This window comes from Campylobacter coli (genome assembly GCA_039516895.1).
Classification (GTDB): domain Bacteria; phylum Campylobacterota; class Campylobacteria; order Campylobacterales; family Campylobacteraceae; genus Campylobacter_D; species Campylobacter_D coli_B.
The window spans coordinates 1-57,671 of record CP154437.1 but is presented as its reverse complement, the minus strand read 5'-3'; the positions used below and the strand labels follow the sequence as shown (position 1 = coordinate 57,671).

Genomic DNA, 57,671 nt, shown 5'->3' with positions numbered 1-57,671 from the left:
TTTCTTTTATTGTTTCTTTTGTTTCTTTATGACTTGGAGCAAATATATATTGTTCATTTATAGATAAAACTTTGGATAATTTCTGTTTAGTGCTAGCTTCTTGGTTACCGCTTTTACTCTTACTTTCATCACTTTCACTCTTATCATTTTGATGTGTTTCTTCACAACATTTCTCTAAGGTATTAAGTATTTTTTCAAGTGTTTTTTTCATCATTTAATCCTTCCTATTTTTCAGCTTGGCACTATGGAATTTTTTCTAATTGTTTTTATAAAAGAAAATACAACAAAACCAAAAACGATTGTATAAATTCCACCCATTGTGCTAAGCGGATCTAGCATAGCTCTTTTATCTGTAAAAATTCCCATAGCAGGGATAAGAATTTTCGGTGAAACCACTAGGACTGAAAGAGTTATCACATAAGATATAATTATAAAAAATTCTCTCATATATTTTAGGCATAAAGCAAGTCCAACTAAACCCAAATAAGTAAAAAGCATTGCAAAATTTACTGCCATCATAAACAAATAATTATCTTGTATGATAGAATTTATATGATGATTATAAAAATCCAATGAAAAATACCAATGCTCCAAGATAGGCTTATATCCAAGACGATAGTTAAAATTAGCAACTATCGCAACGCTTGATAGCACAAAAATCCCTATCACCAAAATAAGCGAATTTAAACTTTGTAAAATATCGGTATGATGATCGCAAAGCTTGCGATAAAAGAAAAGTTGCCATCGTTCGATTTTTTCTCTTAAGCTTTTCTTTTCTTTATACTTTAGCTCCAACTCCCTAGCATAAAGCTCTTGCGTTCTTAGTTCTGAAGCGTCGATTAGATTGTGATGAGCTATGCGGTTACTCTTTAGCTTCCTAAACAAATCTCTTAAATTTAGCAAGGCGCGAAATTTATCATTTTTATCTTGTATATTATTTATCTTATTTTCTATATCTTTATCACTATATTTGATATATTGATGTTCTATGTTAAATTGATTAGAAAAAGTGCAGTTTATAAATTGTGGTTTAGCATTGAACTTTGTATTGCTAAAGGTTACAACACCATTAAACAAAACATTATCAAATTCCAATCTTTCAAATTCCATTCCTTTAAAGCTTAATGTATCTTTAAATACCGTGTTTTGGAATACATAAGATTCTGCATTTATATCATCAATATGAATAAAATTTATTTTATTAAATTCTACATTATGAAATATACAATTATTTGGATTTATATTTAAAAAGAATGTTTCATCTTTAAATGTCGATAACAAAAAGCTAATTCTTGCTTTAAATACAAGACTATCAAAAGTTACCTTTCCTTTAAAGACAACTTCCCTAAATTCATTTTCTATAATTTTGCGATTACTACTTTGCTCTGCTTGAAATTTGACTCCTGCAAACCTTACTTCATCTTTAAACTGTGAAAGTGTAAAACTAACCCTTGCTTTAAATGTAGCATGATTAAAGATTGTCTTTCCTATAAAAACAACTCCTAAAAATTGATTTTCGATTATATCACTGTCGCTTTGATTTGCTTGAAATTCAGTTTTTGTAAAGTTTGCTTCACTTTTAAACTGTGAAATTCTAAAACCAACCCTTGCTTTAAATGTAGCATTAGAAAAAAATGCTCTTCCTTCAAAAATAACTTCTCTAAATTCATTTTCTATTGTTTCATTATTACTTTGCTCTGCTTGAAACTGAGTTTCTATAAATCTTACCTCTTCTTTAAACTGTGAAAGCGCAAAACTAACCCTTGCTTTAAATATAGCATGATTAAAGAATGTCTTTCCTATAAAAACAACTCCTAAAAATTGATTTTCGATTATATCACTGTCGTTTTGATTTGCTTGAAATTCAGTTTTTATAAAGTTTGCTTCACTTTTAAACTGTGAAAGCGCAAAACTAACCCTTGCTTTAAATGTAGCGTTAGAAAAAGATGCTCTTCCTTCAAAAATAACTTCTCTAAAATCATTTTCTATTGTTTCATTATTACTTTGCCCTGCTTGAAACTGAGTTTCTATAAATCTTACCTCTTCTTTAAACTGTGAAAGCACAAAACTAACCCTTGCTTTAAATGTAGCGTTATTAAAGAATGTCTTTCCTATAAAAACAACTCCTAAAAATTGATTTTCGATTATATCACTGTCGTTTTGATTTGCTTGAAATTCAGTTTTTACAAAATTTACTTCATCTTTGAAATGCGAGGATGTAAAACTAACCCTTGCTTTAAATATAGCATTATCAAAAGACACTCTTTCTTCAAAAACAGCCTCTTCAAAATCATTTTCTATTGTTTCATTATTACTTTGCTCTGCTTGAAACTGAGTTTCCATAAATCTCACTTCACCTTTAAACACAGATAATGAAAAATCTACCTTAGAATCAAATTTTGTTTTAGAAAAATCTACTACAGCATCAAACACGCATTGCTGAAATATAACTTCATTTTCAAAATATGCTTTTCTAGCGATAATTTGATTTTTAAAATTACAATTTCTAAAATCTATTTTTATAGTATTCTTTTCTAAGAAATAAAAATATTTTATTTCACTCTCAAGTATACAAATTTCTTTTATGGCTTTTTCTTGCAATTTTTGAAAATTTATCTCTTTTATTTCGGCATTGATTATAGTTATTTTATTATCTTTTATATCTTGCTTGCCATTTTTTGCCAAAATCCCGTATTGTGCTAATTCTTTATCAAATTCTTCCATTACTTGCCTTCTATGATTTTTATCTCATCTTCAGTGAGATTGTAAAGCTTATAAACCAAAGAATTGGTTTTGTTTTCATTATCTTTGGTTTTTAGTATTTTGCTATAAATTTTCATCACAATACCTTAAATTTTTCAACTTGGCACTATGGAATTTTTTCGTGCGGTTTTTTGGAGTGAGAAAAGGACCAAAGCCAAAAGTATAGTATAAATCGTAATCAAAACATTTTCAAAACCATTATAACTGTTATCGCCTATAAGATTTACGATTCCAAATATTATTTTCGGCTTATAACATACCACCCATAAAACCGCGATCAAGTTAAAATACACAAAAAAATCAAATTTTTTTATATACCCAAACCAATACAAACAAAGCAAATTAAAAACACCAACTATACTTAAACATACTCCGTATTGATTTAAAACTTTTAACAAATTGATATCTTGAATCACACGCGAAGTAAAATACAGTAAAGCAAACGAGCCTATCAACACAACCAACCATCTTAAATTTAAAAGTAAGTCTGTATGATGATCGCAAAGCTTGCGATAAAAGAAAAGTTGCCATTGTTCGATTGTTTCTCTTAAGCTTTTATTTTCTTGATATTTTAGCTCCAACTCCCTAGTATAAAGCTCTTGTGTTCTTAGCTCTGAAGCGTCGATTAGATTGTGATGAGCTATGCGGTTGCTTTTTAATTTTCTAAATAAATCTCTTAAATTTAGCAAGGCACGAAATTTATCATTTTTATCTTGTATATTATTTATCTTATTTTCTATATCTTTATCACTATATTTGATATATTGATGTTCTATGTTAAATTGATTAGAAAAAGTGCAGTTTATAAATTGTGGTTTGGTATTGAGCTTTGTATTGCTAAAGGTTACAACACCATTAAACAAAACATTATCAAATCCTAATCTTTCAATTTTCATTCCTTCAAAGCTTAATGCATCTTTAAATACCGCGTTTTGGAATACATAAGACTCTGCATTAGATTCTGCATTTATATCATCAATATGAATAAAATTTATTTTATTAAATTCTACATTATGAAATATATGATTATTTAATTTTATATTTGAAAAAAATGTTTCATCTTTAAATTTTGAGACTTTAAAACTAACCCTTGTTTTAAATATACAACCGAAAAAAAATACTCTTCCTTGAAATGTAATTCCTTCAAAATTATTTTCTGTTATTTCATTATCGCTTTGTTTTGTTGCTAGGAATTGAGTTTCTATAAAACTTATTTCATCTTTAAACTGTGAAAGTCCAAAACCAACCCTTGCTTTAAATATGGCATGATTAAAGATTGTCTTTCCTATAAAAACAACTCTTAAAAATTGATTTTCGATTATATCGCTGTCATTTTGATTTGCTTGAAATTTGGTGTTTGTAAAGTTTGCTTCACTTTTAAACTGTGAAATTCCGAAATTAACCCTTGCTTTAAATGTGGCGTTGTCAAAGATTGTTTTTCCTTCAAAAATAACTTCCCTAAAATTATTTTCTATTGTTTTATTATCGCTTTGCTCTGCTGAAAATTGAGCCCCTATAAATCTTACCTCTTCTTTAAACACAGATGCCGAAAAATCTATCCTAGAATCAAATTTTGTTTTAGAAAAATCCACTACAGCATCAAATATACACTGCTGAAATATAACTTCATTTTCAAAATGTAACTCTCTAGCGATAATGTGGTTTTTAAAATTGCAAACTTTAAAATCTATTTTTATAGTATTCTTTTTTAAGAAATAAAGGTATTTTATTTCACTTCTAAATATACAAATTTCTTTTATGCCTTCTGCTTGTAATTTTTGAAAATTTATCTCTTCAATTTCAACCCTATCTATAATTATTTTATGCTCTTTTTTTAGAATTTTTTTATTGTCTTTTGTAGCTAGCTTGCCATTTTTTGCCAAAATCCCGTATTGTGCTAATTCTTCATCAAATACTTCCATTACCTGCCTTCTATGATTTTTATCTCATCTTCGGTGAGATTGTAGAGTTTATAAACCAAAGAATTGATTTTGTTTTCTAGTTCTTGGGTGTTTGCGTTTTTGTCTTGTTCTTTAGCTTTTAAAACTTCATCGACTGAATTTACAAGCTCATCGGCTATTTTTTGATTTTTAGAATTTGTATCCGCTATGGGAATATTTAGCAAAGGCTCTTTGTCGATTTGATAATTATTGCCTTGCATTTTTCCTTTATGTTTTAACCAAAATGCGACAAGCTTTGAATTTAAAAGCCCTGTTAAATATTTCACATTTATTCTTTGTGTTTTGATAATATAAAAAGTTGCTGAAACATAACAATCAAAATCAACATAACTAAATTTAGGCTCTCCTACGCATTTTCTAAGTGCTACAATTCTAGGACTTCCTTTAAAAAATTTCTCATCTCTTGATCGGTGCAAACCATAAGGTTTATTATCTGAAGTAATAACTTTTTTAAATTTATCTAAATGCTTTTTTAAATTTGGATAATTATCCATAGAATTTGGATTTTTAAATGATGAATTGGTATATATAATCCAACGATGACCACTTTTTTCAAAAAAGAATTTTAAAAAATTTTGAGTATCATAATATGGTTTAACAATGCTATTTTCTAATTGCGTTAATTTCAATTCTTCTTTTTCATCTTGACTTAATCCAAAAATTCCCTGTCCTATCTTAAAAGAAAAATTATGATTGCTATTAATTCGATTGTTTACAAAATCATAATGCGGATGAATGCCATTGGCAACTTCCCTTTCTTCAAGATAAAATTTCCCATATTTTTGAATTTTATTGAAAAGTTCTTCATAATCACTTTTTGTAAAATTTAAAGTTTTATCTATGAATTTTTTTGGAGCTAAATTTATACTTAAAATTTCATTGTTTTGGGTTTTTTCATTTTTTAAAAGACTTAGAGCATCTTCATAAATTGGAGTTTGGGTTGTGATTTTTGCAAAATGAAATTCATAATTTTTAGGTGGTTTTGTTTTTTGAAATTGCATTATCATCGTTTGTATACTTGCAGAATCAAACACCATAAAAGAGCTAAAATCAACAAGGCTTAAAATTTGGGATTCTTCTAAAACTATATTGCGTAGTTTTTTAGCTCCTGAATTTGTAATCCAATTATTTGTAGCGATAAATGATAAATATCCTTTGTTTTTTAATATATCAAATCCACGTCCCACAAAATGATACCAAATATCCATTTTTCCTTGATAAGTTCTTAAATTTTTTGTATTGGTAAAAAGTTCTTTATTATCCGCTTCTTTTATATAAGGCGGATTGCCGATGATGAGATCAAAGCCTTGAAAATTTCCATCATCGTCCAAAATTTCAGGAAATTCAAAACGCCATTCAAAAGGATGATTATTTTCTAGGTTGAAGATATTGTCGTATTCTTTTTTAAGATTTGCAAATTCTTTTTTCGCTTCTTTTTCATCAAAATCAAAAAGAGTCAAATTCGCACTGACAAAAATTCTCAAATTCTCATCATTTACAGCTAAGAAATTTCCGTATTTTTTGGAGTATTTTTCGCATTTTTCATTAAAACTTTTCATCTCTTTTTTAAATTTATCCGCAAAGCAGAAATTTTTAAAAGAAATTTTGAGATTTTTTATCTCTTGGTTGATTTGATTTTTATCGGTGTAAAAGCCCTCTTTGTAGTCTTTGACTATGTTTTTGTATTTGTTCATGCGTTCTTTGATGTTTGGGTAATGGCTTAGGCTTTTGTCGATTTCAAAGTAAGATATCAAAGAATTCCCACATTTTATGTTTATATCGATGTTTGGTAGGGTTTTAAGATCGTGATACGCCTCATCCTCAAAGCTTTGGTAAAAGCTGTGTTTTAAAAGCTCTATCCAAAGTCTTAGTTTGGTGATCTCACATGAATTTGGGTTGATATCGACGCCAAAAAGGTTGTTTTCTATAATGTCTTTTTTCGTGTAAAAAAGCTCTTTTTGGATCAAGTGAGCTTTGTCTTTGTCCGAATGCGGGCGTTTGTATTCTACAAATTCGCCTTTGCGGTTAGTGATGAGAATTTCATCGTTTTGCACTTCTAGGTAAAACTCCTCATCAAAGAGATTTAGCTCATCGTAGATACTTAGCATGACATTTAAAGCCGATACTAGAAAATGCCCACTTCCTACCGCAGGATCGCAAATTTTTATGGAGTTTAAAAGCTCTTTTTGTGCGTTTTTATCCTCTTTTCGCAAATCCCTTCTTAGCTCGCTGATATCTGTAGCCTTAAGATCAAATTTGGCATTGAATTTATCAAGCACTACTTTTGTGATACTTTCTTTGCACATATAAGAAGTGATAAAGCTTGGGGTGTAAAAGCTTCCTTCTTTGTAGCCATTGAGCTTTTCAAACACATTTCCCAAAACACTTGAGCTTATAAGCTCTTTTTGGCTTAAAATTTCGCTTTGCTCATCATCACTACCAAAATCAAAACTATCCAAAAATTCAAACAAATACTCCAAAAGCCCCACTTGTCCTTTTTTAGCCTTGCATTTGTCATCTTTTAGCACCGTGTTTTTGTAGTAGTTAAGCTTTAAATCATTGTTTAAATTCGAAATTTCAAGCGTGTTTTCTATGCTTTGTTTTTCAAACAAAGAAGAATTCAAGTAAGGCAGGTAAGCAAATTCGCTTTTCTTTCGTGTGCTTCTTTCTTTGGCTAAAATTTCAAAGAAAAGCTCGCTAAGCTTGTCAAAATCAGGGATTTTTTTAAAATTTAGAAATTTCAAATTTTTATCATCATTAAAACGCACCAAATTTGACTCTATAAGCTTTAAAAACAAGATACGATTAAGCCATAAAATCAAAAGTTTTAAAATGGTTTCAAAATTTTCTTCTTCAAGCTTGGAATTTATAGCTGTGTAGAAGGTGCCTTGCTCTTCTTTGCTCTCTTCGCTTTTTGCGATGATGAGCTTTGAGTTTTGCTTGCTTTCGCAAAGCCCTAGGATATATAAAAGCTCTTTGTAAAAGGCGTTGTTGAGTGAATTTGCATCGTTGGGGTTAAACTCGCTTAGCAGAAAGTCTTTGTGAAAAATTTTAAACAAAGGCTTGAGCTTGCTAAAGCTTGGCTTTTCTTGCTCCAAAATAGGCTTTAGATCGATAAAAACACCCTTTAAGCTAGGCTCATCAAACAAATCCTTTCTTGTGATAGAATCAAGGTATTTTTCACTGCTTAAAAGCTTTTCGCACTCTTTGTAAAATTCATCGGTATTGCCCTTGAAAAGAGAATTTTTGCTTTCAAAATTTTCAAAAGCTTCTTTAAAATACTTGTTTTTGTTAAAAAGCTCTTCAAACAAATCCGCCTTAAAGATATAAAAATGATAAAAATCTGTGATGATGATGTGCTTGAGTGATGAATTTAAAGCCTTTCTTTCACGAAGATAATACAAAATGCACTCGTGCAAGGCCTTGCAGTTGGGCTTGTTTGGGCTAAAGAATTCTTTAGAATGAGGCAATTTTGCTTCGATGATGACTTGAATTTGCTTATCTTTTTTCAAAGCAAGATCTATACCGCTGTTGCCTTTGTGTATGCTTTTTATCTCACACTCAAAATGCAAATTTTCAAAAAATTTGCTTAAAGCGTTTGCTACTAGGGAGTCTTCGTTGTTTTTGAGATTGTTTTCTAAGCTTGATTTATAATCTTTTAAAGCTTTTGTAAATTCATTTAGCTCTGCTTCTAAAATAGGCTTTTTGCGGTAGTAAGGATTTAAAAATTCTTTTTCATCTATAGCTTCAAATTTCATCTTACGCCTTTTTTTAAAATAGTTTCTATTTTATCAAAATTTTACTTTAAGAAAATGGAAATTTGTAAAAACATGTTAAGATATAATTTACATATTTTTATTTAAGGATTTAACTTGAGTAGCAATATTGATATTTTAAAATATTTACTTTTTGTGGAATATTTAACACCTCAAAATATCAAAAAGATAAACAATTGTTGCGATACATGCGAAACTTCATATATTAACAAATATATTCGAGAAAGGATTGAAAAAATTTGCAATGCCTTAACCTTAAATAACAAAAATTTAGATGATTATAGTGTAGAAATTATCATACAGGGTGCCATCTATGAAAACAAAACCTTATTTGACAATATTATAAATAAATTTAATATTAACAAAGACTTGGAAAATTTTTGCGATAATTTAAATACAGAATATGCATCTTTTGTTCTAAAATTTAATGGTCGTTTAAATTTTGCAAATGAAAATGAAATTATAAAATTCAATGAATTTAACTCAAACAATCATCAAAATTTCGATCCAATAATAGATAATGATTTTGTTTTTAATGCGAAAAATTTTTATTTATCCACTGCACCATGGGCTATAAATAATATTGAAAATATAAAATCATCTTATATTGATTTTATTAATCTAAGCCAAAACATTGCCAAAGAACTGTCTTCGCTTAAAAATATATGTATTGATAAATTTTACGATAAAGCTATCAAAATCATAGAACGCGATATTCCATTACTTGGAAACAAATTTAGAATATCAGTTAATCTTACTAAAACCATAAATGAAAATGTATTTCTAAATAGTTTTTATATACAAGAATTAGCGAATATTTTAAATAATTATGAGGAAAATAAATTTCCCATGATAGATAAGTATCTAAGCAATAAAATAAAACAACGCATAGACATAAAAACAAATCAACTAGAAATTTTGGAAAACTATATTGATGAACTGGCTCCTAGCTCTTTTATGAGTAAATTTGCATTAATGTATTCTCAACAATTTGCAGTAAACAAAATACTTAAAATGAATAAAGATCATAACGATATCTACTCTATCAATGGACCTCCAGGGACTGGAAAAACAACGCTTGTAAAAGATATCATAGCAGGTATTATTACTCAAAGGGCTATAGAAATTTCAAAACTAAATTATGATGAAATTATAAAAAAAGAGGATGGAATTTATAAGCTCAATGAAAAACTAAAAGGTTATGAGATCATACTATCTTCTAGCAATAATAATGCTGTAGAAAATATAAGCAAAGAAATACCCACAAATGGTGGTATCGATAGTAGCTATATTCAAGATCTTGATTATTTTAGTGAGATAGCTACAAGATTTTTAAACCGAAATAAAAAAACTGAAATTAAAGCTTGGGGATTAATATGCGGTATATTGGGCAATAATTCCAATAAATCTTCTTTTATATATAATGTTTTAAAAGATTTTAAATCAAAAGAATATGAATTTATCGGTCTTATAAATTATATAAAAAGCAATAAGCTCACTAGCAAAGATTTTGAGCAAGCAAAAAATGATTTTAACCAAGCATTGCGCAGGGTTAATAATCTACTAGATAAAAACAAAAAAGAAAAACATATAATCCAAAAGGTAAAAATTTACAAGAAACTAAAAAATAGTGGCAGTTTAATCAATACTATTACTTACCTATACAAACTACTTTCATATAGACTTATGGGAAAAAGTTATGTAAAAAATATAGAAAAGCATATCTCTTTTCTCAACCAAAAATTTTATTTACATGATGAAGCATCTATGGAAAAATCTTCATTTTTTATGGTAGAAAATGGCGAAACAACAGAACTTTCTAAAGCACGAAAAGACTTATTTGTAAAAGCACTTAATCTTCACAAGGTGGCCATACTAAGTAATAATCTATATTTTGCTCAAAATTTGGAAGCATTAAGTGATATTTTAGAAAACAACAACTATAGGAATCTTTCGGGAAGTAAAATTGTTGAAATATGGAAAAGTTTATTTTTTATAATACCATCGATTAGTTCCACTTATGCTTCTTTTGGCTCTTGTTTTAAAGACATAGGGCATAATCAATTTGGATATCTAATCAGCGATGAATCAGGACAAAGCACTATAACAAGTGCTATAGGGGCTATATACAGAACAAAAAAAGCCATCATAATAGGAGATCCGCTACAGCTTGAACCTATTGTAAATATTCCAAATAATATAAATAATTTTTTTATACAATACTTCAATATAGATAAGGCTTTTGATGTTAAAAATACCTCTTTACAAAGTAGATGCGACTTCTTGCAATCATATGGAAGATATATTTGTCAAAACAATCAAAAAATATGGTTAGGTTCTCCCTTGCGTGTGCATAATCGCTGCGACCGACCTATATTTGAACTATCTAATAAAATCGCATATGACGGTATGATGATATATGGAAAGAAAAATGAAAACACCCTACAATTACAAAACACTTGGTACAATATCAAAGAAGAACAATGGAATGGTAATTGCAATGAAAGGGAAATAGAATATTTACACATACTTTTAGATAAAATTACCCAATATGATCTAGAGATTGGAATCGTTACGCCATTTGTAGATGTTAAACAAAAATTAAAAGATATAATCGATAAATATAATAATTTAAAAAATGATAAAATTGGTACTATACATACAATGCAAGGAAAAGAAGCAGATATAATCATACTTATCTTAGGTGGAAATAACGAAAATGCTAGAAATTGGGTAGCATCTAGGCCAAATTTAATCAATGTTGCATTAACTCGAGCAAAAAATACAATCTTCATTATAGGCAATAAAGAAAAATACATAAAACTTAATTATTTTAATCATTTAGAAAGTATGCATACGATTACACCCTCATTCTCCAATCCTTAATCATTACTTGGCTTTAGCAATCTCAAGTATCTCATTCTTTTATCTTGCAAGTATAGTTCCAAACCTATGCTTTTATAAGCAATAATATAACCAAACCAATCAACCAAACACACTAAATTCAAATAAACTGATTAAAGCAAGGACTGATAAAGTGTTTAACTAAAACTAATTAAATTAATTAAATCAACTAAACCAATAAATAAGCTAAATCAATTAACCCATTTAAATCAAATAAATCAAATAACCCAATAATTAAATATAAGCATAGATAAGTAAAAGTATTACACAAAGCATTCTAAAGGGATTAAATAAATTAGAGCCATTGGAATAAACTACTTCAATCCATCTAAACAAGTAAATTAAACCCATTAACCTAAATACAACCATAATAACTAAAACAATCCAAGCTTAATTCAGTCAATCCAATAAAAGAACCTAAACAATAAATGATTAACTCTAACCCATTAACAAATACAAACTAAATTAAATCATTATTAGCACAAACAACCCCATCAACCCCATAAAAGAATATCTTAAGCAATTAAACTAAAAACAGATTAAAAATGATTAAACCATCAGCCCAACTCAACCAACTAAGCTCACAATCAATCAACCCACCAACTAAAGCAAGTGTATTCAAACAATAAAAATATAACCTAAACAAATTTACCAGCCTAGTAAATCAATATCTTAACACCACCCAAAAAACCATACAATGAAATTATAAACCAAACACAAAGACAACAATTAAACTAAAAACAGATTAAAGTGAACAACTCTAAGCAACCTAACTATAACTAAGCATAACCATAACTCAGCATAAAAAGAATGATTAATACATATAAAAACAAATTCAACATATTGAACCAAACTAACCAAGCATAATAAAGAACAATCAACATATAAAAACAAATTCAATATATTAAAACAGTTTCAATAAACATAATAAAAAAGAACAATTAATACAAAAACAGATTCAATAAACATAAAGATAATTATTCTAAATCCCATCTAAAACAACAATAAAAACAAACATATGATTTATATATAAAGTAAGTAAAGAAGAATTAACAAGTCCGCAATGAGCTACTTTCCCCCTGCCAGTAAGGCGTAGTATCATCACCCACGATGTGCTTAGCTTCTTGGTTCGGGATGGAGCAAGGCGTTTCCACATCTGTATAATCACGGACATTGTTATTTAAACCTATTTTATAAATAGACTTAAAAAACAATGTTAAGAGCAAGTTCTAATATAAACCCTACTTGCAAGATTTCCATATCACTTTGAATGATTATTGTTATTCAAAGCTTTACTAAAAACCTTAACAAGGAAGTGATGCTTTATTAAAGATAAGCCAAACGCTCTATTAGTACTGGTCAGCTAAAGGACTTTCATCCATTACACACCCAGCCTATCAAACTAGTAGTCTTCTAGAGAGCTTAGAGAAGATTCATCTTAGAGTTGGCTTCACGCTTAGATGCTTTCAGCGTTTATCCTTTCCAAACTTAGCTACGCTGCGATGCTCTTGGCAGAACAACAGCTACACCAGTGGTTTGTTCAACCCGGTCCTCTCGTACTAGGGTCAAATCTCTTCAATCTTCTTACGCCCACGGCAGATAGGGACCGAACTGTCTCACGACGTTCTGAACCCAGCTCGCGTACCGCTTTAAATGGCGAACAGCCATACCCTTGGGACCTGCTCCAGCCCCAGGATGCGATGAGCCGACATCGAGGTGCCAAACCTCCCCGTCGATGTGAGCTCTTGGGGGAGATCAGCCTGTTATCCCCGGGGTACCTTTTATCCTTTGAGCGATGGCCCTTCCACACAGAACCACCGGATCACTAAGACCGACTTTCGTCTCTGCTTGACTTGTATGTCTTGCAGTTAAGCTGGCTTATACCTTTATACTCTACGAACGATTTCCAACCGTTCTGAGCCAACCTTTGTAAGCCTCCGTTATTATTTGGGAGGCGACCGCCCCAGTCAAACTACCCACCAGACATTGTCCCACTTGAGGATAACTCAAGCTGGTTAGCTACCCAAATAAGAAAGAGTGGTATCTCAACAATGGCTCATATACAACTGGCGTCATATACTCAAAGCCTCCCACCTATCCTGCACATTCTTATCCAAATAGCAGTGTCAAGCTGTAGTAAAGGTCCACGGGGTCTTTCCGTCTTGCCGCGGGTAGGAGGAATTTTCACCTCCACTACAATTTCACTGGATCCCTCTTTGAGACAGCTCCCATCTCGTTACGCCATTCATGCAGGTCGGTATTTAACCGACAAGGAATTTCGCTACCTTAGGACCGTTATAGTTACGGCCGCCGTTTACTCGGGCTTCGATCAAGAGCTTCGCTAATGCTAACCCCATCAATTAACCTTCGAGCACCGGGCAGGCGTCACACCCTATACATCCTCTTACGAGTTAGCAGAGTGCTGTGTTTTTGGTAAACAGTCGGGAGGGACTCTTTGTTGTAAGTTTCTTCGCTTTCGGAGTAAATCCTAATACGAAGCGAACCACACCTTATACCGAAGATACGGTGCTATTTTGCAGAGTTCCTTAAAGAGAGTTCTTCCACGCGCCTTAGAATACTCATCCCACCCACCTGTGTCGGTTTACGGTACGGGCAACATTAGCTAAACTTAGAAACTTTTCTTGGCTCGACGGCATCAGGGGTTCTTCTATCCATCCGAAGACTTCAAAAAGCCTTTCAGTTCTCGGTGTATTCTTATACGGATTTGCCTGTATAAGCACCTACGACCTTAGACTAGCACTTCCATCCGCTAGCCCCCTTAGCCCTAAGCGTCCTTCCATCGCACACTAATGTTGGTATTGGAATATTAACCAATTTGCCATCGTCTACCCCTTTCGGACTCGACTTAGGACCCGACTAACCCTACGATGACGAGCATCGCGTAGGAAACCTTGGGTTTACGGCGTTAATGATTCTCACATTAATTATCGCTACTCATGCCTGCATGCTCACTTCTATTCGCTCCAGCACTCCTTACCGGTATACCTTCGACGCAAATAGAACGCTCTCCTACCACTTGACAAAGTCAAGTCTACAGCTTCGGTACTTACTTTAGCCCCGTTATATTTTCCGCGCAAAATCACTAGACCAGTGAGCTATTACGCTTTCTTTAAAGGATGGCTGCTTCTAAGCCAACCTCCTGGTTGTTTAAGTAACTTCACATCGTTTTCCACTTAAGTAAGATTTAGGGACCTTAGCTGGTAGTCTGGGTTGTTTCCCTCTTGACGACGGATTTTATCACTCGCCGCCTGACTGCTGTGATTACATATAAGGTATTCGGAGTTTGATAGGGTTTGGTACATTGGTGTATGCCCTAGCCCATTCAGTGCTCTACCCCCTTATATTACGACACAACGCTATACCTAAATATATTTCGGAGAGAACCAGCTATCACGAAGTTTGATTGGCCTTTCACCCCTATCCACAAGTCATCCCGGGGCTTTTCAACGCCTATGGGTTCAGTCCTCCACTAGTTCTTACACTAGCTTCAACTTGCTCATGGATAGATCACTTCGTTTCGGGTCTGCAGCATCTGACTAAGCGCCCTATTCAGACTCGCTTTCGCTACGGCTTCGCGTTTGCTTAACCTTGCCAGACACCACAACTCGCAGGCTCATTATGCAAAAGGCAGTCCATCACACTGTATTGCTACATAGTGCTCTGAATGATTGTAAGCAAATGGTTTCAGGTTCTATTTCACTCTGATCACCTCAGTTCTTTTCACCTTTCCCTCACGGTACTTGTGCACTATCGATCTGGTATTAGTATTTAGGGTTGGATCGTGGTCGACCCAGCTTCAGACAGGATTTCTCGTGTCCCGCCCTACTCAGGATACTGCTAGCTAAGGTTTGTTTTTCGCATACGGGACTATCACCCTCTATGGCTATACTTTCCAGAATGTTCTGCTAAACTCACCTCTTGCACATTGCAGTCCTACAACCCCCAGTGCAAGCACTGGGTTTGCCCTCTTGCGCTTTCGCTCGCCGCTACTGACGCAATCTCTATTGATTTCTTTTCCTGAGGGTACTAAGATGTTTCAATTCCCCTCGTTCGCTCCTATATAGGTAATGTATATCTCTATACATTGGGTTGCCCCATTCGGAAATCTACGGATCAAAGCTTCTTGACAGCTCCCCGTAGCTTATCGCAGTCTAGTACGTCCTTCATCGCCTTTACCAGTCAAGGCATCCACCATTCGCTCTTAGTAGCTTACCTTTTTTACCTTCTTTAGCGTCAAGGCAAAGCCTTGACTAAGAAGCAAGCTAAAGGCCTACCCCGCCAACCTAAAAGATATTAGGCTGATAAAGTAAGTTAAAGACTAGTAGTCTTTCTTGCTTCTTCTGCTAAGAATATGCATAAAAGTTAGATATAATCTAACTTCTACCTTTTTTATTGATTCTAAAACGCATCACTTCCTTGTTAAAGTTTTTATGATAAGACTTCATTATCTTAAGACGGAAAGCATTCAAACACTTAATATAAATACTAAAATTCAATTAATATTTAAACCAAGTCGTGAGTTTGAAACTTATCTTTAATTTATAAACTTTAGATCTAATATTCTCTTTATTATAAAAAATAAAGATAGTTAAAAGATATAAGTAAAACCAAAGAAAAGATAATTGGGTTTTATCCTTTAACAAGTCCTGTAAAATTGTTTTTATTAAAACTTGCTTGTGACTCTTAACAATGATAATTATAAAGAACATTTAGGTTTAAAAAATATTTTTAACGACTTTTAATTTTCTAAGAAGTTAAAGTCGAAATTATACAAAATTAATCTTAAAATTTTATTAAATATATTAAATTAAAACAAAAAATTGAGCAAACTTGAATTGTGCAACTTATTAAACTTTTCCTTGTAAATATTTTGGCGATTTCTCAACTCCAAACTACAAGCTCCTCATTTTTATTAACACCAAGAAAACAAGATATGGTAAGCCTTATACCTTTGTTTACTTTTTTTACAGCATGAACATATCTAGGATTAAACAATACTATTTCGCCGAGTTTAGGTTTGTATGTAGTATAAGGTAAAGAAATTTTACTTCTATCTAATCCGTAATTCAATTTAATATTAGTATGCTGAAATTTTCTATATTCATCATCGTTTGGCTTCCAATTCCATAGTTCCATTTCTCCACCATCTTCAGCATTATCTAAGAAGAAATTAAATGCTATTTCTCCTTAATTTGACCATTGTCATTCCAAGTGATTTCATCATCTCTTTTAAAAATATCTTGATGTGGCTCAATTGATGAATTTTCAGTTAACACTCTTACTAGCCCTGCAAATGTTTTTCGATTATTAAAAACCGCTCTCTTGCAACCTTTATTCCAAATAATATCAAATAAAGAAATAATATAATCAATTGGTGAAATATAAGGAAAACAAGCATTTCTTAATATATCATTCCAATATTTCGCATTTTCAAAATATTCTTTTTTTAACTTTTCATTATTAATAGTTTCATAATAAGCCATACCTATCTTTGCAATGAGTGGTGCATTATGATAATGCCCCAATTTTTCTTTAAGTATATTTTGTTTCCAATAGTTAATAATTTTTTCATCAAATATACAACCTAAAGAATAAAAACAAGGTTTTCCATATAAAATATCAGTAATATTTTGCTGATTAATTTCTTTTATTTGTATCAACATTTATGCTCCTAAAAATAAATTGTTGCAAGTGTAAAACAAGCAAAACTTATAAAAATAAAAGCGCAAAACAAATCAATCTTTTTATGATGATTTAGATATAATATTTTAATTTTTAAATTTGAAAATAAAAAAGCAATGAAAATAAAATAAATTAAAGATTCTAAACCGAGGATAATAACTAGTAAAAAGATTTCAAAATTATCTCCTGTAAAATTTAAGCTAGAAAAAATACTTCCAAAATAAAAAATAGCTTTAGCATTTGTAATATTTGTCAAAAAACCGCCTAAAAACGGTTGTGAAATTTTTACACTATTTGTAAAGTGTATTTCATTGGAAATATTTTTCAAAAGCAAATAAGCAAGATAAAACAGATACATGGCTCCTAAAGTAGATAATACAAGTTGGATAAAAGGAAAAGTATCAAAAAGAATTTTAAGTCCAGTTAAAGAAAAAATAATCCAAAGCAATATTGCCAAACTTACACCAAATGCTGCTTTTAAGGCTTCTTTAAAACTAAATTTTAAAGCATAAGCACTAACGAGAAAAAAATCAGGTCCTGGTGTCAAGAGTGCAGATAAATGAATACCAAAAATAAATAAAAAAGTCATCAGAATTCCATTTGTAGTTTTTGTGATTTTATTACAAATTTCTCAAAAAATTATAAAAAACAAAAATATAAACAATCAAATATAGAAAATAATATTGCAAAATGCTACAAAATGTTAATAATCTTTATTTAATTAAAAATTCATTTATTAGCACCTTATTTAAAACATTTTATATGATTTAATATAACACAATCAATATTAATTCAAAATATTAATAAAACCTTACTAATAAAAATAAAATACTGATTTATATAGGATAATTAAGGCAAGTAGAAATATAAATAAATTAATATCATTCCAAATCTGATTCTAATGGTGGGCCTAACAAGACTTGAACTTGTGACCTCACCCTTATCAGGGGTGCACTCTAACCAGCTGAGCTATAGGCCCTTAATAATGGTGGAGAATAGCGGGATCGAACCGCTGACCTCCTGCGTGCAAAGCAGGCGCTCTCCCAGCTGAGCTAATTCCCCATAAACAATTAGCTTTATCATCAATCTTTGAAATCTAAACAAGAATCAATTGAGTTTATAATGAAGTAATAGTTGTGAGACTTATTACTTTGTACTCTAGAAAGGAGGTGATCCAACCGCAGGTTCTCCTACGGTTACCTTGTTACGACTTCACCCCAGTCGCTGATTCCACTGTGGACGGTAACTAGTTTAGTATTCCGGCTTCGAGTGAAATCAACTCCCATGGTGTGACGGGCGGTGAGTACAAGACCCGGGAACGTATTCACCGTAGCATGGCTGATCTACGATTACTAGCGATTCCGGCTTCATGCTCTCGAGTTGCAGAGAACAATCCGAACTGGGACATATTTTATAGATTTGCTCCACCTCGCGGTATTGCGTCTCATTGTATATGCCATTGTAGCACGTGTGTCGCCCTGGGCATAAGGGCCATGATGACTTGACGTCGTCCACACCTTCCTCCTCCTTACGAAGGCAGTCTATTTAGAGTGCTCGGCCGAACCGTTAGCAACTAAATACGTGGGTTGCGCTCGTTGCGGGACTTAACCCAACATCTCACGACACGAGCTGACGACAGCCGTGCAGCACCTGTCTCTAAGTTCTAGCAAGCTAGCACCCTCATATCTCTATAAGGTTCTTAGGATATCAAGCCCAGGTAAGGTTCTTCGCGTATCTTCGAATTAAACCACATGCTCCACCGCTTGTGCGGGTCCCCGTCTATTCCTTTGAGTTTTAATCTTGCGACCGTACTCCCCAGGCGGTACACTTAATGCGTTAGCTGCATTACTGAGATGACTAGCACCCCAACAACTAGTGTACATCGTTTAGGGCGTGGACTACCAGGGTATCTAATCCTGTTTGCTCCCCACGCTTTCGCGCCTTAGCGTCAGTTGAGTTCCAGCAGATCGCCTTCGCAATGGGTATTCTTGGTGATATCTACGGATTTTACCCCTACACCACCAATTCCATCTGCCTCTCCCTCACTCTAGACTATCAGTTTCCCAAGCAGTTTAATGGTTAAGCCATTAGATTTCACAAGAGACTTGATAATCCGCCTACGCGCCCTTTACGCCCAGTGATTCCGAGTAACGCTTGCACCCTCCGTATTACCGCGGCTGCTGGCACGGAGTTAGCCGGTGCTTATTCCTTAGGTACCGTCAGAATTCTTCCCTAAGAAAAGGAGTTTACGCTCCGAAAAGTGTCATCCTCCACGCGGCGTTGCTGCGTCAGGGTTTCCCCCATTGCGCAATATTCCCTACTGCTGCCTCCCGTAGGAGTCTGGACCGTGTCTCAGTTCCAGTGTGACTGATCATCCTCTCAGACCAGTTAAGCGTCATAGCCTTGGTGAGCCATTACCTCACCAACTAGCTGATACTATATAGTCTCATCCTACACCGAAAAACTTTCCCTACTCAACTTGTGTTAAGTAGGAGTATAGAGTATTAGCAGTCGTTTCCAACTGTTGTCCTCTTGTGTAGGGCAGATTAACTATACCTTACTCACCCGTGCGCCACTAATCCACTTCTAGCAAGCTAGAAGCTTCATCGTTCGACTTGCATGTATTAGGCACGCCGCCAGCGTTCACTCTGAGCCAGGATCAAACTCTCCATAAAAATTATAGATAGTTTAATCTTTTTCTTCAAAGAAAAAGTAATGAAGATTAAAAATAAAAACTTTTAATCTTTAAATATTTAGATTGAATAGATTTTACATAATTGCTTATGCCTAAATCTTTTCTGGCTCAATCGATCACTTATTTAGATTTCAAAGATTGACTAATAAGATTTGAAATAACAATATTAATTTTAAAGAACAAAAACAAAAAATCATTTATTGTTTATAAATAAAGTTTAGTAATAATAAAGTTTTATAAACTTGAATTGATTTGACTAGGATTAAAATTAATTTAAAACTAGAAACAAGGGTTTACAAAATCTTCATTTAGCTTTATAAACTTTAGTTTATAATTTAAAGATTTTAAAGTCCTTTTTTGAAAAAGGAAATGAAAGTATAACTAATTAAGCTTAAAGGAGGATTAAATAAGGCTAGAAATTTAGCCTTATTTTCGAGATGGTTGAAATTTGAGAGTTTAAACAAACTAATTTAGAGAAGATAAAAACCTTCCCTAAGCTTTAAAAATTCCTAAATTTCAGTATTTTAAAAAGTATTCTTGGATTTTTTTAGGATCACTTGTTTTTGTAAGAGCTAACATAAGCAAAACTCTTGCTTTTTGCGGATTTAAATCTTCAGCACTAATAAAACCCAATTTTTTATCTGTATCACTCACCGCAACGCGTCCTGCTGCAACCCTTGAGCTTACAACAACATCAAGCCCTTGTTTGATAAGCTCTTTTAAAACATTTTTTTGATCTTCATGTATGCTTCCTGCACCACTCCCTGCTACAACAATGCCTTTAGTTCCATTATCAAATAAAGCTTTTGCAGCAATGGCACTACCATCATTTGAATAAGTATAGAGTATATCTACCTTTGGCAAACTTGTGAGCTTGCTTACATCAAAAGGACTATTTTTTGTATGTGCTTTACTTATGTTATTATAGAAGAAAACTTTTCCATCTACTATATAACCTACATCTCCAAAATTAGGAGAAGAAAAAGCATCAACATTTAAACTATGAGTTTTTACCACGCCCCTAGCACTTAAAATTTTATCGTTCATAGCGACCATAACGCCTTTATTTTTGGCTTCTTTATCAGCAGCCAATGCTACAGCATTGTAAAGATTTTTTGGGCCATCTGCGCTTATAGCAGTTGATGGACGCATAGCGCCAACTAAAACTACAGGCTTATCGCTTTTAACCGTTAAATTTAGAAAATAAGCGGTTTCTTCCATGGTATCAGTACCGTGAGTAATGACTACACCATCTACTCCCTCATCAAAAAGTTTATTGATTTTTTTAGCAAGCTTTAACCAAATTTCATCACGCATATTAGAGCTATCGATATTTGCTATTTGCTCTCCGCTAATATTAGCCAAATCTTGAATTTGTGGAACTGCTTTGATTAAAACATCTACGCCCACAACCCCTGCTGTATAACCCGTTGTGGCCACAGCACTATCGATAGAACCTGCTATAGTTCCACCCGTTGCTAAAATAGCAATTTTTGGTTTGGCTTCTGCCATACATACTCCTATAGATAAAAATACCCATACGCACAATAGTAACTTTTTCACAAAGCCCCCTTATTTATTAAATTTAAGTTTCGTAATGAAACATATATATAATATTAATAAATAATAAATAAAAATTTTATAAATATTTACAAAATTTCTTTAATAATAAATTGTGGGGTTGCTAATCCTCTAAATTCATTCTTAGAAATGCTTCCAAGTAAATTAATATTTTCGCACAATTGCGGTTCTTTGTCAAAATTAAAAAACAAAGCTTCTATAGTTTTATTATCTTTTGTGAGTATAAGCTTTAGATGTTTTTCATCTTTTCCTAAGAATTTTTTATTTTTAACATAAAGATTTTCTAGGATAAAAAAAGGACGCGGATTTTTATGTCCAAAAGGCTCAAAAGATTCTAAAATTTCAAGCATTTCAAAATCGATTTCATTAGGATCTAAAATACCTAAAATTTCATCTGTATCTAAAAATTCACTTTGAGAAATTTCCATACATTCTTTTTTTATTATGGTTTTAAATTTTTCAAAAGAATCAAGATCTAAGCTAAGGCCTGCAGCACCCTTGTGTCCACCATAATTGCTTAATATAGAATTTGCTTTAGAAATCAAAGCTAAAATATCGATTTTTCCAACACTTCTTGCACTTCCTTTTAAGCGTTGATCGTTTTGTGAAAATACAAAAGCAGGTTTATTGAAATGTTTTGCTAAACGACTTGCTACTATCCCTAAAACTCCCTCATGCCAATTTAAACCCGATACAACAATACAAGAATCATTGTCATCGATTTGACTCAAGCTATCTTCAAAAAGCTGTTTTTCTTCATCTTTACGACTTTCATTAAAACTGATGATTTGCTCTAAGTAAGCTGAAGCTTTATCCAAGTCTTTTGTATGCAAAAATTCATAAGAAATGCTTGCATCATCCATTCTTCCAGCACTATTGATAAGAGGAGCGATTAAAAATCCTATATTATCAAGTGCAAATTTATCTTTTTGATAATATTGCTTAATCGCCTTAAAAGCAACTCTTTTAGATTTGTTAATACACTCTATCCCTCGCCTAACCAATGCCCTATTTAAATCTCTTAATTCCATCATATCTGCAACAATGGCAATGGCTAGAAGTTCTAAAAATTTGCCCATATCGTATTTTAATTTACAAACCTCTTTTAAAGCAGCTATTAAATACCAAGCTACTTGCGCTCCACAAATTTCGATATCTGGAAAATCACAATCTTTTTGCTTAGGATTAATAATCGCAAAAGCATCAGGCAAAATATCTTGGGGCATATGATGATCGGTTATAATTAAATCAATATTTTTTTCCTTACAAAGTTTAGCTGCTTCAAAGGCTGCTATACCATTATCCACTGTAATAATCAAATTTACATCAAGCTCATTGATAATTTCAGCATTTAAACCATATCCATCTTTGAAACGATTAGGAATTCTTACTGTATAATCAAAACCTATATCATCAAAAAATTCTGCCATAATGACACAAGAGATAATCCCATCGACATCATAATCGCCCACTATAGCAATTTTTTCATTTTTATCTATAGCTTCTTTAATGCGATTTGCTGCTTTATAAGCATCTTTTAAACAACAAGGCAAAGGTAAATCGCAAAGCTTGGTATGTAAATCTTTTTCAAAACGCGAAGCTAGAATTTTTTTAATTTCATTCTTATTAATTGTCTTCATAGCTTATAGCCGCCTTGATAAAACCACAAATCACAGGATTAACGCGCTCTAATCTTGAAGTGAATTCAGGGTGAAATTGGACAGCTAAAAAGAAAGGATGATTGTTTAGCTCGACAGCCTCTATAAGTCCTTCGCTCTCTCCACTTACTATTAATCCTTTGCTTTCAAATTCTTTGCGATATTTTGGATTAGCCTCGTAGCGGTGGCGGTGGCGTTCTTTAATATTTTTTGCATTATTATAAACCTTAGCTAAAAGGGAGTTAGGCTTGACTTTACACTCATAAGATCCCAAACGCATAGTTCCGCCCAAAGGTGTTTTAGCAGTACGAATTTGTTTTTTACCGCTCGCATCCATAAATTCATCGATGAGATAAACGATAGGATTAGAGCATTTATCGTCAAATTCACTTGAATTTGCATCTTCGATTTTTAACACATGTCTAGCAAATTCTACCAATGCAAGCTGCATACCCAAACAAATTCCCAAAAATGGAATTTTGTTTTCTCTTGCGTAATGAATAGCTTTTATTTTACCCTCTACTCCGCGATAACCAAAGCCCCCTGCAACCAAAATTCCACTCACATTTTTAAACGCTTCAACACTTTCTAAATTTTCAAGCTTTTCGCTATCTACCCATTGAAGTTCTACTCTAGTATCAAGCGCTGCACCTGCATGAATGATGGCTTCTGTAAGACTCTTATAACTTTCTTTTAGATCCACATATTTACCCACAAAAGCGATTTTGACTTCATTGCTCGGAGCTATAACTCTTTTTACTAGAATATCCCAATTTTCCATATTTGGTTTTAAATTTTTTAAATCCAAAATAGAAGCGATAGGATTTAAAATATCTTGTTTTAAGAAATTCAGTGGAATTTGATAAATACTTGCTGCATCAACACTTTCTATAACGCAATTTTTTTCAACACCACAAGAAATAGCAATTTTATCTTTTAAATCTCTATCCAGTGCTTTTTCACTACGACAAATAATCATATCAGGACTAATACCTATGCGTCTTAGTTCGCCTACGCTGTGTTGGGTAGGTTTGGTTTTTAGTTCCCCTGCAGCCTTGATAAAAGGCACTAGGGTTAAATGGATATTCATAGCATTGTTTTTACCTACTTCCAAACGCAAAGCACGAATAGCTTCTAAAAAAGGCAAACCTTCGATATCTCCGACTGTTCCACCTATCTCTACGATTAAGATATCCTTGCCCTCTCCTGCTTTTTTAATACGCTCTTTAATCTCTCCTACGATATGTGGGATAACTTGAATAGTTTTACCAAGATATTCTCCACGTCTTTCTTTTTCGATCACGCTTTGATAAACACGCCCTGTGGTGAAATTATTATCTTGTGATAAACTCTCATCTAAAAAACGCTCATAATGCCCTAAATCAAGATCAGTTTCTGCTCCATCATCTGTAACAAAAACTTCTCCGTGTTCAAATGGACTCATAGTACCAGGATCAACATTGATATAAGGATCTGCTTTTAAAATGCTTACTTTAAGTCCTGAATTTTTCAATAAAGTCGCGATACTTGCAGCTGCTATTCCCTTGCCCAAGGAGCTTAAAACTCCTCCTGTAACAAAAATATATTTAGTTTGTTTACTCATTATCGATAAGCCTTAATTTTTTGTCTAATTATAACGCGATAAAACTTTTTATTTCATTAGAATTTTAAGTAAAAAATGTAAGAATTATGAAAAAATTTATCAAGGAAAATTTATGCAAATCACTTTACTTTTTCATACCCCTCTTTCTGTATGCTCACATGCAACAAGAACTTGCTGGCAAAGTTTTGATAAAGGTGATTGTGGCGGAGAAAAAGATAAAGAACTCATCGATCGCGTAGGAAATAAATTTAAACATGCCTCGACTTTAGAACATTTAAATTATACTTTTTATATTCAAGGAATTTCAAGGGCTTGCTTACAAGAAGTTGCTAGACATCGTCATACAAGCCCTAGTGTTAAAAGCACGCGCTATACTCTAAAAGAACTTCGCAATGAAAGTGAATTTAAGATAGGAGATTTTGAAAACGCAAGCCGATATCTTGTTCTTTGCGGTAACGAAGAAGTTGATAATGCTAGCATTCAAGCTTTAGAAAACTTACGCCTTATTTTACAAAAAAGCATAAGCTTGGATATAGCCAAATACTGCTTGCCTGAGAGTTATAAAACCGAACTTACTTTAACAATCAATGCTAGAAGTTTGCAAAATTTTATTTCTTTGCGTAGCTCAAAATCTGCTCTTTGGGAGATTCGAAATTTGGCTAATGCTTTATTTGAAGCCTTACCACAAGATCATCAATTTATTTTCGAGCATTGTTTGCATAAAGATATTCATTAAATCATACTTATTTTATCTTATTTATAATATTTTTATGGTATTATCCATAGAATCAAGGTTTTATGGATATACTTTAAATATATTTCATACTTGATATAGTTTCTTACAAGGACTTTTTATGGATAAACAATTTTTTCAAATGTTTTTAATGTTCTCGCAAATACAAACTGTAGCTATTATTGCTGTGCTTTTTGTAATTTTTTACATTCTTAAAAAAATGCGAGATAAAAAGGTAAATTTCTCCCTTCGTATGCTTTTTGCCCTTTTTATAGGTTTAGGTTTAGGTTTTGCTTTACAATATCTAGCTCAATTTCCAGATAGTAAAGAAGCAAGTACTATCATTTGGTACAATGAAGCAAAACATTGGTTTGGTTTTGTAAGCTCAGTTTTTGTAGCTTTTATAAAAATGTTAGTTATTCCGCTTGTGGGTATTTGTATCATTAAAGTGATTATAGAAATTGATAAAAACATAAAAATTTCTTCCTTGCTTGGTATAAGCCTCTTTTGGATACTTTTTAGTACTGCTATAGCTGCTTCTTTAGGTATATTGCTAGCTTATAATTTTCAATTGGGTGATAATTTTACTGCTTATGAAGGAACAAGACAAATTCGTGAAATTCAAACTTTTTCGAGTATTATTTTAGGTTTAATTCCTAGCAATATCATTTCTGTTATGAATAAAGAAAATATCATAGCCATTGTAATTTTTGCTTTTTTTGTAGGAATTTGTGCAAAAAAAGTTTCAAAAAAAGAAGAATATACACAAGCTTTTCAAACTTTTGAAAATTTTGTCTTAGTTTTTTATAATATTATGATGAATATGACAGCTACGGTGATTCGATTTATGCCTTATGCTGTAGTTTGTATGATGGCAAATGTTTTATTAAGCAATGGTTTTGAAGCAATCAAAACTGCAGGACTTTTTATCATTCTTACCTATATAGCTATGTTTATAATGTTTGGAGTGCATTTTTTACTTCTTGCTTCTCAAGGATTAAACCCTATAAAATACGCGAAAAAAGCTTTTCCTGTATGGTTGTTTGCATTCAGTTCAAGATCTTCTTTAGGGACTTTGCCTATGACGACTTCAACTTTGCAAAACAAATTTGGAGTAAATCCTGCCGTGGCTAATTTTGTTGCCTCTATAGGAACAACAACGGGACTTAATGGTTGTGCGGGTTATTTTCCGGCTATGGCAGCAGTTTTTGTGGCATTTGCTACGCACACGCCTATAGATTTTACTTTTGCTTTGATGATAGTATTAGTAGCTGTTATCGGATCTTTAGGTATTGCTGGAGTTCCTGGAAGTGCGACTATGGCAGCTTCTATTATGCTCGCAGGAATTGGATTTGGGGATAATTTTGTTATGCTTAGCCTTATTTTAGCCATTGATCCTATCATTGATATGGCAAGAACTGCTAGCAATGTTTCAGGAGCTATGACTTCAGCGCTTTGTACTGCAAAAAATTTAAAAGCCATAGATAAAGAAATTTACAATTCTTAAAAAGATTTAAACCTAATATAGGTTTAAATCCTCATTGGCAACCTTCACATTCTATGCTACGATCAGCAACATTTATCTTTTCGCTATCAGGACTTTCGCTTCTTAGATAGTAAGTTGATTTTACTCCTAGCTCCCAAGCTAGTTGATATATATCATTTAAGTAGCCTCCACTTGCTTTATCAAGTGATAAAAAGATATTTAAGCTTTGTCCTTGATCAATCCATTTTCCACGCACTGCTGCAGCTTTAACAAGAATTCTTTGATCAAGTTCGTAAGCTGGGGTATAATACTGCCAAGTTTCAAGACTTAAATTAGGCACTACAACAGGTATCATGCCGCTTAAATTTTGCTCAAACCACTTACGCTTATAGACAGGTTCGATAGTTTGTGTTGTTCCTACCAAAATAGAAATTGAAGAAGTAGGAGCAATAGCCATCAAATAACCATTTCTCATGCCATCTGCTTTTACTTTTTCCCTAAGTTTATCCCAATCGCATTCGCTTTGATTAAACAACCCTTCTCTTAGAGTTAAAGCTTTGGCTTTTTCACTTGCTACATCAATAGGAAAAATCCCCTTGCTCCAATTTGACCCTTCAAAATCAGGATAAGAACCTTTTTCTATCGCTAAATTTGAGCTTGCATTAATAGCCTCATAGCTAATTTTCTCCATAATTTCATCGATTTTGTTTAAATGCTCATCACTACCCCAATGAATTCTTGCTTCAGCAAGCATTTGTGCCTCGCCCATAACGCCAAGTCCTATGGCTCGAGATTTTAAATTTGTATCCTTTACTTTTCTATGAGGGTAAAAATTTAAATCAATAACATTATCAAGCATACGAATAGCAGTTGGCACCACGCGCTCTATATCTTCTTGGGTATATACCTTGCTAAGATTTATGCTTGCTAGATTACAAACTGCGGTTTTTCCATCGCTTTTATATTTTTCTACGATATAGACTTTGTTTCCATTAAAGCTATCAAGAGTTGAAATTTTCTTAGCAGGCTTTTCATATCCCCCATCGATAACAACGCGTTCTTCTTCATCAAAATGTTTTTCATCGCCATTTTCAAATATAACTTTAATTTTATAATAATTTGGCTCTGTATTTTGAAAAATTTCTGTACATAAATTTGAACTTCTGATGATCCCTACATGTGCATTTGGATTGGCTTTATTTGCATTATCTTTAAAACATAAAAAAGGCAAACCTGTTTCAAAATAATTAAGCAAAATCTTTTTCCAAAGCTCCTTAGCTTCTACTATTTCCTTAACTATACTTTCATCTTTTTCATACTCTTCATAACGCTTTTCAAAAGCTTCCCCATATAAATCACACAAATCTTGTGTATCTGCAGGATCAAAAAGGGTCCATTTATCATTTGCTCTAACTCTTTTCATAAAAAGATCGTTAATCCACAAAGCAGGGAAAAGCTCATGTGCGCGGCGTCTTTCTTCGCCTGAATTTTTACGCAAATCGATAAAATCACTTACATCCATATGCCAAGGTTCGATATAAACAGCGATCGCACCCTTTCTTGTGCCAAGCTGATCCACAGCCACAGCTATATCATTAGTAATTTTTAAAAAAGGAATAATACCCCCTGCAGCGTTTTTATGCCCATCTATACTTCCACCCATTGCACGAACTTTAGACCAGTCCCAACCTATACCTCCACCAAATTTAGACAATAATGCCATTTCTTGATAAGAATCAAAAATTCCCTCGATATTATCAGGAGTTGAGCCTATGTAACAAGAGCTAAGCTGGTGGCGTGTTGTTCTTGCGTTTGATAAAGTAGGAGTTGCAAGCATGAGTTCAAATTTAGAGATAAGATCATAAAATTTTTTTGCCCATTCTTGAGGATTAAATTCATTCTGTGCTAAAAACATAGCAATAGCCATAAACATTTGCTGAGGAAGTTCTATAGGCATACCCTTGCTATCTTTAATCAAATATCTATCGTATAGAGTTTTAATGCCAAGATAGGTAAATTGCATATCGCGTTCAGGCTTAATATAATCATTTAAATCATCTAAATCGTATTTTTCTTTAAGACCGAGTAAAATTCTACCTTCCTTTTCGCCCTTTTCAAAATACTCGCGTAAATGATTATAACGATTCATTCCATTCACTTTTTTATACAAGTCAAACAAAAAAAGTCTAGCCGCAACAAAAGTCCAGTTTGGACAATCAATATCGATTTTATCCACAGCAGTTTTAATCAATGTTTTTTGAATTTCTTCAGTTGAAATTCCATCTCGAAATTGAATTTTAGCATCAAGCTCGAGCTCGCTTAGATTAACACCTTCTAAATCTTTTATAGCATCAAAGGTACATTTTTTGATCTTAGAAACGTCTAATTCTTCTGTGCGACCATTTCTTTTAATAACTTTCATTGTATTCCTTGTCCTTATTTAAAAGTTCTTGCAAAGATTGCATCAATATTTTTTGTGTAATAATTATAATCAAAGCACTTTCTTATATCTTCTTCACTCAAGCTTTTTCTCAAATCCTCATCAGCTAAAAGCGCAAGTAAAAATAAGCTTTCATTGTTTTCATTGATAGCAGCTTTACCATTTTGTAAATCAGCCCAAACTTTCATCGCATTTCTTTGGACTATTTTATAAGCTTCTTCACGGCTAATGCCCTTAAATGGAAGCTCCAATAAAACGCGTTGTGAAAATACAAGTCCGCCTGTAAGATTTAGATTTTTCATCATGTTTTCAGGATAAACCAAAAGCTTATCAATCAAATTTGTAAGACGCATGAGCATAAAATCAGCTGTAACAAAAGCATCAGGTAAAATAAATCTTTCAACACTTGAATGCGATATATCTCTTTCGTGCCATAAAGCTACATTTTCCAAAGCAGGAGTTACAAAAGATCTAAGCACACGACAAAGCCCTGTGATATTTTCACTTAGAACCGGATTTCTTTTATGTGGCATAGCCGAGCTTCCTTTTTGTCCTGCACTAAAATACTCTTCAGCCTCATACACTTCTGTTCTTTGAAAATGTCTTATCGCAACAGCAATTTGCTCGCACGATGAAGCCAAAATCGCAATAGCTGAAATCACTTGCGCATAACGATCTCTTTGGATAACTTGATTTGAAACAGGCGCGGGTTTAAGATCTAAATTTTTACATACTTCTTCTTCAAATTCTAAAGGAGCATGTGCAAAATTTCCCATTGCACCGCTAATTTTTCCATAACTTATCACTTCTCTTGCATGCTCTAAAAGCTCTTTTGCGTGCAAAATTTCATCATACCAAATCGCAAGTACCAAACCAAAAGTGATAGGTTCTCCATGAATTCCATGGCTTCTACCTACCATTAAAGTATTTTTATGTTCCAAAGCGCGTTTTTTAATCACTTCTAAAAGCAAAGAAACATCTTCTAAAATCAAATCCAAACTTTCTTTCATCTGTAAAGCTACAGCAGTGTCGATACAATCAGAACTTGTCATTGCATAATGCACAAAACGACTTTCCTCTCCTAAACTTTCACTTACACTTGTAAGAAAAGCGATCACATCATGCTTAGTGGTTTTTTCTATCTCATCAATTCTAGCTATATCAAATTTAGCATTTTTAAGAATTTTTTCACAATCTGTATCATTTATAAGGCCTAGTTTATTCCAAGCTTTTACCGCAGCTAGCTCTACTTTTAGCCATGCATCATATTTTGCTTGCATATCCCATTTTTTGGCCATGATTTCTCTGCTATATCTTTCAACCATCTTTGAAACCTTTTTAGCTATAATTTTAAAAATAATGAAAATGGAATTTTATCTAAAAAAATTTAGAGAAAGGTTAAGTTTGGCTTACACAAAAATAAAACTGTCAAATAATGGAAAAAAGGCGTTTCAAGTGCTTATAGATAATTTGAAAATCAATATAAATGAAGCCCAAAAACTCATAGATAAAAAAAGGCTTTTTTGCGATGGAATTTTAGTAGAAGAAAAGAATAAAATCTTACAAGGTAATGTAGAATTAATAGTCTATGAAAACAACCCCAAAGGAGTGGAAATCGTTTTTGAAAATAAAGATTTTGCAGTACTTGAAAAAGAAAGTGGAATTTTAAGCCACCCTAATGGCAGACACTGTAAATACAGTCTAAGTGATGAAATTTGGCACCTTTGGGGTAAAGAAGCGTGTGTAGCTCATAGGCTTGATAAAGAAACAAGCGGACTTATACTCGTAGCCAAACACAAAAAAGCACAAATTGAGCTTAAAGGCCTGTTTGAAAAAAAACAAATTCAAAAAGAATATCTTGCCCTTGCAAGTGGGGAAATCAAAGCAAATTTCATAGTCGATCAAGCGATGGATTTGACAAAGGATTATGATGATGTTAAAACCAGAATGCAAATTTGCGAGAATGGAAAAAAAGCGATCACAGAATTTGAAGTTTTGAGCTTTTATCCTAAAATCAACGCTACGCTTTTGCTTTGCAAACCACTCACAGGCAGACAACATCAAATCAGAGTACATTTATTTTATAAAAATCACAAAATCCTAGGCGATCCACTCTATGGTCTTGAAAAAAAAGATATAGAAAAAATTTTAGATGAAAAAATGGACATAGAAGAACGCATAAAGCTAAGCGGTGCCAAACGCTTGTGTTTGCACTCTTATCGTTTAAAATTTAACTATGATGGAGAAAATTTTGATATTTTTTCAAAAAAGGGTATAGAAAAAATTTTAACAGCATTTTAAAACAAAACTGATATTTTATTTCATATCTAACAAGCTATCATTTTTTATAAAAAAATTTTAAAATAAAAATTTACTTTTTGTTAAAAATTTAGTATAATCACAAAATAAAAATACTAGGATTTTGTAAATGAAATTTGTTAATTTTAAACTCAATCAAAAAGCCACCCTAGGGGTGCTTAACTCTAGTGGAAAAGTTATAAATTTAGCCGATCTTGATATCAATGTTCGCGATATGAATGAATTGATTATAAATTTTGATAATTTTAAACATAAATTTAAAGATTTAGATTCTAAAACAGCTTATGAAATTCCAAAAGAAGATTATCTAGCCCCTATCATAGAACCGCGTCAAGATATTATATGTCTTGGGATTAATTTTTTAGATCATGCCAAAGAATCTGCACAATTTAAAGGCGAAAAATTCGAAGAAAGAGAATATCCTGTGTATTTTGGAAAACGCTGCAATCAAGCCACAGCTCCTTTTGGCAACATATCTTTGCATGCTGATGTCACTTCTCAACTAGACTATGAATGCGAGCTTGCTTTCATTTTAAGTAAAGATGCTTATAAAATCAAAGCTGAAGATGCGAAAGGCTATATTTTTGGCTATACCATTATCAATGAAATTTCAGCACGAGATCTCCAAAAACGCCACAAGCAATTTTACCGCGCAAAAAGCCTTGAGGGAAGCACTATAATGGGACCTTATATTACAAGTGTTGATGAGATTGCTTATCCGCCCGAGCTTAATTTACAAAGTTATGTCAATAAAGAATTGCGACAAAATTCCAATACAAAATTTTTTATTTTTGACATCGGATATGTCTTAGAAGAACTAAGCTCAGGAATGCTTTTAAAGGCTGGTACTATCATATCAATGGGAACTCCAAGTGGCGTAGGAATGGGCTTAAATCCACCCGTTTTTCTTAAAAAAGGTGATGAAGTACGCTGTGTGATAGAAAATTTAGGAGAAATTTGCAATGCAATAACATAAAATCTCATTAAAAATCACAGAAATGTTTTTTACGAAATTTAATAAAAAGGAGATATCATGGAGTTTTTAGAGCTTTTATTAGTTTTAATCGCCTTAATACTAATCATCAAAAAGCCAGAAAAAGAAAATTTGGCTTTTGGCTTAGTGATAGTAGCTTGGCTTTTAATGGTTTTTTTCTATGTCGGCCACAAAACAGGTGCGCTTTTAACGATAATGAATCTATAAAGAAAGGCTGAAGAATGAACGAAATAAATAAAACAAAAAATTTCTACACTCTTATGTGTTTGGCAGGCTTTTTGATTATTCTTTTGCCTGTGGGGATTGCAAATTTTGTATTTGGTTATATGTGGGGTGATAGCCCATGCACTCTTTGTTGGGGACAAAGAGAAGCGATGATTTTTATCGGGGTTATGGCACTTTTTATCGTGCGTTATGGTATGAAAGGCAAATACCTTGCCGCTCTTTTGATCATGACTGCAGTAGGTCTTTATCAATCCTTTGCACATTATGGCAATCACGCTCATAGGGATTTAGATCAAGGTTTTGGTTTGGCGGTTTTTGGTATCCATACTTATTTTTGGGCTGAAGTAGTCTTTTGGGCTGTAGTCTTGCTTTTAGGTGTGATGTTTGCTTTTGCTCCTAAATTTGGATCTTTTGACAAAGAATTAAACGGCGAAAAATTTAGAAAATTTACTAAATTTAGCTTCGCAGCAGTTTTAATCAGCACCCTTATCGTTGCATCAAATGTCTTTCAAGCTTTTGTAAGCACAGGAATTCCTCCTTATGTGGGGCAAGGTGATCCTGTAAGATTTAGTCTTAATCCAAAATATATCATTTGGAGCACAGGGGGTTGGAATGGTTTATGGCAAAACATTTCTTTCTTAGGAAAACGCGATGTGAAGGCTCCTGATTATGCTTTTGCGCCTGCAAGTGAAAAATTAGGTATAAAATTTGATAATGATACAAATAATTCTCCATTTGCAGAAATCGACGATGAGCTTAAAATTATCGATGAGCAAACCATAAATTTTGACAAAGCGATCAATACTCTTGATTATATTAATGATGAATTTGTAGCAAGTTCTAAATGGAATGTAGCGTTTTTGGATAACAATTTTAGTACAAAAGAAGGTTTTGAGCTTGATCCTTATTTTTCAGCTACTATCGATCCTATTATAGGTATCATTCCTTATAAAGAAAATAAATTTCTTCTCATGGGATCTAATAAATCTTTCCTAAGATTTGCAAAAAATCCAAATGCAGATGAAGCTTTACAATATGCAGATTTTGTTAAAGGAAATGACCAATTTGAAGGTCAAGGAAAAGATTTGGGTCGTGGAAGACTTGATACTGTTAGAGCAAAATTCAACCATGTAGCAAGTATGACAACAGATGATCATTATCTTTATCTTGCAACCGTGCCTAACAACAAAGATTCTAAAACCTTTGTAATTTCTAAAATTTCTTTAAAAGATCTTGTTCTTTCAGCAGAATTTACTCCAAAAGCAGAACTTAAAGAGGGTAAAACTTTGGGCGATCTTTATATCACTTCTATGGCTTTTAAAGATGATGAAATTTATGCACTCAGTAAAAATCACAATGTAATTGCCATAATCGATCCAACCAAAGAAGAAGTGGTAAAAACCATAGCTTTTCCAAGCTCTATCACAAATGCAAGAAGTATTTTCTTTAAAGATGGAAAAATTCACATCCTTTCTTATCAAGATGGAGCAAATAAGCTTTATACTTTAAAATAAATTTGAAGTCCTAGTGATTCTAGGACTTTAGTTTATATTTGATTTTATCTTTAAATCCTGCCCTTTCAAAACCTCTTAAACGAAGCAAGCAGCTATCACATTCTCCACAAGCTTCATCTTCGCTTTCATAACAAGACCAAGTAAGTTCTAAAGGCACATTTTCTTTTAAAGCAAGCTCTACAATTTGAGTTTTGTTAAGATTTACAAGAGGGGTTTTTAAAGAAGTTCTAAAATGCTTACTTGTGCCTTCATTGATAAATTCTTGAGCTTTTTGTATAAATTTTTCAGTACAATCAGGATAACCGCTACCATCTTCTTCCACTACACCTATAAAAATACTTTCACAATTTTCCTTTTCCGCTAAAGATCCTGCTATGCTTAAAAAAATTCCATTGCGAAAAGGCACATAAGTAATAGGCGGAGTATCGCTTATGCTCAGCTCATTTTTAGGGATATGGATACTTTGATCTGTTAGAGCATTGCCTCCTATATTTGCTATAAAACTCACATCAAAAATATAAGATTTTTCTACATTTAAAGCCTTGCAAATTTGCTTAAAACACTCTTTTTCTTTTTCTTGTGTGCGTTGTTGATAATCAAAATGCAAGGCAATAATCTCATATCCTTCTTTTTTGGCCAAATAAGCACACAAAGTGCTATCCATTCCACCGCTAATGATACAAAGTGCTTTTTTACTCATTTTTATATCCTTAAATTTGCTGTTTTTGCAATTCTAGCAAATATTTTTTAAAATTTACACTTAGTGTAAAGTCCCATTTTAACACTATGTAATAATGGCTAACAATCTATGTTTCATTTCATTTGACTTAAATTCAAATTAGTGATATGATAATGGTATTTAAAAAGGGCTGGGGAGCACCAAATCATTAATTCTATTTTTATGGATGATTTTAGGATTTGCGAAGTATTTTAAAAAAATACTAATCTTAAAATTTCATCCATAAAAGCAGATTCTACAAATCACCAAAAACTACACTCAATCATTCAAATTTCATATCAATTCAATCTCTTCTTCAATTTTATTTATTATTTTAAAAAATAAAATGATAAAATTTGAAAAAAATTAAAAGGCGATTTAAATGATAAATATAAAACTTATAGAACATATTTTCAAAGCAGCTTCCATCAGTCGTTGGAATGATTATCCAAGAATGGCAAATTTAGTCGAGCTTGATAAACAAGCGCATAAATTTATCATAGCTTATTTCATTGCAAAAATGGAAAAAGATGTGGATATGAAAATTATCATAGAGGGTGGAATTTTTGAATTTTTAAGCCGCGTTGTAGTTACTGATATACGCCCTGATGTATATCATGAAATCGTACGTCAAAAAAAAGCCGAAGTTAATGCTTGGGTTTTAAGTAAAATCGAACCCATGATAGAAGATATAGAAGATGGAGAGTTTTTAAAGCGTTTTGAAGCGTATCTAAATGGCAATACCTATGCCAAAGAAAGGCTTATCTTAAAAGCTGCATCGTATTTTGCTACAAGATGGGAATTTAACATAGTCTATCAAACCTCAGCTTTTTTAAATGATATCGATGAGATTAAAAACAAAGTCGATGAAGAATTGGAAGATTATTATGAACTCATAGGAGCTAGAAAAATCGCTCTTAATCAAAAAATTGCAAAAATCATCGATTTAAGCGGAAGACTTCGTTTTCAAAAGCGTTGGGCTCAAACCCCACGCATACCTGAAACTGCTGTTTTAGGACATATGCTTGTAGTGGCGATTTTGGGATATTTTTATTCACTTAAAATCAAAGCTTGCGATAAAAGACTTGAAAACAATTTTTATTGTGCTTTATTTCATGATCTACCTGAATCTTTAACACGCGATATCATAAGCCCTGTAAAATATGGCATAGATGGACTTCACACTATTATCAATGATTATGAAATGAAACTGATCAATGACAGAATTTTACCCTTCGTGCCTGAAAATTTAAGGGCTGAATTTTCTTATATCTTAGGCATTAGAGAGGGCAGAAGCAATGAAGCAAATTTTGTCAAAAATGAATTTGAAAATCGCACCTATAAAAATGCCAAAATCGAGCTTTGTAGTGGAAGCTTAAGCTCTTTTAATCAAAATGAATTTGGAGCGATTGATGGTAAGGCTTTAAAATACTGCGACAAAATCGCTGCTTTTATCGAAGCAGGACTTAGTATAAGCTATGGGGTAAAATCTAAAGAACTTGAAAGCGGTTTTGAAGATATGTTTAAATTTTTTAACGAAAGCCCTACGATCGATGGGGTAAATTTCCTTGAAATTTGTAGAGAATTTAGGGATTATTTTAAAATTTAAGTAATACATTTAATATATTTTAAATAAAATATTATAAAAATTTAAATTTTATTTTCAAACAAAATAAAGGAGTTGTTTATGAACCGAACTTTTCAAAAACGCTATACCCTAGCTTTTTTTATAGGTATATTAGCAGGGGTTTTTGGAGCTATTGTAAAATGGGGCTGGGAAGTTCCTTTTCCACCTAGAAACCCTAATATTTTTTGGCCTGTTGATGCATTAGAACGGGTTACTCCGCCTAAAATTTTCCTAGAACAATTAGGCTTACCTACAGATTGGACTTATATGTTTTCGGGTATGCAAATGCCATTATCAATCTTTATAGTACACATTGGCTTTTCTATTATTTTTGCTATAGCTTATTGTATGATAGCAGAAAAATGGCGTCGTATTACCATGTGGCAAGGTGCTGTTTTTGGCTTTTTTGTCTATCTTTTTGCTCATGTAATCGTAATGCCTTTAATTGCAGAAGTTCCTCCACTTTCTGAAATTCCTTTTGATGAGCATTTATCTGAATTTTTTGGTCATATTGTTTGGCTTTGGGGAATGGAAATAGTTCGTCGAGATATAAGAAATCGTATTACTAAAGAGATAGAAGAATGAAAGAAATTCTTTCATTCCATATCTAAAACTGCACCCTTACTAGCATTTGTTACAAGTTTTTGATACATTCTAAGCCATCTGGATTTGACTTCTTTTTGAGGCATTACAAATTCATTTTTGCGTTTTGCAATTTCCTCATCGCTTAAATTAGCATTGATAGTATAAGCATCTACATCGATTTCTATCTCATCTCCATCTTTTAAAAGCCCTATAAGCCCGCCCTCAGCAGCTTCAGGAGAAACATGACCTATGCTTAAACCCCTTGTTGCACCACTAAATCTTCCATCGGTAATCAAAGCCACATCTGCACCAAGCCCCATACCCATGATAAGTGAAGTTGGACTTAACATCTCTTGCATACCTGGACCACCCTTTGGCCCTTCATAACGGATCACGCAAACATCGCCTTTTTGTACTTTACCTTTAATGATACCTTTAATAGCCTCATCTTGAGAATTAAAACAAACAGCTTTGCCCTTGAATTTTCTCTCTCCTGTAATACCTGCAGTTTTTACAACACAGCCTTGCTCAGCCAAATTTCCAAATAAAACCGCAAGCCCCCCTACTTTAGAATAAGCATTATCTACCTTACGAATGATGGTTTCATCTTTGATTTTGGCATTTTTTAAACGCTCTTGTAAATTTTCTCCTGTAATGGTTAAGGCATCAAGTTCTAAAATATGTCCCTCTCTGCTTGAAATTTCAGCCATTACAGCACTTACACCCCCTGCTTTATGGATATCATCCATATAAACAGTATTAAGTGATGGAGCGATTTTTGCAATATGCGCAACCTTGCTTGAAATAAAATTTAAATCCTTGATATCAAGCGCAACTCCCGCCTCTCTTGAAATAGCTAGCATATGTAAGATTGTATTTGTGCTTCCACCCATTGCCATATCTACTACCATAGCATTTCTTATAGCTTTTTGAGTGATAATATTTTTAATTTTAAATCTTTCATCTAAAGCGATTTCACAAATTCTTCTTGCAGCCTTTCTTAAAAGCTCTTCTCTTTCTTTGCTAAGCGCTAAAATCGTACCATTTCCCTCCAAAGCTATACCCATAGCTTCACATAAAGTATTCATAGAATTTGCAGTAAACATACCCGAGCAAGATCCTCCGCTTGGACAAGCAGAACATTCTATATCTTTAAATTCTTCTTCGCTGATTTTATTGGCCTCATATGCTCCTACAGCCTCAAAAACTGAACTAAGACTTATTTTTTCACCCTTTTTAGTCACACCCGAACGCATAGGACCACCGCTTACAAAAATAGTCGGTACATTTACCCTTAAAGCACCCATTAGCATACCTGGGGTGATTTTATCGCAATTTGGAATACAAATTAAAGCATCTAGCTGATGTGCATTCATAACGCTTTCAACCGAATTTGCGATGATTTCACGGCTCGGTAAAGAATAAAGCATACCCTCATGACCCATAGCTATACCATCATCCACACCTATAGTGTTAAATTCAAAAGGAATGCAACCATTTTTTCGAATTTCATCTTTTATAATTTTTGCATATTCATTTAAAAAATAATGCCCTGGAATAATATCAATATAGCTATTTGCCACGCCTATGAAAGGTTTATCAAAATCCTCATCTTTTAAACCACATGCTCTAAGTAAAGAGCGGTTTGGTGCTTTTAAATGCCCTTTTTTAATCGCATCACTTCTCACTAAAAACTCCTTAATATTTTTTTAATATTATAACTTAATTTTCATAAAATTTACTTGCAAGAAACAAGCTTTCTATACATAATTTTCATCAATTGACAAAAATATTTTTTTATAATACAATGCTTTTTGATTATCAAAAAGGAGTGCAAAATGAGACAATATGAATCCTATAAATGTCCAAAATGCGGTAACGAAGTAGAAGTTCAAAATGTAGGCGGTGGAAAACTTAGCTGTTGTGGTGTTGAGATGGAGTGTATCACTCAAGATTTAACTGCGGTAAATTTGATGAAAGCCTTTGCTGGAGAATCAATGGCTAGAAATAAATACGATTTATTTGCAGATGTAGCTGAAGAAGAAGGATGGCATGCGGTTGCAAGACATTTTAGAGAAGCAGCAGAAAATGAAAAATGGCATGCAAGAGCTGAATTTAAAGCTTATCACGAAATCGTTGATGGCAAACCTTTAGAAGTAACAACTAAAAACCTAGTTGCAGCGGCTGAGGGTGAAAACTACGAACATACCACCATGTATCCAAATTTTGCTAAAATCGCTGAAGATGAGGGTAAAAAAGCTATAGCAAGATTATTTACTGCGATTGGAAAAGTAGAAATAGAACACGAAAGAGAATACCTAGCCCTTAAAAAAATGCTTGAAGAGGAAGAATTCTTTAATAGCGAAGTAGAAGAACTATGGGTTTGTGAAGTTTGTGGACATATCCATCGTGGCAAAAAAGCTCCTGCAGCCTGTCCTTTATGTAAAGCACCTAAAGAATACTTTAAGCGTGAATTTTTAGGCTAAATCCTTGGGCGATTTTTCGCCCTTTCTTAGAGAAAATTTGAAAACTTTATTTGAAGAAAACGAACTTTTAACTCCATTTGATATTGATTTAGTTGGCATTGATGAAGCAGGACGAGGTGCCTTAGCAGGTCCTATGATGATGGCAGCTTGTAAACTACACAAAGATCTTGAGGGACTTTGTGATTCTAAAAAATTGAGCGAAAAAAGGCGCGAAGAACTTTATGAAATCATCTTGCTTCATTCAGATTATCTCATCCTTGCTTTTTCTTCAGAAAAAATTGATGAAATAGGGCTTAGCGCTTGTTTAAAAATGGGTTTAACACTCATAAAAAAACACTTTAAAACAGAAAATAATTTCTTATACGATGGCAATACAAATTTAGGTATTAGCGGTATAAAAACTCAAATCAAAGCCGATGCCAATATCAAACAAGTAAGTGCAGCAAGTATACTTGCAAAGGTGAGTAAAGATAGGGTGATGAATTTTTTAGCTAAAGATTTTCCTTGCTATGAGTTTGAAAAAAACAAGGCTTATGGGACAAAAGCCCATAAGGAATTGATAGCAAAATTTGGAATTTGCAAGCTTCATCGCAAAAGTTTTAAACTTTTATGATTGCTTTGCTAAATTCTCATGTATGTTTAAAGCACACTCTATACCATCTTTTATAGCCCAAACGACTAAAGATTGTCCTTTTCTAGCATCTCCACAAGCAAAGATTTTTTCATGTGTGGTTTGGAAATTCTTTGTTTTGACATTGTTTTTCCCATCCAAACTTACTCCAAAATTACTAGCGATAGCATCTTCACTTCCGCTAAAACCCATAGCCAAAAGCACTAAATCCGCTTTATAGTTTTGATTGGAATTTGGAAGTTCGACATTTATAGCCTTGCCCTCTTTGAATTCGCGTTTTAAATCACACGCTTCTACGCTTTCTACTTTATCTTTACCTAAGAATTTTTTTGTCATTTTTTGATATTCTCTAGGATCTTTTTCATATACAGCAATGGCTTCTTCTAAACCATAATCTGTCGTAAAGATATCAGCTTTTAAAGGCCAAGGATTGTTTTGGCTTCTTTGTAAAGGTCTTTTTGGGCTTCTTTCAAAACGCACTATGGATTTAGCTCCTTGTCTTGTAGCTACAGCGATACAATCAACACTTGTGTCCCCACTTCCTATAACCAAGACATTTTTACCCTTTGCTGTGTCAGCACCCTTGCCTGTTTTTAGCAAGGTTTTTGTATTTTGCGTTAAGAAATCAAGAGCAAATTCAACGCCCTTTAGTTTTCTACCCTCTATATCAAGATCGATAGGCTTGCTCGCTCCTGTGCAAAGTACTAAAGCATCAAATTCTTTTAAAAGTTTAGAAACCTTATCTTTGCTGTCTATATTTTCATTTACCTTAAATTCTATACCACTTTCTTTGAGTAAATCAACGCGTCTATCGACTATACTTTTATCAAGCTTCATATCAGGAATTCCATACATTAAAAGCCCGCCCGCTTTATCGCTTCTTTCAAAAACACTTACCTTGTAGCCAAGTGAATTTAAGGTATTAGCACAAGCAAGTCCAGCAGGCCCACTTCCTATGATAGCGATTTTTTTGCCATTGTATTGTTTAGGTTTGTTTGGACTTACTAAATTTTCTTTAAAAGCATTTTCTATGATGGCTAGTTCGTTATTTTTGATACTTACGCTTTTTCCATTAATCGCACACACACAAGAATCCTCACAAGGAGCCGGACAAACACGGCCGGTAAATTCAGGAAAAGGATTGGTAAGATCAAGTCTTTCATAAGCTTCTTTCCATAAAGAACGATAAATAAGATCATTCCATTCAGGGATGAGGTTGTTTAAAGGACAGCCTACATCCTTGCCTTCACTCATCACACCCGTATGGCAAAATGCTACCCCACAATCCATACATCGTCCGCCCTGAATTTCTTGTTCTTTCTTGTCTAAAAGCGTTGTAAATTCTTTGAAATTTAAAACTCTTTCTTTAGGAGCAACTTTTTTAAAATCTACCCTTTTAAAATCTAAAAAACCTCTTGCATTTCCCATTTTTACTCCTTATTTTTGTGTGATTTTCAAAAATGCTGCCAAACTTGGATCTTCTTCATCTTTGCAAAGCTCGATCATCTCTAACATTTTTTCATAATCTCTTGGCATAACTTTAAAAAAGTCTTTTTTGTCAAATTTTTCGAGTATGTCCTTAGCCTTTTTAGAATTAGTATAAGCGATATGATTTTCTATCATCATTTTTAATTCTTTTTCATCTTTAGGGCTAAGATCTTTAATATCCACAAGCTCAGTATTTACATGGGCTTCATTGTGTCTTCCAAAGATATAAACCACACCCCCGCTCATACCTGCAGCAAAGTTCGCACCCACATCGCCAAGCACTACGACAAGCCCCCCTGTCATATACTCACAACCATGCACACCGGTTCCTAAAACTACCGCTTTAGCTCCTGAATTTCTTACACAAAATCTTTCTCCTGCTATACCATCTAAATACACTTCACCCTCGGTTGCTCCATACAAACAAGCATTTCCTGCGATGATATTTTCTTCAGGTGAGAAAGTAGCTTCATTTGAAATTTTAGCGATGATCTTACCTCCGCTTAAACCCTTACCTAGATAATCATTACTATCACCTATAATCTCAAGCTTAATACCCTTTAACAAAAATGCTCCAAAGCTATTGCCTGCATTTCCTATGGCTTTGATTTGTATGCTATCTTCACTTAAAGCGTCTTTGCCATAAGTTTTTAGAATTTCACTTGAAAGCATAGTAGCAAAAGTACGACTTTGATTTCCTACTTCTAAAGAAAGTTTGATAGGCTCTTTTTTCTCCACAGCATTTTTACAAAGTGGGAGTAAAATTCTATAATCAATCGTTTTTTCAAGTTTATTGTCTTTATAGTCTTTAAAATGCACAGCGGTTCTGTTATAAGTAGGTAAGGATTTTAAAATTTTATCCAAATTCACTTTACCCGCTTTACCTTGCATAGGTTTTTGACGGAGTTTATCGACTCTTCCTATCATATCATCAAGGCGTTCAAAACCAAGTCTTGCCATATATTCTCTAAGCTCTTCAGCTATAAAATACATGAAATTAACCACATCATCTACTTTGCCTTTAAAACGATCTCTAAGTTCTTTATCTTGAGTGGCAATACCAAAAGGACAAGTATTAAGATGACAAACTCGCATCATCGTACAGCCCATAACAATCAAAGGTGCAGTAGCAAAGCCAAATTCTTCAGCTCCTAAAAGTGCAGCTATAGCTAAATCGCGTCCATTCATCAGCTTTCCATCAGTTTCTAATCTTACTCTATCTCTAAGCTTGTTTAAGATCAAAGTTTGATGCGTTTCAGCTAAGCCTAACTCCCAAGGAATTCCCGCATGTGGTATAGAAGTTCTAGGGCTTGCTCCTGTTCCTCCATCATAACCTGAAACAAGGATTAAATTCGCCCCTGCTTTTGCCACACCTGCAGCAACTGTTCCTATACCGTTTTCGCTTACAAGTTTTACTGAAATTTTGGCGTCTTTGTTCGCATTTTTTAAATCATAAATGAGTTGAGCCAAATCCTCAATAGAATAAATATCATGATGAGGTGGTGGAGAAATCAGCGTCACACCCGCTGTAGAATGTCTAGCCTTAGCTATCCAAGGATAAACTTTAAAGCCCATTAATTGTCCGCCCTCGCCTGGTTTTGCACCTTGAGCGACTTTGATTTGTAATTCTTTTGCGTGGGTTAAATAATTTAAATCCACCCCAAAACGCCCACTTGCTACTTGTTTGATAGCGGAATTTTTATTGACTCCATCTTTGATTTCATAGCGTTCCTCATCTTCACCGCCCTCGCCTGAATTTGATTTTGCGCCTATTTTATTCATTGCTTCTGCTAAGCACTCATGAGCTTCTTTAGAAATAGAACCATAACTCATAGCACCTGTTCTAAAACGCTTAACTATACTTTCAGCACTTTCAACCTTGTCAATACTGATAGCCTCGCTAAAATCAAATTCCATTAAAGAACGCAAATTCACTTGTTTTTCATCAACTAAGGCAGAGTATTTTTTAAAGCTTTTATAGTCTTTATTGCGACAAGCTTGCTGAAGATTAAAAATCACAAGTGGATCGATTAAGTGTTCTTCTTTAGCACTTCTAAAGCTGTGAATTCCTTTAGAATCTAAAGCCTTATGTGTATCATTAAAAGCGTGTTTATGTAAAGCGATAAGTTCTTTTTCAAAATCTTCTAAATCCATACCCTCAATGCGTGAAGTTGTAGAAGTAAAGTATTTATCAATCACTTTAGAACTTAAGCCCAAACACTCAAAAAGAGCAGAACCATTATAACTTTGTAAAGTAGAAACCCCCATTTTAGAAGCAATTTTTACTATACCACTTGAACTTGCTTTGATGAAATTTTCTACCGCTTTATCATAACTTACATTTAAGTCTTTATTTTCTATAAGTTTTTGTATGCTTTCATAAACCAAATAAGGATTTATAACCGTTGCACCATAGCCTAAAAGACAAGCAAAATGATGAATTTCTCTTGGCTCACCACTTTCTATGATAATGCTTGTGTGAGTTCTTAAATTCTTTCTTACCAAATAATTATGCACGCCCGAAACCGCAAGTAAAGCAGGGATATAAGCATTTTTATCATCCACTCCTTTATCACTTAAGATGATGATAGAAACACCTTTTTTAATCTCTTCTTCTATTTTTACGCAAAGATTATCTAAAGCTTGTTCTAAGGTAACTTTAGAATACTCATAAAGTATAGAAAATTCTTTAACTTGGAAATTGTTTAAAGCCTTAACCTCGAAAAGCTCTTCATTGCTTATAATAGGCAAAGAAATTTTAACACGCTTTGCATTATTTTCATCTGGTTTTAACAAATTCCCTTCGCTTCCTAAATATATCCTTGTAGAAGTAACAATCTCTTCTCTTATCGCATCTAAAGGTGGATTAGTCACTTGAGCAAAAAGTTGTTTAAAATAATTATACAAAGGCTGATAAGTCTTAGAAAGAATAGCCAAAGGAGTATCCACACCCATAGCCGCTAAAGCTTCTTTGCCATTTTGCGCCATACTTGCTACACTCATTTTAAGCTCATCATAGCTCCATCCAAAAGCTTTTTGAAGTTTTAAAACCTCATCTTCTTTTAAAAATTTATGTTTATAAACCCCGCTGTGTTGTTTTTCAAGCTCTACTAAATTTTTAAGCCATTGTTTATAAGGCTTCGCATTAGCATAATGTTCTTTGATTTCATTATCAGCTATTACCCTACCTCTTGCAGTATCTACAAGTAAAAGTTTTCCAGGTTCTAAGCGTTTTTTAGCTTTGATATTACTTTCATCAAATTTTAAAGCTCCTGTTTCGCTTGAAAGTATGAGCATATCATCTTTTGTAAGATAATATCTTGAAGGACGAAAACCATTTCTATCTAAACTCGCCCCCATGATAACCCCATCAGTAAAAACTATAGCAGCAGGTCCATCCCAAGGCTCCATCAATAAAGAATGATACTCATAAAAAGCACGCTTTTTACTTCCCATATTTTCATTTTTATGCCATGGTTCTGGCACCATCATCATAAAAGCTTCTTCTAAAGTGCGTCCATTTAAAGCTAAAAATTCTAAAGTATTATCAAACATAGCAGAATCGCTACTTGGTTTTGCTATGATAGGAAAAATTTCATCTAAATTTTCAAAATATTCGCTCTCCATCAAACCTTCTCTAGCTCTTATGCTATCGACATTTCCTCGTATGGTGTTAATCTCTCCATTATGTACCATATAGCGGTTTGGATGAGCTCTTTCCCAGCTTGGGAAGGTATTAGTCGAAAAGCGAGAATGCACCAAAGCAATAGCGGATTTCATATTGACATCTTTAAAATCAAGATAAAAATCGCTCAATTGAGTAGAAAGAAGCATTCCTTTATAAACTATAGTGCGTGAAGAAAAGCTTGAAAAATAAAATTTAGGCACATGCAAAGCTCTTTTTTCTATAAGACGACGACAAGCATAAAGCACTCTTTCAAATTCAAGTCCTGCATTAACCGTGCTTGGTTTTTTTACAAAAGCTTGTAAAAAATAAGGCATAGCTTTTAAAGCACTTGCTCCTATATCACTAGGGTTAAAAGGCACCTCTCTAAAACCTAGAAATTCTAAATTTTTATCTTTTAAACCTTGTAAAAATATTTCTTTTGCTTCTTCTTTGGCATCTGCATTAGGTGATAAAAACATTTGTGCTACAGCATAATCACCTTTTTGAGGAAGCTCAAAACCAAGCTCTTGAGTCATAAAAAAATCATGAGGAATCTGAATCAAAATTCCCGCTCCATCGCCTGAATTTTCTTCAGCTCCCGCACCGCCTCTGTGTTCAAGATTCATCAAAATTTCTAAAGCGTCACAAATAACCTTATAAGAAGCAATACCGCGTATATTGGCAACTGCGGCAATACCACAGGCATCGTGTTCATTTTTAGGGTGATATAAACCTACGCTTTGATTGTTTTCTAAGATATTTTCCAAATCCATTTTATTCTCCTTATAAGATTGATTTTAAATTTGATAGCTTGTTAAGGATTATAACATATATTTTTTTAATATCGAGATATTTTTTATCTTAAAAATAAATAAATTAAAAAATATTTCAATGGATTTATAAAAATTATAAAAACATCGCTATGATACTTCCTAAAATCAGCAAAGGCCCATTATAAAAAATAAAAGTAGGGATACAAGTATCTTTTATATGATCGTGTTGCTTATCTACACTTAATCCCACGCTCGTTCCCATCGTCGTTTCACTTGCTGGACTTCCTGCATCTCCTAAAGCTCCTGCAACCCCTAAGATAAATATGATAAGAGCTGCGCTAAAACCGAGTTCTAAGCAAAGAGGACAAAAAAGTGTAGCTATGATAGGAATAGTCCCAAAAGAAGTACCTATACCCATAGTAATAATAAGACCTATTAAAAGCATTAAAAATACAGCCAAAAATTTATTTTCTTGCATCCAAGGGACTACGGAATTTACAAGCTCATTTACAGCACCACTTTGTTTTAAAACCTCTCCATAACCCGCTGCTACAAGCATAACAAAAGCGATAAAACCCATTAGTTTGAGTCCATCATCAAAAATATCATTGACACTTTTATATTCAACTCCACCCAAAATCACCATAGAAATAAAGCCCAAAAGCCCTGATAAAGGCAAATTCATCGTAAAAATTTGTAAAACTAAAGTCAAAATAAGCCCTACTAAAACACCCCATTCTTTACGTCCCATTTTGATATTGTCAAAATCAATTTTTTGAATTTCTATTTCTTGATATTCTCTTGGTTTTCTATAAAATACAAAAAGTGCTAAAAAAAGCCCCAATACCATACAAATAGCAGCATAATACATCGCATTTGTTACATCTGCTAAGCTGACATTAACCCCATTTTTCTCTAAATTTTCTCTTAAAAGATCTTGGAAATTAAGTCCAAAACCTATGGGTAAAACCATATAAGGTGTTGTAAGTCCAAAGGTTAATGCACAAGCAACAGCCCTACGATCGATTTTTAATTTATTAAAAAGACTTAAAAGTGGTGGGATTAACAAAGGAATAAACGCCACATGGATAGGAATTAAATTCTGCGAAAAACAAGAAATCAAAGCTATAGATAAAAGCAAAAGATATTTTTTGTGAGAGATAAAACGACTGACTACCTTAATCAAATAAGCTGTTAAATTTGTCCTTGAAATCGCAGCAGCAATAGCACCTAAAAGTATATAACTTAAAGCGGTTTTTAAATTTCCCTTCATTCCATCGATTAAAATACTCATAGTTTTCATAATCTCAATATGAGAAAAAATTCCAGCAACTAAAGCAGAAATCAAAAGACTCAAAAGTACATTAAAACGAAATAAACAAAGTAAAGTCATCAAAACTACACTGATGATGATAGGATTTGTAAGCAGGGTCAAAATTTTTCCTTGTGAATTTATAAAAGCTTAATTCTAAAGAAAAATTTTTTAAAATGAGATAAAAATTATCAATGAATTAATATGTAAATTTTAGTAACATTAATAAATATATGTTACTTTTTTTCATATTTAAGATAAAAATTCTATTATTACACAAATTTTTAAAATAAAAAGCCTAAATTTATTGAAATTTTTGTTATATTGAATCATAAACATTGAAAGGAGTACCCATGAATTTAAATGCGGAGCAAAAAAATGCTGTTTTGAGATTTAAAAAATTTGTTTCTTTTAGAAACAAAATATCTCTTAACCTATCTTTGATAGTGCTTATTTGTTACTATATCTTTGTTCTAGGTATAGGACTTATGCCTGAAATTTTAGGGTATAAACTGGGTCCTAGTTCCATCACGCTTGGTATTATGGTAGGCATTGGCCTGATTTTATTGTGTATTATTTCCACAGGAATTTACACTTTTATCGCAAATTATTTTCTTGATAAAGAGCAAGAAGAAGTGATTAAAAACTTAGAAAATGAGGGATTACTTGATGCGTTAAAAGATGGAAAAATCAATTATAAGGAGCTAGTATGAAAGTCTTTATATTTTTAAGTTTAATCTTCAATTTAGCTTTAAGCGCCGGTTTTGATTTAGGAGAAGTTCATCAAAAACCTATAAATATAACTGCTGTTAGTATGTTTTTAGTCTTTGTTTTAGCTACTTTGTTTATCACCTATTATTCTAACAAAAAATCCAAATCCAAAAGTGGATTTTATACCGCTGGAGGAAATATCACAGGAATGCAAAATGGTGTAGCTATAGCGGGAGATTATATGAGTGCAGCAAGCTTTCTTGGAATCACCGCTTTAGTTTTTACTAATGGCTTTGATGGACTTATTTATTCTATAGGATTTTTAGTAGGTTGGCCTATTATTTTATTTTTAATTGCAGAAAAATTTAGAAATCTTGGCAAATTTACCTTTGCAGATATTACCGCTTATCGTTTAGAAGCTAAGCCTATACGCGTTATATCGGCTATTTCTGCTTTAAGTGTTATTATCTTTTATCTTATTGCTCAAATGGTAGGAGCAGGGCAACTCATACAATTGCTTTTTGGTTTGCCTTATACCTTTGCTGTTGTTTTGGTTGGAATTTTAATGATTTGTTATGTAACTTTTGGAGGAATGCATGCAACCACTTGGGTGCAAATTATCAAAGCCATTTTACTTCTAGCAGGGGCTACTTTTATGGCTGTTATGATTTTATATCTTACGAAATTTGATTTAAAATATTATTTTGATTTAGCCATTTCTCATCATCCAAAAGGTGAAAATATAATGAAACCAGGGACTTTTTTACCTGATACCATATCAGCTCTTTCTTTAGGTTTGGCTCTTATGTTTGGAACTGCAGGTTTACCTCATATACTTATGCGATTTTTTACTGTAAAAGATGCTAAAGAAGCTAGAAAGTCAGTATTTTATGCAACAGGATTTATAGGGTATTTTTATATACTTACTTTCATTATAGGCTTTGGTGCTATAGCACTCTTACTTGGCAATCCTCAATTTACCAATGCCGATGGAAGTTTTAATGGGGCTAGCAATATGATAGCAGTCACCTTGGCTGATGTTTTGGGTGGAGATGTCTTTTTAGGATTTATTTCAGCAGTGGCTTTTGCTACTATTTTGGCAGTAGTTGCAGGACTTGCGATTTCAGGTGCAGGAGCTATAAGTCATGATTTATATGTCAATGTTATCAAAAAGGGTGATGTCAAACATGAAGATGAAATGAGAGTTACAAAAATTGCAACTATAGCTATAGGAATTTTTGCTATTTTGCTAGGCATTGTCTTTGAAAAACAAAATGTTGCTTTTACCGTAGGACTTGCTTTTGCTATTGCTGCGAGTGTAAATTTTCCTATACTTTTACTCTGTATTTATTGGAAAAATCTTACCACTAAAGGTGCTTTTTGGGGAGGGCTAATAGGACTTATAGTCGTTCTTGCTCTTGTGATTTTAAGCCCTAGTATATGGGTAAAAAGTTTTGGTTTTAGTGAGGCTATTTTTCCTTATGATCATCCTGCTTTATTTTCAATGCCTTTAAGTTTTATACTCATTTATATCATTTCAAAATTAGATAATTCTAAAAGAGCTAAAAAAGATAAAGAAGGTTTTGAAGCGCAAGATTTTAGAGCTCAAAGCGGTGTGGGAGTGAGTGAAGCTGTGGCGCATTAAACAAAAAAAAGCTTCTGTGCAATTTAGCAAAGAAGCTTTTTTAAATTTAAACCAGTAAATATTCTCATTTTAAAAGTATTTTAGGACTTTACTTAACATAAAGTCCTTTAGAGTTCATCTTTTATTTATAGTTTCTACCTAAATACTCACCTAAATACTGCAATTCTTTATCATTGATTTCAGTTTTGCGGAAAAATGGCATCGAATGTTTACCATAACGCACAAAAATCATTACCAAATCAGGGCTCAAATCCGTTCTATCTTCTAAAAGTGCAGGAATTCCTTGATCTTTATAAAGAGCTGAAAGTGCATTTGTCCCAGGCATTCCTTGGCCATGACATGCTATACACCACTTACTATAAACTTGCTGTCCTTTTCTTTGATTTGCATTTAATTTTTTAGCATCAACGCTTGAAAACGCTGCAGGGGATCTTGGATTGTTTGGAATATATTCATAAACACTTATAGATTCACCCTTTGGCAACCATTCTTTATCCTTAGCATCTAAATTCAGCAAGCAAACAAATAAAACAAAAAATAAAGCGATTTTTTTCATTTTTCTTTACCTTCTTTCATTCTTAATGCGTCGCGTTTGTTATTGACAAAACGCTCATCTCTTAAATTTTTAGGCCAAATGCCTCCACGACCAGGTGCTAAAATTCCATTTGGGTCGATACAATCTTTAAGTTGCTCGTTAAAGCGGCGTAAAATATGATTGTTATAAGAATACGCACCCATTACATCATCTTGGAAAGTCGGAGCCGCACGATAATCTCCCCATCCATGTTCTGCAGCAGTTTGAACCATTTGACGATACATTTTACGCACTTTTAGATTGTGAGCTTTATCCGTTCTTGAGTTATTAAAGGCTAACATAAAGCAAAATGCACGATACATCCAACTTCTAGGATGTGAAAAAGGTGTTATAGGAGATTCTTCCCCAAATTCTCTAAATAATTCCATATATACTTCTTGGCATTTTAAAAGCTCTTTACCATCGCGCGGAATAATAGGTGAGAACCATACATGCCCATCACTTGGCTCTAAAGCCTCACCTCTTGTGCTAAGCCAGAAAATTTCCATATTTGGAATTCCAAGAGTAACCTTATGTTTAAGCTGCTTTTTTTGCTCCAAATTCAAAGGTAAGCTAAATTCTTGAACGATAGAAATATCTACACCCTCAATGATCTTAAATCTTTGTTTGATATATTCTAAATTCGCATAGCACACTTCTTTACAGCCATAAACTGAAACATCGATATTCCAATAAGGGATTTTATTTTTTAAAGCATAATTTTGAATTTTATCCATATCAGGCAAGCCATTTTTACTTGTAAGATAGCCTTTTAACTCCGCATTCATCGGTTTTCCATAAGGTGGATTTAATGGACTAAAATACTGCGGCCATCCCACAATAAAACTATCCTCAAGATAATTTAAAATTTCAACCGCTGGGATCAAATCCTCGCGTTTTTTCATTTTTATAGATAAAAGCATATAATGCTCTGGTTTTGGCATCATCCAAAAGCCCATTTTTGTAACGATACCGAAATTAGATTGTGAAAAAAGTCCATCTACATAAGGACCATAGCCGTATTTATTTTCTGCAAAAGTCTTAGCTTTTGGTAAAGCACCCATACCCGTGCGTAAAATTTCTCCATTAGCTAAAACAACTTCCATTCCACAATGTGAGCCAAAGTGATCACGATACATTCCATAGCTGTATCCCCAACCATGATCTAAAGCATTTCCAAGTGGAGAACCCCAACCTGGATCAGGAATATCTAAAAAAACATTGAGATTATTCTTTTCTACATACTCATAAAGATCAAAATAACTCACTCCAGGTTCAACGATACAGAAATTTCTTTTATCATCTACTTCGATGATTTTATTCATTCTTTTTAAATCTACAACAACCTGTCCTCTTTGCTGTGGTGCAGAAGAACCATAGCCTAAATTCTTACCTGTGGAAATAGGAAAAAGAGGAATTTTAAATTCATTTGCTATTTTTACTATAGCTTGAACTTCTTCCACATTTCTAGGTGCAAGCGCTAAAGAAGGGATAGGTTCGTCATCATCATCCCATTGCGGGCTATACGCATCTCTATAAAGATCTAAATCCTCTTGGGTTTTAAATACCCATTCTTTACCCAAAGCTTTTTCAAATTTTGCTACTGCAGCTGTAAAATCACTTTGCGAAACATTTTTTGGTAAAATCATAATTTAACTCCTTTTGGTGCTAAAATCCAAGTATAAAAATCACCTTGTTTTTTTTCATACGCAACGCGCATACCATAATCCGACGCCATAGTGCGAATCACAAAAAAAGTTGTCCCACTACTCACACTTCCAATAAGTGCTTTATTTTCAAAAGCTTCTTTAAGTTTTGAGTAAATATTGCTGATATCTTTTTCAACAAGTAAAATTTCATCTGCGTTAATAAAATTTTCTTGATAAGGAATTTCACTATCCTTGATAAAATATTTCACTTGTTTAGCTTGAGAAAATTCCAAAAAAGAAGCATTCAAACCAGAAAGACAAACAGCACTTAAAGCCGTAGCTTTTAAAAAATTTCTACGCGAAACTTCTAACATACATCAATCCTTTTAAGTATTTAGTATTACAAATTATAAATCTAAAAACTTAAAAAATATTTAAAAAATAATTTGAGTAAAAATAAAATATGAATTATTGTAATAAAGTGTGAAATTTTTAAACAAAAAGATAGAATTTAGTGTCAGATTTAAATTTGACACTAAAAAATTTTACACATCTAAATGTTTTACATCTTTAGCATGTGTTTGGATATAATCGCGTCTTGGTTCAACCTCATCGCCCATGAAGAGATTAAAGGTATCATTAGCACTTTGCGCATCTTCGATAGTGATTTTTAAAAGTCTTCTTACGCTTGGATCCATAGTTGTTTCCCAAAGTTGTTCAGGATTCATTTCACCCAAACCTTTATAGCGTTGGATATAAGCACCTTTTTTGGCATTTTTTTCTACTTCATCTAAGATATCTAAGATATCTTTTTCAAAGCTCAAATCACGATCTTTTATTTTATTAAAGATATAATTTGCCTCTTCATAAAGAGGGTGTGAAAATAAATCATCATTGATGATAAGTTCTTCCAAACCATTTTCAGTTTGCACATAAATGCGAATTTCGTTTTCATTGATATAATGATTTAAAATATTATGTCCTTCTTTTTCCAAAAAAGCTTTAACGATTTTAAAAAGTTCTTCATTATTTTCTTTGATAAAGTCAGGATTTTCGATCAAGTATCTGATCACAGAAATCACATTGAAACGCTTTTTAAGCTCATTTAATACCGAGCGATAAGCGGCAACGATTTTTAGAAAATCTTTTAAATCATTTAAGCCAATTCCTTCATAATTAGAACTTTCAATTCCTGTTTCGATTAAATAATCATTCAAAGCTTTTTCATCTTTGAGATAAATTTCTTTCTTTTGACCTTTTTTATAGCGGTAAAGCGGTGGTTGGGCAAGATAAATGTGTCCATTAGCCACAAGTTCATTCATAAAACGGAAGAAGAAAGTTAAAAGTAGAGTTTGTATGTGAGAGCCATCTACATCGGCATCTGTCATGATGATGATTTTATGATATCTTAGTTTTGAAAGATCAAAATCCTCACCTATACCACAACCAAAAGCAGTAATCATATTTTGAATTTGTTCGGATTTTAAAATTTTATCAAGTCTTGCTTTTTCAACATTTAGAATTTTACCACGCAAAGGCAAAATCGCTTGAAAAGATCTTTCTCTTCCTTGTTTTGCAGAACCACCCGCAGAATCCCCTTCCACAAGATAAATTTCACTCTCACTTGGATCTTTACTTTGACAATCAGCTAATTTCCCAGGCAAAGTTCCTACACTCAAGCTTTCTTTTTTACGCGTTAATTCTCTTGCTTTTTTTGCTGCTTCTCTTCCTCTAGCTGCCATTAAAGCTTTATTCATAATAGCTTTTGCTTCGATAGGATTTTCTTCAAAATATTTACTAAGATATTCAAAACTTGCTTTTGAAACTATAGGACGCACATAAGAAGAGCCAAGTTTTCCTTTGGTTTGTCCTTCAAATTGAGGTTCAGGCACTTTTACACTTACTATAGCGATAAGTCCTTCACGCACATCATCACCTGTGATTTTAGAGTCTTTTTCTCTAGCACTAGCATTTGCTTCTATATAGTTGCTAATCACTCTTGTTAAACCCATTCTAAATCCAGCTTCGTGCGTTCCGCCATCAGGGGTTTTGATATTATTTACAAAAGAAAGTAAGTTTTCGCTATAAGTATCATTATAAAGCAAAGCCACTTCTACATTTACATCTTCTTCATCTACACCAAAAAATATAGGTTTAGTTAAAGCTTCTTTTTTATTTAAATCGCTAACAAATTGTGAAATTCCACCTTCAAAATGAAAACTTTCACTTTTGCCTACACGATTATCTTTAAAATTTATAGTGATTTTTGGATTTAAATATGCAAGTTCACGAAATCTTTTAGCCAAAATATCATAATCAAATTCTGTTACTTCAAAAATTGTATCATCAGGCCAAAATTCTATGGTAGTTCCTGTTTTTTTGCTCTTTCCTATAACACCAAATTCACTGATGACTTTACCTTCTGAAAATTCTTGGCGATAAATTTCTCCATTTCTTTCAACCGTAGCTACAAGTTTTTTAGAAAGTGCATTTACGACTGAAACGCCCACACCATGCAAACCCCCTGAAACTTTATAAGTATCTTTATCGAATTTTCCCCCTGCATGAAGAACAGTTAAAACAACAGTTAGGGTTGGCATATTTTCAGTTGGGTGCATATCCACAGGAATTCCACGACCATTATCGCTAACGATACAGCTTCCTTCGGTAGTGATTTCTATATCTATAGTATCACAATGTCCTGCCATTGCTTCATCGATAGAATTATCTACTACTTCATAAATCATATGATGAAGTCCGCCTATATTGGTATCTCCTATATACATACCTGGGCGTTTTCTAACAGCTTCTAAGCCTTTTAAAACTTTAATATTACTCGCACCATAATTTTCTTGCATAATTTTCCTTTGTCTTTTGTCTAAAGATTTTAAATTTTTATAAAATCATAGGCATGATAACCATAGATAAGCCTTGAGAATTTACCACAAAGGCTAAGTTAGGTTCATTTACACTTAAAGTGAATTGTTCTTCTTCGATTGAAGTTAAGAAATCAAGTAGGTATTTTATCTTGATATTAAGATTAAATTCTTCACTTACTCCTGTTTCGATTTCAAGTTCGGTTTTTGCTTCCATATTGTCTAAGCTTATACCTTCAAAGATGATTTTATCTTTGTTGAAATGAAGTTTCATTTTTTCAGTTACAACGCTGATTTTTTTAAGACTATCTATAAAATCTTCAGTTGAAAATTTAAGTTCTTGTTTGAAAGTTTTTGGGATAACTTTTTCATAATCAGGGAATTTATCATTGATAAGTTTTGTAAAGAATTCAAAATTATCATTTTTAGCGATAAGCATATTTTCATCATAATAAATTTCGATTTTCTCATAAAAAAGTTTTTGCATTTCCATGATAGCTTTTTTAGGAATGCTGATGTGAAATTCTTGATTATTTGCTTTTTCAAGAGTATAAACTGCAAGGCGTCTTGTATCGGTTCCAACGAAATTTATTCTATCTGTTTTTATATCTAAAAATGCACCATTTAGAGAATATTTAGGGTTGTTAGTATCAATGCTTGGTAGAATTTTTTTAAGAGATCTACTTAAATCACTTGAATCAATATCAAATTGATTTTTGCCTTCTGTTTTAGGGAAATTTGGAAAATCTTCATGATTAAACATAGGAAGTTTGTATTTTGTACTTTTTTGTCTTATAAATAAAAAATTATCTATGGTTTCTAACACCACTTCTTCATTGTTTAAACTTTTTATCACATCGGCTATGCTTTTTGCATTTGCAGTAGCAAAACCTCTGCTTTCTACGCGAATTTTTCTTATTTTATAGTTTATCCCTATTTCAAAATCACTCGCTCTAATGATAAGTTTATCTTCATCAGCTTCAAAAAGTAAATGTGAAGTGATAGTGCTAGAATCTTTTTTTTCTACATAGGCATTACATAAAAGTACCGCTGATTCAAGGGTATTTTTATTGATACTTAGTTTCATTTTTTCTCCTTGGCTTTATTATATATAATTTAAATTCATTGTAATAATAAGACTATTGAAATTGTGAAATTCTTTAGCAAAAAATTATTAAATTTGTATTTTACCATATTTTGCTTAATTATATTTTTTCACATTTTGCTTTTCTTTTTTTCACATTTTTTCACTTAACTTTGACTTTTTGTAAGAATTTTGTTTTTTAATTCTTCGATTTTTGTTTTTATTTGTTCGTCATCTTCCATGAGTTCTTTTATTTTTTTCACACTATGTGAAATAGCTGTGTGATCTTTCATTACAAAGAAATTAGCAAGTTGTGAAAAAGTAAGGCTTGTAAGTTCCCTTGCTAGGTAGATTGCTATGCGTCTTGCAGTAACGACATTTTGAGTTTTTTTGCTAGATTTCACATCGCTTGGCTTGATGTTAAATTCTTTACAGATCAAAGATAAAATATCTTCTATGCTTATATTTTCTTTCTTTTCTTTGATATGATCTTTCATCACGCTTTTTGCAAGTTCAAGAGTGATTTCTTGTCCGAGTATGTTAGCATAGGCATTTAAGCTTATGATGATACCTTCTATTTCTCTTATATTATCTCCTAAAGAAGTGGCGATATAATTGATGATATCATTAGAAAGATTGATATCATTAAATTCACATTTTTTGCGTATGATAGCTATTTTTGTATCGAGTTGAGGCGGAGTGATATCTGCTATGATACCATGAGCAAAACGACTTTTTAAGCGTTCGGTAATACCTTTTAGCATATTGGGTGGATTATCACTTGTCATGATGATTTGCCCGTCATTGTTTTTAATCTCATTAAATATAAAGAAAAATTCTTCTTGAATTTTGTCTGTTTTTCCTAAAAATTGCACATCATCTATGAGTAAAACATCACAATTTCTATATTTTTCGTGAAATTTATCTAAAGAGCCATTTTTTAAATTTGAAGTAAAATCATTGATAAAATTTTCACTCGTAGCATAAATCACTTTTTTTCCCATTTCCAAACTTGCATTTCCCACAGCTTGAAGCAAGTGTGTTTTGCCAAGTCCTGTAGGCCCATAGATAAAGATAGGATTGTAAAGTTTTCCAAGTTTGTCTTTTTGTGAGATAGCTTTACAAGCTCCATAAGCGTATTTGTTAGAATCCCCCACTACAAAACTTTCAAAAGTAAAAGAAGGATTTAAAATCGTGCTTTGTGCTTTGATATGAGCGATATCGATTTTAGTGCTTTTGCCACTATGCTTTTGGCTTTGTGCTTGTATCAAGACGCTTGCTTTATTTCCACTTTGCACTTCATAAAAATGTGAAATTTTTTTACCATATTTTGTTTGTATGAATTTGGCTAAAAGCTCATTAGGAGCGTTAAAGACTAGAAAATCTGCTTTGCTTTGTTTTTCGTTAAATTTTAAGATAGCGATATAATTTTCGTATTCGTTTTCATTGAGTTCTTTTTTTAAATTTTCAAGTATTTGATTTGGATTCAT

At 32.8% G+C, this 57,671-nt stretch carries 36 protein-coding genes, 2 tRNA genes and 3 rRNA genes (1 of these 41 running past the window's edge); 13 read left to right on the top strand and 28 right to left on the bottom strand.

The genetic code is table 11. The features are described 5' to 3' along the window. The 4 genes from AAID94_00205 to AAID94_00190 form a co-directional block, all read right to left on the bottom strand. Nucleotides 1-211: the 5' portion of a pentapeptide repeat-containing protein gene (locus AAID94_00205; GenBank protein XAK23982.1), read on the bottom strand. It extends 1,697 nt beyond the left edge of the window; the window shows 211 of its 1,908 coding nt (coding positions 1-211); it begins with the start codon at nucleotides 209-211; the stop codon falls past the left edge of the window. 20 nt (nucleotides 212-231) lie between these two features. Then, on the bottom strand, nucleotides 232-2,724 hold the full coding sequence (locus tag AAID94_00200) for a pentapeptide repeat-containing protein (GenBank protein XAK23981.1): 2,493 nt from the start codon (nucleotides 2,722-2,724) through the stop codon (nucleotides 232-234). A 134-nt stretch (nucleotides 2,725-2,858) separates the two neighbouring features. Next, a complete protein-coding gene (locus tag AAID94_00195) occupies nucleotides 2,859-4,685 on the bottom strand; it encodes a pentapeptide repeat-containing protein (protein ID XAK23980.1) in 1,827 nt (608 codons plus the stop codon). Continuing rightward, nucleotides 4,685-8,482, bottom strand: coding sequence for an Eco57I restriction-modification methylase domain-containing protein (locus AAID94_00190; protein XAK23979.1), 3,798 nt, complete (start codon nucleotides 8,480-8,482; stop codon nucleotides 4,685-4,687). Before AAID94_00190 ends, AAID94_00195 begins: the two co-directional genes overlap by 1 nt. A 114-nt stretch (nucleotides 8,483-8,596) precedes the next feature. Here AAID94_00190 and AAID94_00185 point away from each other — a divergent pair, with 114 nt between their 5' ends. Continuing rightward, nucleotides 8,597-11,386 (top strand): AAA domain-containing protein, encoded by a 2,790-nt coding sequence (locus AAID94_00185; protein ID XAK23978.1) that lies wholly within the window; start codon nucleotides 8,597-8,599, stop codon nucleotides 11,384-11,386. A 1,073-nt stretch (nucleotides 11,387-12,459) separates the two neighbouring features. On the opposite strand, the gene rrf is transcribed toward AAID94_00185, so the two are convergent. From rrf to AAID94_00130, 11 genes are all read right to left on the bottom strand, one after another. Beyond that, nucleotides 12,460-12,576 (bottom strand): 5S ribosomal RNA (rrf, locus tag AAID94_00180). A gap of 156 nt (nucleotides 12,577-12,732) precedes the next feature. Further along, nucleotides 12,733-15,640, bottom strand: a 23S ribosomal RNA gene (locus AAID94_00175). A 666-nt stretch (nucleotides 15,641-16,306) separates the two neighbouring features. Further along, complete coding sequence (locus AAID94_00170; protein ID XAK23977.1) at nucleotides 16,307-16,561, bottom strand: 2OG-Fe(II) oxygenase; 255 nt, start codon at nucleotides 16,559-16,561, stop codon at nucleotides 16,307-16,309. 41 nt (nucleotides 16,562-16,602) lie between these two features. Next, a complete protein-coding gene (locus AAID94_00165; GenBank protein ID XAK23976.1) occupies nucleotides 16,603-17,088 on the bottom strand; it encodes a hypothetical protein in 486 nt (161 codons plus the stop codon). 8 nt (nucleotides 17,089-17,096) lie between these two features. Beyond that, nucleotides 17,097-17,696: a LysE family transporter gene (locus AAID94_00160; GenBank protein ID XAK23975.1), complete on the bottom strand. Its 600-nt coding sequence runs from the start codon at nucleotides 17,694-17,696 to the stop codon at nucleotides 17,097-17,099. Between the two features lie 313 nt (nucleotides 17,697-18,009). Further along, nucleotides 18,010-18,086, bottom strand: a tRNA-Ile gene (locus AAID94_00155). Between the two features lie 7 nt (nucleotides 18,087-18,093). After that, nucleotides 18,094-18,169, bottom strand: a tRNA-Ala gene (locus AAID94_00150). 100 nt (nucleotides 18,170-18,269) lie between these two features. Continuing rightward, a 16S ribosomal RNA gene (locus AAID94_00145) occupies nucleotides 18,270-19,782 on the bottom strand. A 536-nt stretch (nucleotides 19,783-20,318) separates the two neighbouring features. After that, nucleotides 20,319-21,350: a type II asparaginase gene (locus tag AAID94_00140; GenBank protein ID XAK24803.1), complete on the bottom strand. Its 1,032-nt coding sequence runs from the start codon at nucleotides 21,348-21,350 to the stop codon at nucleotides 20,319-20,321. 101 nt (nucleotides 21,351-21,451) lie between these two features. Then, nucleotides 21,452-23,023, bottom strand: coding sequence for a single-stranded-DNA-specific exonuclease RecJ (recJ, locus tag AAID94_00135; protein ID XAK23974.1), 1,572 nt, complete (start codon nucleotides 23,021-23,023; stop codon nucleotides 21,452-21,454). Then, entirely contained in the window at nucleotides 23,010-24,644 is a 1,635-nt protein-coding gene (locus AAID94_00130; GenBank protein ID XAK23973.1) for a CTP synthase, read from the bottom strand. Before AAID94_00130 ends, recJ begins: the two co-directional genes overlap by 14 nt. A 112-nt stretch (nucleotides 24,645-24,756) precedes the next feature. Here AAID94_00130 and thyX point away from each other — a divergent pair, with 112 nt between their 5' ends. Both thyX and AAID94_00120 read left to right on the top strand, forming a co-directional pair. Further along, nucleotides 24,757-25,380, top strand: coding sequence for an FAD-dependent thymidylate synthase (gene thyX / locus AAID94_00125; GenBank protein ID XAK23972.1), 624 nt, complete (start codon nucleotides 24,757-24,759; stop codon nucleotides 25,378-25,380). Between the two features lie 118 nt (nucleotides 25,381-25,498). Continuing rightward, nucleotides 25,499-26,884 carry a cation:dicarboxylase symporter family transporter gene (locus AAID94_00120; protein XAK23971.1) on the top strand — a complete coding sequence of 462 codons (1,386 nt, stop codon included), beginning with the start codon at nucleotides 25,499-25,501 and terminating at the stop codon, nucleotides 26,882-26,884. Nucleotides 26,885-26,915: 31 nt separating this feature from the next. Here the strand turns inward: AAID94_00120 and AAID94_00115 are convergent, their stop codons facing one another. Then, complete coding sequence (locus tag AAID94_00115) at nucleotides 26,916-29,285, bottom strand: ribonucleoside-diphosphate reductase subunit alpha (GenBank protein XAK23970.1); 2,370 nt, start codon at nucleotides 29,283-29,285, stop codon at nucleotides 26,916-26,918. A gap of 14 nt (nucleotides 29,286-29,299) precedes the next feature. Beyond that, nucleotides 29,300-30,628 (bottom strand): adenylosuccinate lyase, encoded by a 1,329-nt coding sequence (gene purB / locus AAID94_00110; protein XAK23969.1) that lies wholly within the window; start codon nucleotides 30,626-30,628, stop codon nucleotides 29,300-29,302. A 79-nt stretch (nucleotides 30,629-30,707) separates the two neighbouring features. Here purB and AAID94_00105 point away from each other — a divergent pair, with 79 nt between their 5' ends. From AAID94_00105 to AAID94_00090, 4 genes are all read left to right on the top strand, one after another. Next, nucleotides 30,708-31,604 (top strand): RluA family pseudouridine synthase, encoded by an 897-nt coding sequence (locus AAID94_00105; GenBank protein XAK23968.1) that lies wholly within the window; start codon nucleotides 30,708-30,710, stop codon nucleotides 31,602-31,604. A gap of 127 nt (nucleotides 31,605-31,731) precedes the next feature. Continuing rightward, nucleotides 31,732-32,598 (top strand): fumarylacetoacetate hydrolase family protein, encoded by an 867-nt coding sequence (locus tag AAID94_00100; GenBank protein XAK23967.1) that lies wholly within the window; start codon nucleotides 31,732-31,734, stop codon nucleotides 32,596-32,598. 57 nt (nucleotides 32,599-32,655) lie between these two features. Beyond that, nucleotides 32,656-32,823: a disulfide bond formation protein Dba gene (gene dba, locus AAID94_00095; protein ID XAK23966.1), complete on the top strand. Its 168-nt coding sequence runs from the start codon at nucleotides 32,656-32,658 to the stop codon at nucleotides 32,821-32,823. A gap of 14 nt (nucleotides 32,824-32,837) precedes the next feature. Next, nucleotides 32,838-34,355: a disulfide bond formation protein B gene (locus tag AAID94_00090; protein XAK23965.1), complete on the top strand. Its 1,518-nt coding sequence runs from the start codon at nucleotides 32,838-32,840 to the stop codon at nucleotides 34,353-34,355. Nucleotides 34,356-34,374: 19 nt separating this feature from the next. Here the strand turns inward: AAID94_00090 and queC are convergent, their stop codons facing one another. Beyond that, complete coding sequence (queC, locus tag AAID94_00085; GenBank protein ID XAK23964.1) at nucleotides 34,375-35,055, bottom strand: 7-cyano-7-deazaguanine synthase QueC; 681 nt, start codon at nucleotides 35,053-35,055, stop codon at nucleotides 34,375-34,377. 400 nt (nucleotides 35,056-35,455) lie between these two features. Between queC and AAID94_00080 the strand changes: the two genes are divergently transcribed. Both AAID94_00080 and AAID94_00075 read left to right on the top strand, forming a co-directional pair. Next, on the top strand, nucleotides 35,456-36,682 hold the full coding sequence (locus AAID94_00080) for an HD domain-containing protein (GenBank protein XAK23963.1): 1,227 nt from the start codon (nucleotides 35,456-35,458) through the stop codon (nucleotides 36,680-36,682). Between the two features lie 78 nt (nucleotides 36,683-36,760). Then, complete coding sequence (locus AAID94_00075; protein XAK23962.1) at nucleotides 36,761-37,285, top strand: YagU family protein; 525 nt, start codon at nucleotides 36,761-36,763, stop codon at nucleotides 37,283-37,285. Nucleotides 37,286-37,296: 11 nt separating this feature from the next. On the opposite strand, the gene ilvD is transcribed toward AAID94_00075, so the two are convergent. Beyond that, nucleotides 37,297-38,973, bottom strand: a complete 1,677-nt coding sequence (gene ilvD, locus AAID94_00070) for a dihydroxy-acid dehydratase (protein XAK23961.1) — start codon at nucleotides 38,971-38,973, stop codon at nucleotides 37,297-37,299. A 150-nt stretch (nucleotides 38,974-39,123) separates the two neighbouring features. On the opposite strand from ilvD, the gene AAID94_00065 reads away from it, so the two are divergent. Both AAID94_00065 and AAID94_00060 read left to right on the top strand, forming a co-directional pair. Continuing rightward, nucleotides 39,124-39,771, top strand: a complete 648-nt coding sequence (locus AAID94_00065; GenBank protein XAK23960.1) for a rubrerythrin — start codon at nucleotides 39,124-39,126, stop codon at nucleotides 39,769-39,771. Between the two features lie 37 nt (nucleotides 39,772-39,808). Further along, nucleotides 39,809-40,384 (top strand): ribonuclease HII, encoded by a 576-nt coding sequence (locus tag AAID94_00060; GenBank protein XAK23959.1) that lies wholly within the window; start codon nucleotides 39,809-39,811, stop codon nucleotides 40,382-40,384. On the opposite strand, the gene AAID94_00055 is transcribed toward AAID94_00060, so the two are convergent. From AAID94_00055 to AAID94_00045, 3 genes are all read right to left on the bottom strand, one after another. Then, entirely contained in the window at nucleotides 40,379-41,830 is a 1,452-nt protein-coding gene (locus AAID94_00055; GenBank protein XAK23958.1) for a glutamate synthase subunit beta, read from the bottom strand. The genes AAID94_00060 and AAID94_00055 overlap by 6 nt on opposite strands. 9 nt (nucleotides 41,831-41,839) lie before the next feature. Then, a complete protein-coding gene (gltB, locus tag AAID94_00050; protein ID XAK23957.1) occupies nucleotides 41,840-46,330 on the bottom strand; it encodes a glutamate synthase large subunit in 4,491 nt (1,496 codons plus the stop codon). A gap of 133 nt (nucleotides 46,331-46,463) precedes the next feature. Continuing rightward, nucleotides 46,464-47,765, bottom strand: a complete 1,302-nt coding sequence (locus tag AAID94_00045; GenBank protein XAK23956.1) for a Na+/H+ antiporter NhaC family protein — start codon at nucleotides 47,763-47,765, stop codon at nucleotides 46,464-46,466. 230 nt (nucleotides 47,766-47,995) lie between these two features. On the opposite strand from AAID94_00045, the gene AAID94_00040 reads away from it, so the two are divergent. Together AAID94_00040 and AAID94_00035 are read left to right on the top strand one after the other, a co-directional pair. After that, complete coding sequence (locus tag AAID94_00040; protein XAK23955.1) at nucleotides 47,996-48,355, top strand: DUF485 domain-containing protein; 360 nt, start codon at nucleotides 47,996-47,998, stop codon at nucleotides 48,353-48,355. After that, on the top strand, nucleotides 48,352-49,998 hold the full coding sequence (locus AAID94_00035) for a cation acetate symporter (protein ID XAK23954.1): 1,647 nt from the start codon (nucleotides 48,352-48,354) through the stop codon (nucleotides 49,996-49,998). Before AAID94_00040 ends, AAID94_00035 begins: the two co-directional genes overlap by 4 nt. Nucleotides 49,999-50,119: 121 nt before the next feature. Here AAID94_00035 and AAID94_00030 read toward each other — a convergent pair whose 3' ends face one another. From AAID94_00030 to dnaA, 6 genes are all read right to left on the bottom strand, one after another. Beyond that, complete coding sequence (locus AAID94_00030; GenBank protein XAK23953.1) at nucleotides 50,120-50,554, bottom strand: cytochrome c; 435 nt, start codon at nucleotides 50,552-50,554, stop codon at nucleotides 50,120-50,122. Beyond that, on the bottom strand, nucleotides 50,551-52,221 hold the full coding sequence (locus AAID94_00025) for an FAD-binding oxidoreductase (GenBank protein ID XAK23952.1): 1,671 nt from the start codon (nucleotides 52,219-52,221) through the stop codon (nucleotides 50,551-50,553). Before AAID94_00025 ends, AAID94_00030 begins: the two co-directional genes overlap by 4 nt. After that, on the bottom strand, nucleotides 52,218-52,595 hold the full coding sequence (locus AAID94_00020) for a twin-arginine translocation signal domain-containing protein (GenBank protein XAK23951.1): 378 nt from the start codon (nucleotides 52,593-52,595) through the stop codon (nucleotides 52,218-52,220). Before AAID94_00020 ends, AAID94_00025 begins: the two co-directional genes overlap by 4 nt. A 171-nt stretch (nucleotides 52,596-52,766) precedes the next feature. Beyond that, nucleotides 52,767-55,079 carry a DNA topoisomerase (ATP-hydrolyzing) subunit B gene (gene gyrB / locus AAID94_00015; protein ID XAK23950.1) on the bottom strand — a complete coding sequence of 771 codons (2,313 nt, stop codon included), beginning with the start codon at nucleotides 55,077-55,079 and terminating at the stop codon, nucleotides 52,767-52,769. Between the two features lie 37 nt (nucleotides 55,080-55,116). After that, nucleotides 55,117-56,184 carry a DNA polymerase III subunit beta gene (gene dnaN, locus AAID94_00010; GenBank protein XAK23949.1) on the bottom strand — a complete coding sequence of 356 codons (1,068 nt, stop codon included), beginning with the start codon at nucleotides 56,182-56,184 and terminating at the stop codon, nucleotides 55,117-55,119. A 164-nt stretch (nucleotides 56,185-56,348) separates the two neighbouring features. Then, nucleotides 56,349-57,671, bottom strand: coding sequence for a chromosomal replication initiator protein DnaA (gene dnaA, locus AAID94_00005; GenBank protein XAK23948.1), 1,323 nt, complete (start codon nucleotides 57,669-57,671; stop codon nucleotides 56,349-56,351).

Coding starts and splice junctions, on each gene's coding strand:
- AAID94_00190 (XAK23979.1), bottom strand. CDS start 8,482: ATGAAATTTGAAGCTATAGATGAAAAAGAATTTTTAAATCCTTACTAC.
- AAID94_00035 (XAK23954.1), top strand. CDS start 48,352: ATGAAAGTCTTTATATTTTTAAGTTTAATCTTCAATTTAGCTTTAAGC.
- AAID94_00170 (XAK23977.1), bottom strand. CDS start 16,561: ATGGAACTATGGAATTGGAAGCCAAACGATGATGAATATAGAAAATTT.
- AAID94_00040 (XAK23955.1), top strand. CDS start 47,996: ATGAATTTAAATGCGGAGCAAAAAAATGCTGTTTTGAGATTTAAAAAA.
- queC (XAK23964.1), bottom strand. CDS start 35,055: ATGAGTAAAAAAGCACTTTGTATCATTAGCGGTGGAATGGATAGCACT.
- recJ (XAK23974.1), bottom strand. CDS start 23,023: ATGAAGACAATTAATAAGAATGAAATTAAAAAAATTCTAGCTTCGCGT.
- purB (XAK23969.1), bottom strand. CDS start 30,628: ATGGTTGAAAGATATAGCAGAGAAATCATGGCCAAAAAATGGGATATG.
- AAID94_00120 (XAK23971.1), top strand. CDS start 25,499: ATGGATAAACAATTTTTTCAAATGTTTTTAATGTTCTCGCAAATACAA.
- AAID94_00200 (XAK23981.1), bottom strand. CDS start 2,724: ATGGAAGAATTTGATAAAGAATTAGCACAATACGGGATTTTGGCAAAA.
- AAID94_00025 (XAK23952.1), bottom strand. CDS start 52,221: ATGATTTTACCAAAAAATGTTTCGCAAAGTGATTTTACAGCTGCAGTA.
- gltB (XAK23957.1), bottom strand. CDS start 46,330: ATGGATTTGGAAAATATCTTAGAAAACAATCAAAGCGTAGGTTTATAT.
- AAID94_00090 (XAK23965.1), top strand. CDS start 32,838: ATGAACGAAATAAATAAAACAAAAAATTTCTACACTCTTATGTGTTTG.
- AAID94_00100 (XAK23967.1), top strand. CDS start 31,732: ATGAAATTTGTTAATTTTAAACTCAATCAAAAAGCCACCCTAGGGGTG.
- AAID94_00080 (XAK23963.1), top strand. CDS start 35,456: ATGATAAATATAAAACTTATAGAACATATTTTCAAAGCAGCTTCCATC.
- AAID94_00115 (XAK23970.1), bottom strand. CDS start 29,285: ATGAAAGTTATTAAAAGAAATGGTCGCACAGAAGAATTAGACGTTTCT.
- dnaA (XAK23948.1), bottom strand. CDS start 57,671: ATGAATCCAAATCAAATACTTGAAAATTTAAAAAAAGAACTCAATGAA.
- AAID94_00130 (XAK23973.1), bottom strand. CDS start 24,644: ATGAGTAAACAAACTAAATATATTTTTGTTACAGGAGGAGTTTTAAGC.
- dba (XAK23966.1), top strand. CDS start 32,656: ATGGAGTTTTTAGAGCTTTTATTAGTTTTAATCGCCTTAATACTAATC.
- AAID94_00055 (XAK23958.1), bottom strand. CDS start 41,830: ATGGGAAATGCAAGAGGTTTTTTAGATTTTAAAAGGGTAGATTTTAAA.
- gyrB (XAK23950.1), bottom strand. CDS start 55,079: ATGCAAGAAAATTATGGTGCGAGTAATATTAAAGTTTTAAAAGGCTTA.
- AAID94_00075 (XAK23962.1), top strand. CDS start 36,761: ATGAACCGAACTTTTCAAAAACGCTATACCCTAGCTTTTTTTATAGGT.
- AAID94_00020 (XAK23951.1), bottom strand. CDS start 52,595: ATGTTAGAAGTTTCGCGTAGAAATTTTTTAAAAGCTACGGCTTTAAGT.
- AAID94_00160 (XAK23975.1), bottom strand. CDS start 17,696: ATGACTTTTTTATTTATTTTTGGTATTCATTTATCTGCACTCTTGACA.
- AAID94_00030 (XAK23953.1), bottom strand. CDS start 50,554: ATGAAAAAAATCGCTTTATTTTTTGTTTTATTTGTTTGCTTGCTGAAT.
- dnaN (XAK23949.1), bottom strand. CDS start 56,184: ATGAAACTAAGTATCAATAAAAATACCCTTGAATCAGCGGTACTTTTA.
- thyX (XAK23972.1), top strand. CDS start 24,757: ATGCAAATCACTTTACTTTTTCATACCCCTCTTTCTGTATGCTCACAT.
- AAID94_00195 (XAK23980.1), bottom strand. CDS start 4,685: ATGGAAGTATTTGATGAAGAATTAGCACAATACGGGATTTTGGCAAAA.
- AAID94_00065 (XAK23960.1), top strand. CDS start 39,124: ATGAGACAATATGAATCCTATAAATGTCCAAAATGCGGTAACGAAGTA.
- AAID94_00165 (XAK23976.1), bottom strand. CDS start 17,088: ATGTTGATACAAATAAAAGAAATTAATCAGCAAAATATTACTGATATT.